A 56389-nucleotide genomic window follows, 5' to 3' on the forward strand; every position below is an offset into this window, starting at 1 on the left:
TGGAGGCCTGGGGCGTGACGGCCTTAACCGGCGACGTCCGGGTCGCTCCCGTTGCCGCGCAGGCGGCGGTTGCGAGCGCGACGCCCAGTGCGAGGGCGGAAACAGCGCTGCGGCGCGCGTTCGGGATACGGAGGGTCATGTCGGGTCCGTCGGGCTGTCGGCGAAAATATGTGGCGAAAAACCCGGCGCGACCATTCAGGCCGCACCGGAAGTTCGCTCAGGGTGTGAAAAAATCCAGGCGTCGCCCCCCGCGCCGAAAGCGGCGAAATCCGTTTTAACCCGAGGTTCGCTCCCGACACGTCGTTGATCGACGCCTTGCTTTTTACAGACGCAACTTGATGCACCTATGACAATGATGTCAACTACTGAAGTTAGCGCTAACATTGAGCGATGGAGCAACGTCGCCGATGAGGGAGAAACGGCCGCATGACGACAGGCGTGACACGACGAACAGCCGGCTTAATGGCGTTTATCGCCGGGGCCATGGCGACAGCTGGTCAGGTGCTGGCGAGCGAACCTGCGCCCTATGTATGGCGCAATGTCGTCGTGGGCGCAGGCGGCTTCATTCCCGGCATCGTATTCAGTCCGATCGAGCGAGGCCTGGCCTATGCGCGGTCGGACATGGGCGGAGCCTATCGGTTCGATGCGGCCGACGGTCGCTGGTCGCCGCTGATGGACTCCAGTCCCCGGTCCGGCGATTTCGGGATCGAGAGCATCGCCGCCGACCCGGTTGATCCCAAAATCGTCCATGCAGCAGTGGGCGTTCACAGGGGCGACCCCGGCGCGATGCTGCGCTCGACCGATCGTGGCGAGACATGGCGGCGAACCGAAGTTCCCTTCCGCATGGGCGGCAACGAGGACGGCCGGGGCCTGGGCGAACGGCTGGCGATTGATCCCAACGACAACCGCATCCTCTATTTCGGATCGCGCCACGACGGCCTGCAGCGTTCCACCGACGGCGGCGCAAGCTGGCGCAAGGTGGACGGGTTTCCGCTCAAAGGCCTGGGAACGCCCAGCGACCGCACCACCCACGGCGGACTGAGCTTCGTCGTCTTCGATCCGCGCAGCGGTCGGCGCGGTCAGGGTTCGAAGACTCTGTTCGTCGGCGTCGCCGATCCGCACGAACACGCCCTCTATCGCTCCGACGACGCCGGACGGACCTGGCAGGCCGTGGCGGGCGGGCCGCGCGCCGAACTGTCGGCGGTCAAGGCGGAGTTGGACGACCGGGGCGTCCTCTATGTCACCTGCACCCTGGGCATCGGACCGAACGGGGTGACGGACGGCGCGGTCTGGCGGCTGGATACGAACACCGGCGCCTGGACCGACATCAGCCCGCCCCGGCCGTCCGGCGGCTTCATGGGGATCGCACTGGATCGTAAACGTCCGGGCGTGGTCATGGTCTCGACGCTCAACCGTTGGCGGCCGGGCGACACCATCTGGCGCAGCACTGACGATGGCCGAAGCTGGATCAGTCTGCGAGAGGCGGCCCGCCACGATGTCAGCGCGACCCCCTATCTGAACTGGGGCAACGCGCGACCGGACTTCGGCTGGTGGATCGCCGCCCTGGCGTTGGACCCGTTCGACGGCGATCGTCTGGTCTATGCGACCGGGGCCACCGTCTATGAGACGCGCAACCTGTCTGCCGCCGAACGCGAACAGCCGACAGACTGGACCCCGTGGGTCGAGGGGATCGAGCAGACGGCCGTCATCACGCTGGTCAGTCCGCCGAAGGGACCGCAACTGCTGACCGGCTTCGGCGACATATCCGGCTTCGCCCATGACGACCTGAACCGCTCGCCCCTGCGCCAGTTCACCACCCCCGTCTTCGCCAACACCAATCAGATCGACTATGCGGGCGCCGCGCCCGACATCGTAGTGCGCAGCGGCACGCCGCACGAGGGCGTCGCCTCGGAGGGGCATGATGGCTCGACCCTGGCCTGGTCGGACGATGCGGGTCTGACCTGGAAGCCGCTGGGTCGCCCCCGGCCGGCTTCGGGCGAGATGGCGGTCGTCGCCGACAATCCGCGCATGGACCTGTATCGCGACGCGCCGATCACGGTGTCGGCGGACGGTTCGACGTTCGTGCTGGCGACGCCCCAGGTCGTCTGGTCGCGGGATCGAGGCCGGACGTGGAAGCCCACGGCGGGCCTGCCGCCTCTGCTGCGGCCGGTGGCCGACCGCAAGGATCCGATGCTGTTCTACGCCCTGGATTTCCGCACCGGCGCCTGGTTCGTCAGCGTGGACGGCGCCGAGAGCTTCGCCGCCGTGCCGTCGCGCGGCCTGCCCGCGAACACCGCCGATGAGCGCCCGACCTGGCGCGAGACCGCCTTCCCGCTGAAGGCGACGCCCGATCATGAGGGCGATCTGTGGTTGGTATCGCGCAGCGGGCTTTATAACAGCCGCGACGGCGGTCAGCGGTTTGACCATGTCGATGGGGGGCTGAGCGTCGAGATGATGGACTTCGGCAAGCCGCCCGCCGGTTCGACCTACCCTGCCCTGTTCGCCATTGGCACGCAGGGGCCGGTGCGGGGCGTGTTCCGTTCCGACGACAAGGGGCGGACGTGGATGCGCGTCAACGAAGACCGCCACGAATACGGACGACGATTCAGGGCCGTCGCCGGCGATCCGCGCGTCTTCGGCCGAGTCTATGTCGCCACCGACGGGCGCGGCGTCGTCTATGGAGAACCGGCATGACCTTGTCGCGACGTGGACTGCTGGCCGCCGGGGCGTCGGCTTCGATGCTGGACGCCTGCGCGACGACGCCGAGCGCCGCGACGGCCGGTCCGTTCAAGCCGACGTGGGACAGTCTGGCGGAGGGCTACAGGACGCCCGAGTGGTTCCGGGACGCCAAGTTCGGCATCTGGTCGCACTGGGGGCCGCAGTGCGTGCCGGAGGCCGGCGACTGGTACGGCCGGCAGATGTATATCCAGGGCAACCCCTTCTACGAGCACCACGTCGCGACCTACGGCCACCCCAGCCGGTTCGGTTTCATGGAGTTGATCGACCAGTTCAAGGGCGACCAGTGGGATCCCGAGGGCCTGCTGGACCTCTATCAGGCGGCGGGCGCCCGCTACATCATGTCAATGGCCAACCATCACGACAACCTGGACCTGTTCGACAGCAGCCATCATGCCTGGAACACGATGCGGGTGGGGCCCAAGCGCGACATCGTCGGCACATGGGAGAAGGCCGTCAGGGCGCGGGGCCTCCGGTTCGCCGTGTCGAACCACGCGGCGCACGCCTGGCACTGGTGGCAGACGGCGTACGGCTATGACGCCGAGGGGCCGCTGAAGGGCGTGCGATACGACGCGGCGCGCCTGACCAGGGCGGACGGCGCCGGCAAATGGTGGGATGGGCTGGACCCACAGGAGCTCTATACCGGCCCGACCTTCGCCCCGCCCGACGGCATCGGCTCGATCGCCGAGATGAACGCTTGGCACGATGCGCGCGACGGCCAGTGGATCGAGACGCCGCCCGCCAACAACCCGGCCTTCGTGCGGTCCTGGGTGGCGCGGCAGCGCGACCTGATCACCAAATACAAGCCGGACATGGTCTATTTCGACAACTACGGCCTGCCGCTGGGGCAGTTCGGATTGGAGGCGACGGCCGAGTTCTACAATGCTTCGCTGGCTTGGCGGGGCGAGCTGCCGGTCGTGAACGGCAAGCGGCTGGACGACCGGCAGCGCAAGGCGATCACCGAGACGGTCGAGCGCGGCTTCTCCGACAGTCTGAAGCCTGAACCGTGGCAGACCGACACCTGTATCGGCGACTGGCACTACAACCGCGCCCGCTTCACGAGCCACTCTTACGTCCCGGCCAGCAGCGTCGTGCAGCGGCTGGTGGATGTGGTGTCGAAGAACGGCAACCTGATGCTGAACATCCCCCAGCGCGGGGACGGATCGATCGACAGCGACGAGCGCCAGATCCTGACGGACATCGCCGCCTGGATGACGGTCAACGGCGAGGCCATCTTCGACACCCGGCCCTGGCGCATCTATGGCGAGGGGCCGACGGCCGTGGTCGCCGGGATGCATGGCGAGGGGGCGGCGCGGCCGTGGACGGGTCAGGACATCCGCTTCACCACCAAGGGCCACACGCTCTACGCCTTCGCGCTGGACTGGCCCGAGGATCGGCGGATGGCGATCCAGGCGCTTCCTCTACGGGCCGGACGCATCGAGGCGGTCGAACTGCTGGGCGGCGGGCCTCTGTCGTTCAGCCAGACGGATCAAGGCCTGACGATCGACCTGCCTTCGCAACGCCCCGTGGTCACGGCGCCGGCGGTGCGCCTGCGGGGCGCGGGACTGATCTGAACTTCAAAACGGCGACGACGGGAGGAGAAACGCCATGAAGACGCTGAACAAGGCCGCCCAGGCCGGGATGGCGGCGGGCCTGCTGCTGGGCGCGCCGGCCATGGCCCAGACGGAGCCCGCAGCCGCACCGGCGCCCCCACCGGTGCCCCCACAGGCGCAACGGTCCACGATGGCCGACAAGCTGATCAACTCGCCCTTCGTGCAGAACTGGAACACCTGGGGCCTGACGCCCAGTCCGACGCCGCACGATGTTCAGGGCGTCACGGGCGGCAAGGCCCTGACCAGCGATGTCAAACGGGCGGGCGACCCCTGGTCGGTCGGGGCGGTGATGACGAACTCAGGCGCGATCAAGGCCGGAGACGTGCTGCTGCTGGGCGTCTGGGTGCAGGCGACCCAACGGCCCGAAGGCCAGAGCGAGGCCCGCATGCCCGTCGTTCTGCTGGAGGCGCAGGGTGAGCCGAAGGTCGCGCTGGCCCAGGCGTCGAACGTCGCCGTCGGAGAGGGCTGGACGATGCTCTACGCCTCGGGCGTGGCCCCGAAGGACGTCGCACCAGGCGAGAGCAGTATCATCCTGCAGATGGGCCAGGCCGTGCAGACGCTGGAGCTGGGTCCGGCCCTGCTGTTCGACTTCGGGCCCGACTACGATCGGGCGCGGTTGCCGCAAAATCCCTGATCAGCGGATCTCCGCCTCAAACGGAACCGCCGGGAGACCGGCGGCGCCGTAAAGGTTGCAGACTGGACTGTCAGCCCAGCAGAAGCGGACCTTGAGGTCGGTCGCGCTGGCGGACGGCAGCACCACTTCGTCTTGTAAAAGCGTGGCGTCGACGAAGCGACAGGCGTTGTCGGCCCCGCACAGCTCGAACCCGAGGGGGCGGTTGGAGCCATAGGCGATCAGCTGAGCCGAGGCGGCGTAGCGGACGTGGACGCCATCGGCGGCGCGGGTCACAGACACCGGCTGCGGCGAGACGGGCTGCGCCTCTCCTTCGAGACGACGGGCCTCCAGCGCCAGGCGGCGCCCCACTTCCAGCTTGTTGGTGGGATGGATGTCGTAGCGGTCGCCGATGTCGATAGCGACGGCGAGGCCCGCCTTAGGATCGGCGTTGACGACCGTGCGCTGGCTTTCGCGCAGGGCCGCCCAATAGGAGTTGGTCGGCTGGCTGGCCATCGGGCCGAAGTTCGCCAGTTGCACGACCAGCATCCGCATCTCGGGGTTTTCGAACCGGGCGCGCCAGTCGGCGAACAGGGCGGGCAGCAGACGACGGTAGCCGACATAGTCGCCGATGTTCGACTCGCCCTGGTACCAGGCCATGCCCTTCAGGCCATAGGCGCCCAGGGGTTCGATCATGCCGTTGTACAGGGTCGTCGTCCCGCTGCCACCGATCCAGGGCGTGCGCGGGGGATTGGGCAGGTCGCCCAGCGGGGCGGCGACCCGGTGACGCCAGCCCGACGACAGGCTGACGGTCGTGCCGTCTGCGAGCACCAGGCGCTTGTTCGCCGCCGGTCCCCAGGCGCCGCCTCCGCCGTTCGTGTCCAGCACGCCGACCGCGATCAGGTTACGGCCGGCCTTCAGCGTGCCGGCAGGTACGGCGTAGGTGCGCGGCGTATCCCAGCCCTGCTGCCCGCCAATGTATTGGCCGTTGATCCAGGTGACGTCGGCGTCGTCCACGGGCCCCAGCTCCAGCGTCGCGGCCTGACGGGCCTGGGCGGCGGTCAGTTCGACCTCCTTGCGCAGCCAGACGATGCCGTCGAAGGTGGCCAGCCCCGGCACGGTGGACTCCCAAAAACCCTCGGCCAGGATCGGCGCCCAGTCGGCGTCGTTCGTGCGCGCCAAGTGCCAGCCCTGTTTCGTGCCGGGATCGTTGGTCCGCCACCAGTCCTGGGTCACACGACGCCAGATCGCGTCGCCTTGGCCCGGATCACGGGCGTAGGCGTCCAACGCCTTCAACGCCTCCTGATGCCCGCCCAGCTTTTCGACGGCGTCGCGGCTCAGCCAGTCCTCGATGATCGACCCGCCCCAGGAGGCGGCGATCAGGCCGACCGGCACGTCTTCGGCACGACGCAGGTCGCGGCCCATGAAGTAGCAAGCGGCCGAGAAGTCGCGCACGCTTTGCGGGCTGGTGACGCGCCACTGGCCGACGGCGCGCGGAGCGACGGACGGCGCCGGCAGGCTGGAACGACCGACCAGGAAGAGGCGGATCTTGGCGTCGTTCGCGGCGCCGATCTCGCTCTCTGCGTTCGTGGCCTGACGGACGGCGAACTCCATGTTCGACTGGCCCGAACACAGCCAGACATCCCCAATCATGATGTCGGAGACGCTCTGGCTCGCGCCGGCCGACCGGGCCGTCAGGACATAGGGGCCGCCGGCGGTCAGGGTCGGAAGGGTCGCACGCCAGACGCCGTTGGCGCCGGCCGTCGCCTGGATCTGCGCTTGACCCAGGCTGACCGAGACGGCGGCGCCGGGCGCGGCCCTGCCCCACACCTTGATCGGACGGCCGCGTTGCAGGACGGCGTGGTCCTGGAACATGGCGTCGAAAAGAGCGGGCGTGACGACCGTCTGGGGCTGGACCTGCGCCTGGACGGGCGAAGCCCCTGTGAGCGCGGCGACAGCCGCGGCGGCAAGCAAGAACGAGCGCATCCGCGCCTCCTGTCTGTCCGCCGCAGCGGAAGGTTCGAAATTGCACTGCACCCCGAAATGGCGTGCAAAGTGCAAGACAGTGCAATTTCCGGCCGTCCGACCATCAGCCGGAAGGCCGAGTGAATTCTTCGCCGCCGTCGGGATCGGGGGCCGAGGATGTCAAAGATCAGGTCCCGATCATAAGGCCGCTGGACACCCTGTATGGGAAGCGCCCCGATCTTTCTTCAAAGTCTCGTCAAGACAACAGGTTGAGCATCGACATCGTGTCCGATGTCGATGCTCTGTCTCGATCTAGCGCCGAACCTCCACAGCCTGGCCATTGTATTGGATCGTCCTGGCCGGAGCCGCATCGAAGTTTCCGACATCAGCGCCCGGCCCGTTGACGAAACGCACATTGATGGTGCGATTCGTCGGCATGGTCGGATACGAACCCGTCCGCGCACCGATGGTCAGGACACCGGTCGCGTCGTTCCAGGTCATGGGGATGTTGGAGAACTCGCCCCTCTCATAGGCGTAGGTCGTGCCCTGATCCTCATACAGGGAGAAGGAGCCGTTGGCGCCGGTGTAGACGATCAGCGTCAGTGGGCCGTCCAGCTTTTCGGCCGTGTACTGGATTGCCGGACCAGTGGGCAGGATGGAGCCGGCGCGCACGAAGACCGGGATCTTGTCCTCGGGCGCCTGAACCGTCGCCGACCGGCCGCCGGTGTATTTCTGGCCCGTCAGCATGTCGTACCAGTCGGCCCCTTGCGGGAAATAGACCGAACGGCTGCGCGCCTTGTATTCCGTTACCGGCGCGACCAGCAGGGCGTGGCCGAACAAATACTGGTCGTTGATGTCGCGCGCCTTGAGGTCGGACGGGAAGTCCATGACCAGGCCGCGCATGATGGTGGAGTCACGCTGATAGACGTCGCCGGCCAGACTGTAGATGTAGGGCATCAGCCGGTAGCGGGTCCGCAGCTGGGCGGCGTAGGCGTCGTAAAGCGGCGTGCCGGGCTGGGCCAGGTTATAGACCTCACGCAGCGGGAACTCGCCGTGCGAACGGAAGATCGGCGACCAGGCGCCGAACTGGAACCAGCGCAGGTTCAGCTCGTCCCACTCGGCCTTGTCCTCGGGCTTCATGCCGGCGGGATTGGAGTAGCGCGCCTCGACCGAGAAGCCGCCGATGTCATGGGTCCAGTTGGCCAGGCCCGACAGGCCGGTGTTCACGCCCGCCGAGATCTGGTCCTTCAGATTGTCCCAGCGCGCCACCACGTCGCCCGACCACAAGGTCGAGCCGGTGCGTTGCAGGCCGCCCCAGGCGGAGCGGGTCAGGATGTAGGTCCGCTCGTCGCCCTTTTCACGGCGGAAGTTGTTGTAGACGTTCTCGGCGTTCACCAGCGGATACGAGTTGAAGACATAGGCGCCCGGACCGATGGCGGTCGGTCCCATCCGCAGGGTGCGCTCGGGAATGTCCAGGTTGGAGTGCATGTCCGGCTCGACCGAATCCAGCCACCAGCCGTCGAAGTTCATGCCCTTGAAGCTGTCGGACATCTGCTTCCAGTAAAGGTCGCGGGCGGCGGGCAGATAGGGGTCGTAGAAGCTGTTGGCGTAGCCGGGTCCCACCCAGTCGCGCGCACCGACATCGACGTTGCGGGTATACATGCCGCCGATCGCGTCCAGCTGCTTGTAATGCTCGGTCGTCGGATAGAACTTCGGCCAGACCGAAATGATGATGTTGGCGTTCATGTCGTGAACGTCCTTGACCATCTGGGTGGGGTTGGGGAAGCGCGCGGGATCGAACTGATGCGAGCCCCAGGCGTTTTCAGGCCAGTAGAACCAGTCCTGAACGATGTTGTCGATCGGCAGGCCCAGCTCGCGATAGCGCCGTACGACGCCGGTCACCTCGTCCTGGGTGTTGTAGCGCTGGCGGCTCTGCCAGAAGCCGTAGGCCCAGCGGGGCAGCATCACCGACTTGCCGGTCAGACCGCGATAGTTCGAGATCACCCCGTCCAGATCGTCGCCGCCGATATAGTAGTAGTCGATGGCCGTGCCGACTTCCGAGGCCAGGCTGAGCGCGCCCTGATCGGCGGCGGGTAGCGGGTCCTGGTGGCGCAGCGAGATATAGCCGTCTTCAGGGATCCATTCGATCTTGATCGGCACGCGCGTATTGGCGGCCATCTGGACCTGGAAGTCGTGATCGAACGGATTCCAATTCTGGCGCCAGTTGTCCTCGACCATCCGCCCGTCGATCCAGACCTTGGCATAGCCAGAGGAGTAAAGGCGGAACTTGTGCAGGCCGGCGGTCGCAGTTTCCAGCGTGCCTTCCCAGACTACCTTGACGCCCGCCTGGCCCGGCTTGCCCATGTCGCCGGTCTGGACCGGCTGGCCCGGTTGCGACTTGAAGCCCTCGGGCCAGCGCGACCATTCGCGGATGAACTCGTAGTTCACCTCGGTTTCCTGACGCTGAACCTTGAGCTGGTCGTTCTGATAGTAGCTGGCGGTCAGGCCGCCGAACCGGCCCGTGGCGTCGCGCACGATGAACTGGTCGGCGATCATGCCGTAGGGGCGCGGGTCGCCGAAACGGGTGATCGAGTTGTTGTCCCACAGGACGCCGTAGTTGCGGCTGGATACGACCAGCGGAATGCCGACGTCGATGTTGTGCTGGGCCAATAGGACGTCGTGGCCCTTGTAGTTCACCACGCCCTGCTGGTGCTGGCCCAGGCCGTAGAAGGCCTCGTCGGCCGGGCTTTCCCAGACTTGGCGCGTGGCCAGGAAGCGGTGGTCGCCCTTCTGGTCCTCAACCGTGACGGGGCTCAGCTCGCGGCTGCCGGCCCGTTCCTTCAGCACCTCCTGGCCGTTCTCGTCGAGGAAGCGGACGGCACCGGTTTCGCGCGACACTTCTGCGGTCGCCTCGGCGGTCTTCAGCACGACTAGGTCGCCGCGGGTCTCGACCTGGAACGGCGTCGTGGTCGAGGGCTGGGCCGTGACCATCAGGCTGGCCGGCAGGTCGAAGTTCGCATTCTCGGTCGCGGTGACCCGGATCGTCTCGGGACCATAGACCTCCAGCCGCACGCGGCGGGCCGCGCCCTCGGCCGGGGTGACGACAATGCCGGTCGCCGTGCGTTCGAACGCCGCCTGCTGGATGGCCCCGGCGGAGGCGCCGTTCATCAGCCCCTGCCCTGCGCAGGCGGCCAGGGGGGCGGTCAGCAGGGCGGCCAGGAACAGGCGGCGGGCGAGGGTCGGGATCATGGCGGGCGCTCGCGTTACTCTTGCAGGGTTCAGTAGGTGGCCGTGACGACGCGCAACAGCTGCGGTCGGTCGGTGGAGAAGTTCAGCCCATAATCGACCTGGTCGCCGTTCCAGATGCGTTCAAACACCCATTTGCCGGCGTCGTCGAAATGGCCTTCCTCGACCCGCAGGATCATGCGGCGCTTGCCGTCGCTCGAAGGCTTGGCGGCGAAGTCGATGCGGATGCGATGCCCGGCCAGGATGAACTGACCCGGCTCGATCTCGGCGATGGCGATGGCACCGTTGGGCTGGGCCGAGGCGGCGGGCACGTCATTGGGATCGATGGGCTGGCTGCTCGGTCCGAACTGCCAGCGCTGATAGCCGGTTGTGGCGGTCCAATCGCCCAGGTCGATGACCTCGGGCTTGCGGTCGTCGGGTTCGGCTGCGCCCCAGACCTTGCCCTCGAAGGCCAGTCGCGCCCAGGTCCGCTGCCACGGGCCGATCAGGCGATAGAGATCGCGGAACGGCTCCAGCGTCGTCTCGGTGATCTCCTTGGCGCCCAGCGGATAGTTGGAATAGCCGGTGTAATCGATGCCGAAGGGCGAGAAACCGATGCCGCCCCGGCCCAAGGTCTCCATCAGATAGCGGGCGTATTGAACGTCGCTGCCGGTTTCGGCGACGAACAGGGCGTTGTCGGGCCGCGCATAGCGATCCAGATGGGCTTCGTATTCGCCCGACTTGCGCGTGTAGATGTCCGGCGACAGGAAATCGATGGACGGGGCCGCGGCCTGCCAGACCTCGATCACGTTCCAGGTCGGGCCGCCCGAGGCGTAGGTGGCGGGATCCTGATCGTTCGTCGGGTCGCGCAGGGCGGCGTTGACGTACATCGGCAGCGGATATTCCGCCTTGCCGGCGGCGGCGACCTGACCGACGTAATGGCCGATGGACCAGGCATGGAAGAACTCGTCCGCATCCTTGCCGAAGACGGCGGACCAGGTTCCGGGCGCCTTGCCGGTGCGGTCCAAGAGGGCCTGGGGCACGGGGCCATCGAAGGCGGCGCGGGCGGCGGGGGAGTAGTCACGAACGGGGCCGTAGGTGCCGACCTCGTTCTCGGGCTGGACCATGATGACGGTGCGTTTGCGCTCGTCCACCTGACGGATGTGGCGCATCAGGGCGGCGAAGGCGCGGGCGTCGGCGGCCAGAGTCTCGGCGCCATAGGGCGACAGGGCGTAGCTTTCCTTGCCACTCTTCTCGATCAGATGCGGGAACCGCTCGGGGTTCAGCTTGACCCAGGCGGGCGCATAGGCCGGGGCCGTGTTCTTCCAGGTGGCGAACCACAGGAAGACCACGCGCATGTCGTTGGCGCGGGCCTGTTCGATGGCGTGATCGACGAAGGAGAAGTCGAAACGCCCCTCCTCCGGCTCGATCTGTTCCCAACCCAGCGGGATCTGGACCGTATTGGCGCCGATATAACGGAGCGCCGGCCAGGCCTGGGCCAGGGGCGCCGGATAGTTGGACGAGTTGTTGACCTGTCCGCCCAGGATGGTGAAGGGCGCGCCGTCCACCATCAGAGCGTGACGGCCATTCTGTTCAACCAGTTGCGGAATGGGCGACTGGGCGAGAACCGACGAAGCTGCGGCGGCGACCAGGGTCGCGGCCGATAAGGCTGCGGCGAACCCGCGTGTGAAATAGCCCATCGCCGCCTCCCAACGTCGACAAGAAAAAGATCGGGGCGCCGACGACCGCCGGCGCCCCGTTGTCAAAGCCCGATCAGAAGGCGGCGCGCAGCACCACCGCGATCCGGCGGTCGGTATCGACCCAGTTGTAAGGCGGTTTGCGGGTCTCGCTGCCCACCTTCAAGATCGTCCGTTCGTTCAGGATATTGGTCGACTGAACGCCGATCTTGATGTCCTTGGTCAGGTTATAGAAGATCGAGCCATCCAGTTGGCCGTAGTCGCTGGCCCACACCGGGGCATTCACGTTCGCCGCCGAGGTCGTCAGCAGATATTCCTCGCGCCAGTTGTAGGCCAAGCGCGCGGAGATGCCGTACTTCTCATACAGAATGGCGGCGTTGTAGCTGGTGCGAGACATGCCTTCGAGCGGCAGGGTGCTGTCCGAGGCGGCGCCGTTCTGGGTCGTGTCCAGGATGTTCTGGCTGGTGTTCTTGCCGCCGTCCGAGCTGATGTAGGTGAAGTTGCCCTGGAAGCCGAGGCCGCTGAAGGCGCCCGGCAGGAAGTCGAAGAACTGCGAATAGGCCAGCTCGAACCCGTCCACCGTGCCCTCGGCGCCGTTGGTGTAGCGCGTGATCAGGAAGTCGTAGGTGACGCCGCCGTTGGTGATCGACTGCGTTTCCGTGCCGGTGAAGATGTAGTCCTTGATGTCCTTGTGGAAGGCCACGAACGTCAGGCTTCCGGTGGGCGCGAAATACCACTCCAGGCTGGCGTCGTAGTTCGTCGCCGTGATCGGACGCAGCGCCGGATTGCCGCCCACGCCGGTGAAGGGCGTGGTTGGGTTCAGGGTGTAGCCGTCGGGCTGGAAGTTGATCGACAGGTTGGTGAACGGCTGGAGCTGATACATCTCGGGCCGCACCATGGCGCGCGAGATCGCAAAGCGAGCCTGCAGGGTGTCGCTGAGGAACCCACGCAGGTTCAGGCTGGGCAGCCAGTTGGTGTAGCTGCTTTCGACCGGCTGTCCGTCCAGGGATCCGCCGTTCACGAACCGAACCGCCTGATTGAAGGCCGCACAGTTGGCGCCCGGCGCGTTGGCTGGCGGACAGGCGCCCTGGATGGACGGCAGCGTGGTCACCGTGTTGGAGGTGGTCTTGGTGTCCACGGCGCGCAGGCCGATGTTGCCGTCGAAGGCGCGGCCGAAGAAGCCGGTGTCATTGCCGAACCGGGCATAGACGTAAGCGGCCTGCGTCTTCTCGGTCAGCTCCGTGATGCCGCCGTTGCCGCCGCCAAGGCGATAGCTTTCATAGTCGTCGCTGAGCGGCGTCCAACCCCAGCCCGAGCTCTCTGTGTTGCGCAGGATATCGTAGGCATAGGCCGTGCCCTGGTTCAGCAGGCTTTCAGCCGGGAACCACGCCACGCCCGGAACCGGCGCATCGCCGCGGAAGAAGTTGTCGAAACGATAGAGGGTAGACGAGTTCGGCAGACGCGGGTCCTGCGTGCCGCCCGGATAGCCCGTGTCGTCCAGATAAACGACTGCGCCGCCGCCGTTGCCCCAGTACTGGTTGGACAACAGGCCCCAGTTATAGCCGGTCTGGCGGTTGGTGTAGTTCTTCTCGGTGCCGCGAACGCCGAAGGCGACGGATTTGAAGAAGGACGAGTTCTCGTCGAAGTCGTAACGGGCGTCCAGGCGACCCGCCAGTTCGTCGGCTTCGTTGTCCTCGATGTGATCCATGGCCGCCGCCCACCAGTAGGCGGACTTGTCTTCAGGCGTGCCGCCGGTGGAGGTCACGGTCGGCAGATCGCCGTCGATGGTGATCGACAGGTCCGGACGGTTCTGAAGCTGAGTGAAGGCCGTCATCGAATAGATTTCGGCCGAGGACTTCACATATTGCAGATCGCCCGAGAACGACCAGGCGCCGCCAGGCGTGTACTGGAAATTCAGCGCGACATCGCTGGTCTTCTTGGTGTCGTCGCCGACGCGGGTGTCGGTGTTCCAGGTCGCGGCCGGAATATTGCCGCTCAGGAAGACGTTCTGGTCGTCATACCGATAGCTGGAGTTGGGCGAGACGATGCTGTCGGTGCCCAGCGCATATTCGACATTGTAGGCGTCGGCCTGCGAAGCCAGACCCTGCAGGGTGAACAGCCACTGATCGTTCGGGCGCCATTGGGCGGCCAGTGCGACGGCGGTGCGCTTCTGCTCCCAGTCGATCGTGCGCCAGCCCAGATATTTGGGCACGAACACAGTCTCGCCAGCCGTTCCCGAACCATCGGTGCTGGCGTTGCCGGCGTTGAGGGTCACGGGATCATAGCGGTCGACCGAGATCGAATCCGTGCGGTTGCCGACGTTGGAAACGCTGACGTTGGCCAGCAGGCCGATCTCGCCGATGCCGGTTTGCCAACGATCGGTCGCCAGGATGCTGCCCGACCAGAAACCTTTTTCGGACAGGTCGCCGTAGTTGTAGTCGGCGTTGATCGCCAACAGCGGGTCGCTGTTGTCGAAGGGAACCCGGGTCCGCAGATTGGTCGTGCCGGCGATGCCGCCCTCGATCATGTTGGCGGCGACATTCTTATAGACGTCCACGCCGGCGAGCAGGTCCGCCGACACGTCCTCGAAGCTGAGCCCGCGACCGTTCGAGGCCGAGAAGATGTCGCGGCCGTTGGTTTCGGAACGCACCCACGACAGGCCGCGGATGAAGACGCCGCCGCCCTCTGCCGCCAGACGGGCCGGATCGCGTGCGGCGTTCGTGCGCTGAAGGGTGACGCCTGGAATGCGCTGCAAGGCCTCCGACACCGAGCGGTCCGGCAGGGCGCCGATATCCACGGCGGTCACCGAATCGACGATGACCTCTGAGTTCTTCTTGATGGCCTGGGCCGAGCGGAGCTGGGCGCGGATGCCGGTGACCACGACCTCATCGACCGTCGTCGCATCATCCGACTGGGCCGGGGCCTGTTGGGCCAACACGGCGGTCGGCAGCGTCGCCGCGACCGTAAGCAAGGATGCTCCGCAAAGCAGAGCGACGCGACGAACGTGATTTTGACGAGACATCGGTCTCAGAACCTTCCTGCTGGTCGCGCCCGTCGCTTATTGACGACGTAGGGCGACATCCCTCCCGACGTGAACTCACCCACCCTTCGATGGCATGATCACCTTTCAAGGATGCACAAGTTTTCATGAGCTGAAAAGCATTTTCTGTTAGCGCTACCACAATAGCGCCGCGACGATCCTTGGCTATTAGATGCCGACACAGGATCCGCGCCAAGCGGGCGACGGGGAAGAAGCATGAGCGACCAGCCAGAACCGGTGCACCACATCGCCATCGTGGGCGGCGGAACGGCGGGTTGGATGGCCGCCGCCGCATTGGGCCGAGCGTTCACCCGCGCCCAGGGTCTGGCCTTAAGGATCACCCTGCTCGAATCGGAATCCATCGGCACGGTGGGCGTGGGCGAGGCCACGATTCCGCCCATCCGACAGTTCGTCCAGACGATCGGGCTGTCCGAGGAGGATTTCATCCGCTCGACGGCCGCGACCGCCAAACTGGGCATCGCCTTCAAGGACTGGATTGCGCCGGGCTCGGAATATTTCCACGGCTTCGGCGACTATGGTCCGACCGTCGCAGGACAAGCCTGGCGGCAATATCTGTTTCGCCTGAAGGCCGCCGGTCGGATCGACAGCCTTGATCCCTGGTCCATGCCGACCGCCATGGCCCGCGCCGGCAAGTTCGCCCCGCCGGTCGAGGACAGCCGTTCGGTGCTGTCCCACTATTCATACGCCTATCAGTTCGACGCCGGCTTGTTTGCACGGCGGCTGAGGACGTTGGCGGAGACGATGGGCGTCGTCCGGCGCGAAGGGCGGATCACGGGTGTGGATCGTAACGGCGAGACCGGTCTGGTGCGAGCCGTGACGCTGGAAGACGGCGGCGAGGTCGAGGCAGGCCTGTTCATCGACTGCTCGGGTTTCCGAGGCCTGTTGATCGAACAGACGATGCGGGCGGGATACGAGGAGTGGACGCACTGGCTGCCGTGCGATCGCGCCGTCGCCGTGCCGTGCAGTTCGACTCTGGCCCCCGAGCCCATCACCACGGCGCGTGCGCGAGAGGCCGGCTGGCAATGGCGTATTCCGCTGCAGCACCGGGTCGGCAACGGCTATGTCTATTCCAGCGACCATGTGGACGATCAGACGGCGCTGGACGACCTGCTAAGTCAGATCGAATCGGAGCCGTTGGCCGAGCCCAATCGGTTGAGGTTCGTCACGGGGCGGCGACGCGAGGCCTGGAAGGGCAATGTGGTGTCGCTGGGCCTGGCGTCCGGCTTCGTCGAACCGCTGGAGTCCACCAGCATCAACCTGATCCAGACCGGCATCGGGCGGTTGCTAGAGATGTTCCCCGACCGCCGTTTCGATCCGGCCCTGATCCGCGAATACAATCGACGCTCGGCCCAGGAGTTCGAGCGCATCCGCGACTTCATCATCCTGCACTATCATCTGGCCGGTCGCGCCGGCGCGATGTGGGACAGATGCCGCGAAACGGCGCCGCCCGATACGCTGATGGAAAAGATCGAGCTGTTCCGCGCGCGTGGCGAGGTCGGCCTGCTGGAGGACGAATCCTTCCGCGAAGACAGTTGGGCTGCGGTGTTCACCGGCCTGGGCACGTGGCCCAAACAGCCTTCGCCCCTGGCCTGTCTCGACGATCTGGAAACCGTGGATCGACAGGCCCGGCAGTTCGCGCAACTGATTGCGCGGGCGGCGGCCGCCCTGCCCGACCATTCCACCACCTTCACCGGTTACGCACGATGATCCCTGCCCCACTGAAGCGTATTCTGATCGTCGGGGGCGGCACGGCCGGCTGGATGGCCGCCGCCGCACTAGCGCACGTGACGCGCGGCACGGTGAAGGTCGAGTTGGTCGAGTCCGAGGTTATCGGCACGGTCGGCGTCGGCGAGGCCACCATTCCGCCGATCCTGCTGTTCAACCAGTTGCTGGGCATCGACGAAAACGAATTCATTCGCGCCACCCAGGGTACCTACAAGCTGGGTATTCAGTTCAACGACTGGTTCCAGAAGGGCCGGAGCTATTTCCACCCGTTCGGAACCTATGGCACGCGCATCGACGCCGCCTCCTTCCACCAATATTGGCTGAGGCTGAACAAGGCGGGGCTGGACGACGACCTGGACGCCTATTCCGTCACGACCATGGCGGCGCGCATGGGCCGGGTCACCCGGCCTGACGCCGACCCGCGCGGCGCCGGCTCGCAAATGACCTACGCCTTCCATTTCGACGCCGGCCTGTACGCGCGCTTCCTGCGCCGGCGCGCCGAGTCGCAAGGCGTCGTGCGTCATGAGGGCAAGATCGCCGACGTGCGCCTGCGCGACGGCGACGGCTTTATCCAGTCGGTGCGATTGGATGACGGCCGCGAACTTGAGGCGGACTTCTTCATCGATTGTTCTGGCTTCCGCGGCCTGCTGATCGAAGGGGCGCTGAAGACGGGCTACGAGGATTGGACCCACTGGCTGCCAGCGGATCGTGCGGTGGCCATGCCCTGCACCCGGGTCGGCGATCCGACGCCCTATACCCAATCGACGGCCCTTGAAGCGGGGTGGCGCTGGCGCATTCCGCTGCAGCACCGCACCGGCAACGGCTATGTCTATTGCAGCCCCTTCATCTCGGACGACGAGGCTCAAGCCAAGCTGCGCGCCTCCCTAGACGGCGAGGCGATGGCGGAACCCAACTTCCTGCGCTTCACCACCGGTCGCCGAAAGAAGACCTGGAACAAGAACTGTCTGGCTTTGGGCCTGGCGTCGGGCTTCCTGGAACCGCTGGAATCGACCTCCATCCATCTGGTGCAGTCGGGCATATCCAAGTTGCTGCTGCACTTCCCCGACACCGGCTTCGCCCAGGCCGATATCGACAACTACAACCGCATGATGCGGCTGGAAACCGAGCGCATCCGCGACTTCATCATCTTGCACTATCACGCCACGGCGCGCGACGACTCGCCTCTGTGGCGCCACGTGCGGACCATGCCGATTCCCGAGACGCTGAAGCAGAAGATGGATCAGTTCCGCAGCCGGGGCCGCATCTTCCGCTACGAGGACGAGCTGTTTCAGGAGACGAGCTGGATCGCCGTGCTGCTCGGCCAGGGCGTCATCCCCGAGCGACACGATCCGATCACGGAGACCATTCCTCTGGAGCAGGTCCAGCAATGGTTGCAGAAGATGAAGGCGATGATCCAGCAGGGCGTCGCGCGGATGCCGACCCACGAGGCCTTCATCGCCGCCAACTGCAAGGCGCCGCCGCTGCAGTGAGGCGGCGACGCCTAGAACGAAATCCCGGAGCCTGATGCGCGGCGTCAGCGGAATCGCGAAGCGATCCAACCTCAAGCGATCACGCTCTAGGGCCGTCAGTGGTTGTCGCGCGGCAGGCCGATGGTGTCGACGATGCGGTGGTATTTGACGGCGGGCTCCAGCACGGCGCCGGTTTCCAGCTGGCCGACCACGTCGCGCTGCATTTCCTGCCAAGGGGTCTGGGAGGCGGGGTATTTGTAGCCGCCGCCTGCCGCCTCGAACGCCTGGCGACGCTCGGACAGTTCCGCGTCCGAAATCAGGATGTCGGCGCGGCCGGTGTTCAGATCGATGCGGACCCGGTCGCCGGTCTTCAGCAGGGCGATGTTTCCACCCGCCGCCGCCTCGGGCGAGGCGTTCAGGATCGAGGGCGAGCCGGAGGTGCCGGACTGGCGCCCGTCGCCGATGCAGGCCAGGGCACTGACGCCCCTTTTTATGAGGTATGCCGGCGGGCGCATATTCACGACCTCGGCCGCGCCCGGATAGCCGATGGGGCCGGCGCCGCGCATGAACAGCAGGGTCTGCTCGGTGATGCCCAGGCTCTCGTCGTCGATGCGGTGGTGATAATCCTCGGGCCCGTCGAACACGACGGCCGGGCCTTCAAAGGCATTCAGATCGTCGGGGTTGGACAGATAGCGTTCGCGGAACTCGTCCGAGATCACGCTCAGCTTCATGATGGCCGAGTTGAACAGATTGCCGGTGAAGACCACGAAGCCAGCGTCGGTCTTCATCGGGGCGTCGAAGCTCTTGATGACATCGGGCAGTTGGATCTCGGCGCCCTTGCAGTTCTCGCCGATGGACTTGCCGGTGACGGTCAGGGCGTCCTCGTTGATCAGCCCCTGTTTCATCAGTTCGGAGACGACGGCGGGGACGCCGCCGGCATGGAAATAGTCCTCGCCCAGGTATTCGCCGGCGGGCTGGAGGTTGACCAGCAGCGGCACGTGCAGGCCTTCGGTCTGCCAGTCATGCAACGGCACATCGACATGGGCGTGGCGGGCCAACGCCGTCAGGTGGATCGGGGCGTTGGTCGAGCCGCCGATGGCCGAGTTGACGACGATGGCGTTGTGAAAGGCTTCCTTGGTCAGGATATCCGACGGCTTCAGATCCTCACGCACCATCTCCACAATGCGCAGGCCCGTCTCGTAAGCGACCTGGGCGCGCTCGCGGTACGGCGCCGGAATGGCGGCCGAGCCGGGCAGCGACATGCCCAGCGCCTCGGCCAGCGAGTTCATCGTCGTCGCCGTGCCCATGGTGTTGCAATAGCCGACCGACGGGGCCGACGAGGCTACCAGTTCGATGAAGCCGTCGTAGTCGATCTCGCCGGCCGCCATCATCTGACGCGCCTTCCAGATGATGGTGCCGGACCCGGTGCGCTCGCCCTTGTGCCAGCCGTTCAGCATCGGGCCGACCGACAGGGCGATGGCGGGAATGTCCACGGTGGCGGCGGCCATCAGACAGGCGGGCGTGGTCTTGTCGCAGCCGATGGTCAGGACGACGCCGTCCAGCGGATAGCCGTAGAGGCTCTCGACCAGACCCAGATAGGCCAGGTTGCGATCCAGACCGGCGGTCGGGCGCTTGCCGGTTTCCTGGATCGGATGGACCGGGAACTCCATGGCGATGCCGCCCGCCTCGCGGATGCCTTCGCGCACCCGCTCGGCCAGGACCAGATGGTGACGGTTGCAGGGCGACAGGTCCGAGCCGGTCTGGGCGATGCCGATGATCGGCTTGTTCGACTGAAGCTCTTTTCGCGTCAGGCCGTAGTTCAGATAGCGCTCCAGATAGAGCGCCGTCATGTCCGGGTTCTCGGGATTGTCGAACCAGGCGCGGCTGCGGAGCGGCTTTGCGGTCTTGGAATTGTCGGTCATTTCAGGTCCAGCCGCCATCGACGACATAGTGTTGATTGGTGATCGCCCCCGCCTCGTCCGAACACATGAAGACGACGACGCGGGCGATGTCGTCCGGCACGAGCCGGCGCTTGAGGCACTGGTTGGCGTAGATGTCTTTTTCGGTTTCCGGCGTGACCCAGAGCTCGAGTTGCCGCTCGGTCATGATCCAGCCGGGCGCGACGGCGTTCACCCGAACGCCGAACTGGCCGAAGTCGCGGGCCAGCGAACGGGTCAGGCCGATCACCGCCGACTTGCAGGCCGTATAGGCGGCCATGCCGCCTTGGCCGATCACCCAGGAGGTCGACCCCAGATTGACGATGGCGCCCTTGCCCGTCGCCTGCATGTCCGGCAGCACGGCCTGTGCGGCGAAGAACTGGTGCTTCAGGTTCACGGCCATGCGGCCGTCCCAATAGTCCTCTGTCACGTCCAGCGTGGCGTGACGCTCGTCGTGGGCGGCGTTGTTGACCAGGATGTCGATGGGGCCGAAGGCGTCACGCACCATGCCGATGGCGGCCTTTAGCGCAGGAATGTCGATCAGGTCGCAGGCGACTAACAACGCCTCCTGCCCCAGGTGGGCCTGTAGCTTGGCCCCGCGTTCGGCGTCGATATCCAGAAAGCCAACCCGTGCGCCCTGGGCGTGGAAGGCGCGAACGATGCTCTCGCCGATGCCGCCGGCGCCGCCGGTGACGACGACGGTCTTGCCCTTCAGGTCGGAGTAGATGGCGGCCATGAATGCAGCCCTCCCCAGGGCGGAGGACCTTCTGTGCGGCCCAAGACCTTTTCACAAATGAAACTTGTTGCCGTCAACAAAAAATAGATAGCGGTAGCATCAAGCTTGGGAAACGGCGCCCATCTGATCCGAAATCAACTCTGCGGCCCGCACCAGCAGCGCCGCCGCCTCGTCCTTGGTGCAGATCATCGGGGTCTGTTCTATGAAAGGCGTAATCAAGGTGGCGATCACGCCGTCCGCCCCCATGATGGGCGCCACCAGATCGGTGACGCCTTTCACGAAGTCGCTGGCCCGCTCCACATAGGCGCCTTGGGTCATCGCTTCCGAGCGGGCGGCGAACTCGTTCACCGCTTTTGCTCCGAACAGGCCAACCAATGTCTCGTTGAGGTGCGCCCGCGCCCGTTCATTGGCCCGCGAATAGAACATCAAGCCCGAGGTGGCGTGCAGGATGCTGCGCCGGTAGCCGATCCGCACCGAATAGCCGAGGTCGCCGGGGCTCTCGATCCGGGCGATGACCACGATCTGATCGCCGGACGGCACAACAAGGTGGCACGACTGCATCGTCGCCGACGCCAGATCGCGCATGGCCGGCATGGCGACATCGACCAGCGACTTGATCGGCGCCTGGGTCATGCCCAGCGTGAACAGACGGTTGGTCAGACGATAGCCGCCCGAGGACTGTTCGATATAGCCGCGGAACTCCAGCACCTGAATCATACGGAACAGTTCGCTGACGGAACGTCCCAAGGTGACGGACATCTGCGATGGCGTCATCGGCTCGCCTTGTGCCGACAGCAGTTCAAGAACGTCGAGGCCCTTCTCCAAGGCGGGCGCGCGATATTTGCGATCGTCGGCGGCGTCTTGGTCTGTCATGGCGTTCCTGTCGCTTGAGCCCGTCGTTGTCCCCGCAGCCACCACGGTGGGCGGGCGCCAAGGGCGATCGATGCATTATTGCAGGTAAAATAAGCAAGCGTATATAAAAATTCGTTGCGGCTGGCCGGGGGCTAACCTAGGCTTCGACCTGAGCCCGAACACGGGCGCATCGGGGGAATGTATTATGTCGCTCGCGGGTATCGATCTGGCGATTCTGGCGATCTACGCCATCTTCATCTTCGGCCTGGCCCAGTGGGTCTCGCGCAGCAAGGCGGGCGAGCAAAAGACCTCCACCGACTATTTCATGGCGTCCAGGAGCCTGCCCTGGTGGGCCATCGGCGCCTCCCTGATCGCGGCCAACATCTCGGCTGAACAGATCATCGGCATGAGCGGCTCGGGCTATGTGATCGGCCTGGGCATCGCCTCCTATGAATGGATGGCGGCGCTGACCCTGCTGATCGTGGGCAAATTCTTCCTGCCGATCTTCCTGCGCAACGAGATCGTGACCATGCCGCAGTTCCTGCAGCAGCGGTACGGGCCGACGATCCGCAACGTGATGGCCGTCTTCTGGCTGCTGCTCTACGTCTTCGTGAACGTGACCTCGATCCTGTGGCTGGGCGCGATCGCCGTCCACACCGTCACCGGCTTCAACCAGGACTACGCCATCGTCGCCATCGGCGTCTTCGCCCTGGTCTACCAGCTGTGGGGCGGTCTGAAGGCCGTGGCCCTGACCGACATCGTCCAGGTGGCCCTGCTGGTCTGCGGCGGACTGATCATCGGCTTCATCGCCCTGTCGACGATCGGCGGCGCGAGCGGCGCGGCGGCGGGCTTCCACACCCTGATCACCCAGTTCCCGGACAAGTTCGACATGATCCTGTCCAAGGACAATCCCCACTATCAGGAGCTGCCGGGCATCGCCGTTCTGCTGGGCGGCCTGTGGGTCATGAATATCAGCTACTGGGGCTTCAACCAGTACATCATCCAGCGCGCCCTGGCCGCAAAGTCCCTGCCGGAAGCGCAGAAGGGCATCGCCTTCGCCGCCTATCTGAAACTGCTGATGCCAGTGATCGTGGTGCTGCCGGGCATGGCCGCCCTGATCCTGGCTCCCAATCTGTCGGCGCCGGACCAGGCCTATCCGACGATGATGAACCTGCTGCCGGTCGGTTTGAAGGGTCTGGTCTTCGCCGCCCTGATCGCCGCCATCATCGCCTCGCTGGCGTCCAAGGTGAACTCGATCTCGACCATCTTCACCCTGGACCTCTACGCCAAGATCAGGAAGGACACGCCCGAGCATCAGCTGGTCACGGTCGGCCGCATCGCCGCCGTCGCCGCCGTGATCATCGGCATCCTGACCGCCCGCCCGCTGCTGGGCGGCTTCGACCAGGCGTTCCAGTTCATTCAGGAGTTCACCGGCTTCTTCACCCCTGGCATCGTCGTCATCTTCATGCTGGGCCTGTTCTGGAAGCGGGCGTCCGAAGCCGGCGCCCTGACAGCCGCCATCGGCTCGGTCGTGCTGTCGGCCATCTTCTGGTGGTTGCAGGAAACCGGCCAGTTCATCTTCCCCTTCATGAACCGGGTCGGCGTCGTCTTCGTCGTCTCCCTGATCGCGGCGGTGATCGTGTCCCTGCTGGTCCCGGCCAAGCCCGACGCCATGAAGATCAAGCTGGACCAGATCAGCTACAAGACCTCGCTGGGCTTCAACCTGGCGGCGGTCGGCGTGATCGCCTTCCTGATCCTAGTGTATACGATCTGGTGGTGAGGTGAGTTCAGCGAACGGACTGATCGGGGTCGATTGGGGCACCAGCAATCTGCGCGTCATGCGGATCGCCGACGGCGGCGTGGTGCTGGACAGCCGCTCCGACCCGCGCGGCGCCGGCGGCCTTGCGCCGAACCAGTTCCACGACGTGCTGGACGCGGTCGCGGGCGACTGGCTGAACGACGGCTTGCCGGTGCTGGTCAGCGGCATGGCCGGTGCGCGGGGGCGGTGGCGCGAGATGGCCTATCTGCCCTGCCCCGCCGGTGTCGCGGACCTGGCCAGCGCCGTCGCCAGCCCTGACGATGCGCCCCACGTCTCCATCGTGCCCGGCGTAGCCGTGTTCGAGGACAGCCGTCTTGAGGACGTGATCCGCGGCGAGGAAACCCAGGTCTTCGGCCTGGACGCGCCCGATGACGCCGTCATCGTCGGTCCCGGCACCCACAGCAAATGGATCCGCACCGCTGGCGTACGGATCACCGATTTCCGGACCTTCATGACCGGCGAACTGTTCGCCGCCATCCGCAGGGGCACCATCCTGGGCGCCGAGATGGGCGAGCCGGGCGTGGACGACGACGCCTTCGCCACGGGGGTCGAGCGATCCCTGCGCGATCCCGCTGTCACCGCCGCCCTGTTCTCTGTGCGGGTCGAGGGCTTGGCCGGACGCCTTTCAGCGGCGTCCTCGGCCGACTATCTGTCGGGTCTGCTGATCGGGGCCGAGGTCGCGGCCGAGGCCGACGCCAACCATCGCCCCGTCATCCTGATCGGCGCCGAGGCCCTGAGCCGCCGCTATGCCGCCGCCCTGGCGCAGGGTGGGTTCCAAGACGTCCGCATCGCGGACGGCGCCGCCGCCACGGCCAAGGGTCTGTGGCGCATTCACGAGGCCGCACACCGATGATTCCCGTCGCCATCGAAAGCCTGGACGCCCTGCCGCTGATCGCCATCCTGCGCGGCCTGAAACCGGACGAGGCGGTCGAGGTCGGCGAGGCCATCGTCGCCGCCGGTTTCCGCTGCCTGGAAGTGCCGCTGAATTCGCCCGAGCCGCTGGAGAGCATCCGCCGTCTGCGTCAGGCGCTGGACGGCCGCGCCCTGGTCGGCGCCGGCACGGTGCTGAACGTCGCAGCGGCGCGAGAGGTCGCACAGGCCGGCGGCCAGTTGATCATCTCGCCCAACACCAACGTCGAAGTGATCGCCGAGACCAAGACCCTGGGCCTGCTGTCCCTGCCCGGCTTCTTTACGCCGTCCGAAGCCTTCGCCGCCCTGGACGCCGGGGCCGACGCCTTGAAACTGTTTCCCGCCGAGATCGCCGGTCCCAAGGGTCTGAAAGCCGTCCGCGCCGTCCTGCCCGCCGAAACCCGCATCTACCCCGTCGGCGGCGTCGACCCCGACAGCATGTCCGCCTGGCGCTCCGCCGGCGCATCCGGCTTCGGCATCGGCTCGGCCGTTTTCAAGCCAGGGCAGTCAGCCGAACAGGTCGCCCGTCAGGCGGAAGCCTTCGTCGCGCATTGGTCCTGATTGGAAACCGCCCAAGCGGCCTTCTGCGACCCTTAGGGTCAGGGTCTTTTCAGAGTTCGGATTCGTCAAGAACGCGAACGAGCATGACGCGCCGCCGTCGCGGCGATGGCCAAGTTGGCGGCCCGCAGGCCCGGGTTGGATAGTACGTTTTTGGCGAAGCGCGGGAAATAACCACCGATAGTCCAAGTGATGTGAACGTCGCCCAAGCGCAAAGCGGAAGCATCACGTCCACAGCGCGCTACGCCACGACTCAGAGGCCGACGCCCCTGCCACGCCAAGCCTCAGTATCCTGATAACCATCTAACAAGGTCGAGCACAACATTACGCGGGAGGCGGGATGAAAGACCTCAGCGACGTCCCGCGACCAGTTCGTTGCGGATGGAGCGCCCCAAGGGATCGCGGGCGCGCCAGGTGTCGCCGACATCGGCCTCGACCATCCGGCTGCAAAAGCGCGGCAGGATCTGACGCGGGCTGAAGCCGGACAAACAAATCTTGTCACCCTCGGCCGACCAGCGGGCCGCCACACGTCGCCCGTCCGAAAACTGCGAGGTGTAGCGTCCATCCGGATCGAAATAGTGCCTGACCCACTGTCCGTTCGGATAGTGAGACACGATCGTATTGCCGAACGCCTTGGACATATCGGCTGAGGCGGGCGAGGCCGCCAGCACACCCACAATCGCCAAGCCGCAGATCACCGCACCCTGCTTCACACGCCCCTCCTGCGCCGTCCATAATCGACTATCGACGATACATAAGACGGCGCAAGCGCTGCGGTTCCTCAGCCGTTACCGCGACGACCCGATTCGAACAGGAACCAGACGCGCTTCTCGCTCTCGTCGATCCAGTTCTCCAGCAAACTGGCGGTCGCGACGTCGTTATGCTCGTCGCACAAGTCATGCACCTCGCGCATCCGGCCGATCAGTTCACCGTTGTCGTCGCGAAGCTCGGCCAGCATATCCAGCGGGTCGACATAGTCGGCGTCATTGTCGCCGATGCGTGATTCCTTGGCGATCTGACCGATAGAGCGCAGCGTGGTCCCGCCGATCTTGCGCGCCCGTTCGGCCATCGGATCGGTCATGGCCAGGATTTCCGCCGACTGCTCGTCCAGCATCAAATGATAGTCCCGGAAATGCGGGCCCGAGACGTGCCAGTGGAAGTTCTTGGTCTTGATGTAGAGGGCGAACGTATCGGCCAGCAGCCCGGTCAGAGCGGCGGAAATGCTCTGGGTCGCCTCCTCCGACAGGCTCGTCGGCGTCTTCAGGGGCGCCAGGCGCTTTTCTTTGGCGGTGACCATCATCGTTCTCCTCAGCAGTAGTCTGCGGTCAAGCTAGGTAGCCGGGCATCCGAACGGAAGCCCTGGCGCAGATGATAATGCTGAAGCTGTAAAGTAGTTCGGCGGCGCCGACCTTTGTCGGCGGATGGCTGGGGAACTAGGACTCGAACCTAGAATGACGGTACCAAAAACCGTAGTGTTACCATTACACCATTCCCCAGCAGGACCGGCGTTTCCGAAGCACTCTGTGCGGCGGAGGCGGTCAGATACGCCAAGCCGTTTTGGGATGCAACACCCTCTTTCAGGACTATTTTCGCTTACCGTGAAGATGGGTCGAAATGGGCGCTTGCGGCCCATCGAACCCATGGTTATAAGCCGCGTCCTCACTTCGGGGCGACGCCGCCAGGCCAGCCCCCACGGTCGGAGTGTGGCTCAGCCTGGTAGAGCACTGCGTTCGGGACGCAGGGGTCGGAGGTTCGAATCCTCTCACTCCGACCATCTTCTCCTCAGAAAAATCGACGATGCGACAGCGGGCCTTCGCCCGTTTCCATGTCTGCGTCAGTCGTCGTTCGCCGCGCTCTCCATCGCTTGGCGCGCCATCGCATTTAGATGCGCTCCAACCGACTCGATGGTCTTCACGCCCAACGCCTTTCGGCGCGCGGTCAGGTCGGGCGAGCCCGCGTCGTAGTCGGCCATCAGCCGCCGCACGAACGCCCCGCTCTGAACCTCGGCCAGCACCTCATCCATCGCTTGGCGCGATTCGTCTCCGATAACCCTCGGCCCGGTCAGATAGGCGCCGTATTCCGCCGTGTTCGAAATCTTGGCGAAGGCGCCCGCGATGCCGCGTTCGTACATTAGGTCGGTCACCAGCTTGGTTTCATAGAAACATTCGAACCAGGCCACTTCGGGCGGATAGCCGGCGTTGACCAGCTTCAAGAAGGCCGCGTCGATCAGTTCGGCGATGCCGCCGCACAGAACCACCTGTTCGCCGAACAGGTCGCTCTCGCACTCGTCGCGCATCGTCGTTTCCAGAATGCCCTTGCGCCCGCAGCCCAGCGCCGCCGCATAGGACAGGCCCAGCGCATGCGCGTCGCCCGTCGCGTCCTGCTGCACGCCAAACAGGCAGAAGACCCCCTCCCCGGCTTCGTACAGATCTCGGATGCGCGGCCCGATCCCCTTGGGCGAGGCCAGGATGACGTCCAGATCGGCGCGCGGTTCGACCAGGCCGAATCTCACTGACAGGCCGTGGGCGAAGACCAAGGCCGCGCCCGGCCGCACGTTCGGCTCCAGTTCGTCGCGCCACAGATCGCGGTGCGCCTCGTCTGACGTCATGACGGCGACCACGTCGGCGCCCGACGCGGCGTGGCCGGCCGTCATCACCTCGAACCCGTCGGCGCGCGCCAGGTCTCGCGTCTTGGAGTCAGCCTTCAGACCCACCACGATGTCGGTCACGCCCGAATCGCGCAGGTTCAGCGCATGGGTCCGGCCCTGGCTGCCGTAACCGATCATGGCCACGCGCTTGCCGCGGATGATCGAAAGGTCGCAGTCGCGGTCATGGAAGACGGGCAGCGGATTGGGTAGGGTCTGGGTCATGACCGCCTTCATAACCCCATCCGACGTCGTCGCCTTCTGGAAAGAGGCTGGGCCCGAAAAGTGGTTCGCCAAGAACGAGGCGTTCGACGCCGACTTCCGCGATCGAGGCCGCGCCCTGCATTGGGCCGCCGCGCGCCGCGAACGGGACGACTGGATGGACACGGCCGAGGGCGCCTTGGCGCTGTTGATCCTGCTGGACCAGTATCCCCGAAACAGTTTTCGCGGCACGGCGCATCAGTTCGCCACCGACCCGCTGGCCCTGATGTTCGCAAACCAGGCCGTGGCGCGCGATCTGCATCTGGCGGTCGAACCGGCTTTGAAGAACTTCCTGCTTCTGCCGTTCGAACATTCCGAACGGATCGAGGATCAGGACCGCTACATGGCCTTGGTCGCCGGCGATGACGAGTTGGAGAAATGGGGCAAGCTGCACCGCGTCATCATCGTCCGCTTCGGCCGCTTTCCGCACCGCAACGCCACACTAGGCCGCCACACAATGTCTGAAGAACAGGCCTTCCTCGACGAAGGCGGCTTCGGCGGCTGATTCGATCCACAACGATCCGATGGCGACCACCGACGGCTCATTGGCGAACGACTGATTCGGGTGGAAGCTAACGTCATGAACGCCCAGGTCGCCATCGCTGAACTTCAGGCTCGCATCGCCGCGGCGCCGGCCGATCATCCCGAGCGGCAGTATCTGAACCTGCTGCGCGACATCCTCGACAATGGCGTCCGTCGCGACGACCGCACCGGCACCGGCACCTTGGGCGTCTTCGGCCGCCAGATGCGATTCGACCTGTCCAAGGGCTTTCCGGTCCTGACGACCAAGAAGCTGCATCTGCGGTCGATCATTGTGGAACTGCTGTGGTTCCTGCGTGGCGAGACCAATATCGCCTATCTGAAGGACAATGGCGTCCGCATCTGGGACGAATGGGCCGACGCCGAGGGCGAGTTGGGCCCGGTTTACGGCAAGCAATGGCGGTCGTGGACTGCGCCGGACGGCCGCGTCATCGACCAGATCGAAAAACTGGCCCACGGGCTGAAGACCAATCCCAACAGCCGCCGCCACATCGTCACCGCCTGGAATCCGGCCGACGTCGACGACATGGCGCTGCCGCCCTGCCACTGCCTGTTTCAGTTCTTCGTCGCCGACGGAAAGCTCAGCTGCCAGCTGTATCAGCGTAGCGCCGACGTCTTCCTGGGCGTGCCGTTCAACATCGCCTCCTACGCCCTGCTGACGATGATGCTGGCTCAGGTCGTGGGGCTGGAGCCGGGCGACTTCGTCCACACCTTTGGCGACGCCCACCTGTATCTGAACCACCTCGAACAGGCTGAGCTTCAGCTAACTCGCGAGCCCCTGCCTCTGCCTGTCATGCAGATCGCGCCCAAGACCGACCTGTTCGCCTTCGACCTCTCGGACTTCAACCTCGAAGGCTACGAAGCCTGGCCGCACATCAAGGCCGCCGTCGCCGTTTAAGGTCATTCACGATGATCCGCGCTTTCTCTCTTGGCTTCATTCTGCTCGCGACGCCGGCAACGTCGGCGATCGCCCAGCCGATCTCATCCGCCGTTGAAGCCGCAGAGATCACACCGGTACAAATCAGGGTGCCGGCACCGGACGGTCGGGCCATACCGATCAGCATCTGGACCGCTCCGATCGAACGCGGCGTGGTGGTGTTCAGTCACGGCTATAACGGCTCGCCGACGGCCTATGCTCGCATTCTGTCAGCCTGGGCGGCGTATGGTTTCACGGTAATCGCACCGCTGCACGTCGATTCCCTGCGCCATCCCGAACATGAGAAATATGACAATCGCGCCGCCTTCTCGACCAGGCTGATCGACCTGGGCGTCGCACGCGGCATCGCCGCCCATGCGCATTCGGACAAACCGCTGATCGTGGCGGGGCATTCGTTTGGCTCTCTGATGTCCGTGATCGAGGGCGGCGCCGTTACGGCTGCCGGGCCAGCAGGCGACCCGGCGGTAAAAGGCGTGATCGCCTTTTCTTCGGCCGGCTCCATCCCCGGCCTTGTCACCTCAGACAGCTACCGCACGCTTGACCGTCCGCTGTTGGTGATCACTGGCGATCAGGATCTGTTGCCCGGCTTCGTCAGCGATTGGCGCGATCATCGCGCGCCGTTCGACAACAGTCCGGCAGGCGACAAAACCCTCATGATCTTCGCGGGCGCAGACCACCAGCTGCCGGGGACTGCGTAGGGCGAGCAGTTTGATCAGATCACCCGGGCGACGGAGGATTTCCTCGACGCCTATGCGCTGAACGACGCCGACGCCCGGTCGCGCCTTCAGGCCTTTGCGGCGGATGGCGTCAGCGTCGAGCGTCGTTGAACGGATGGATTTGCGCGATCTGTCCGCGTCGGTGCTTCGCATCTCCGACATTTACGCCGCCGAGCACGATATCGACCGCGACCGCGACTGGGCCTTGCTCAAGCTTCAGGAAGAGCTTGGCGAACTGACCGCCGAGCATCTGCGTCTGACCGGCCGCGCACGAGGCGCGCCCGACAATCAGGCGCTGGGCGACGAGGCCGCGGATGTGCTGGGGATGCTGCTGATCTACTGCGCGCAGGCGGGCGTCGATCTTGATCAGGCGATGCAGCGCAAATGGCTGAAGTGGCTGGAGCCTCAGACCGAAGCTTAAGTCTCTGGCGCAATCATGATCATCGGCGTCAATCGCGCGACCAGGGCGTCGTCCGCTTCGATGCGCTCGACCACGATCCGGTTCTTCATCATGCCCATCTGCATCGTGGCGCGAAACGCGATCACGTCGCCGGGCGCAGCGATGAATCCCTGAACCGTCGGCTTGTTCTGTTTGCCCGCCAGGCCGCCGAACGCCATGGACAGCTGGTGGCCGCCCGGCGAGACCGAAATGGCGGTGAAGCGCGGGCTCTTCAGTTGGGCCACGAACTTGTCGTCCACCGACAGGTCCATGCCAGCGGCCTTGCCCACGAAACCTTCGCGATAGACGATCAGCAAAGCCTGATCGTGAAACTGAGGGCGAAACGCCAGTGCGGCCTGTTTCTGCTCTGCCGTCGCCGCCTTGCCCAGCTTTGTGCCCGCCAGATTGGCCATGATGTAGGCGGTGAACACGCCCAAGAAGGCGCCGACCATGATCGGCAGATAGCCGGCGTCGGCTCCGGCGGATGAGAACAAGAACGCCAGCCCACCGCTGATGAAGAACGCGACCAGGAAACCGACCACGATGGCGGGGAGATACTTGCTCACAACGGGGCTCGCGTTCATTGGATGGGCCACCTCAACGCATCGATACGGTCAAGGTTCTTGCCCCAGCCCCTCATTTCCCTGATCGTCGCGCGTGGACGCAACGGCGTCATCGGCCGCGACGGCGACCTGCCCTGGCGGCTGCGCAGCGATCTACAGCACTTTAAGGCCATCACCGTGGGCAAGCCCTGCCTGATGGGCCGCAAGACCTGGGAGAGCCTGCCGCTAAAGCCTCTGCCGGGTCGGCTGAACATCGTGCTGACGCGTGACGAATCCTACGAAAGCGACGGCATGTCGAAGGGTGCGCTGGTCTGCGCCACCCTGGACGAAGCCATCGAGATCGGGCGCGAGACCGCCGAGGACGATGGCGTCGATGAGATCTGCATCATCGGCGGCACCGCCCTGTTCGAGGCGTCCCTGCCCCGCGCCAGGCGCCTCTACATCACCGAGGTCGAGGCTTCGCCCGAAGGCGGCGCCGTCTTTCCTGCATTCGACGAAACCGCGTGGGTCGAGGTATCGTCAGAATCGCATCAGGCAGGCGAGAAGGACGATCACGCCTTCATCTTCCGGGTGTTGGAACGCCGCTAGGAGAAACAGATGTACGTCACCACGACCAACGACCTGCCCGGCTTTCGCGTCACTCGCCACATCGGCTTGCTGCGCGGTGTCACGGTGCGCTCGCGCAACGCCATCTCCGACGCCATCGGCGGGGTCCAGTCCATGCTGGGCGGCCGCGTCGGCGCCTATGTGAAGCTGGCTGAGGCCGGGCGTCAGGAAGCCTATGACGAACTGGTCAAACACGCCCAGGCCCACGGCGCCAACGCCATCCTGGCCGTCCGCTATGACGCGACGGAGATCATGCCGGGCGTGACCGAGGTCCTATGCTACGGCACGGGCGTGATCGTCGAGCCGGCATAGCCGGCTCGACGATTCCCGATCAGGACAGGGTCATCAGGTCGGAACGCTCGAAGTTGCGCAGCTCGTCTTCACGACCGTCGCGGATCTTGGCGACCCACTGAGGATCGGCCAGCAGTGCGCGGCCGACGGCGACTAGGTCGAACTCCTCGTTCTCCAGACGGCGCAGGAGACCGTCCAGCGAGGCGGGCTTTGAACCTTCGCCGCCGAAGGCCGCGATGAACTCGCCGTCCAGGCCCACGGACCCGACGGTGATCGTCGGCTTGCCCATCAGCTTCTTGGTCCAGCCGGCAAAGTTCAGGTCCGAACCTTCGAACTCCGGCTCCCAGAAGCGCCGCTGCGAGCAGTGGAAGACATCGACGCCGGCGTCCGACAGCGGGGTCAGCCACTCGACCATCTGTTCCGGCGTCTCGGCTATGCGGGCCGTATAATCCTGCAGCTTCCATTGCGACAGGCGCAGGATGACGGGAATGTCGTCGCCGACGCCTTCACGCACCGCCTTCACGACCTCGGCGCCGAAGCGGGCGCGGTCGGCGATGGTCGGTCCGCCCCAGCGGTCCTCGCGCGCATTCAGTCCGCCCCAGAAGAACTGATCGATCAGATAGCCGTGGGCGCCGTGGATTTCGACGGCGTTGAAGCCGAGGTCGCGAGCCGCGCGGGCCGACCGGCCGAAAGCGGCGATCGTGTCTGCGACATCCTCCTCCGTCATCGGCTCCAGCTTGGTCTTGCCCGGCATGGTCATGCCCGACGGGCTGTCCACCTTGCCCAGAGGCGCCCAGTCATCGCCGCGTCCGCGGGCCGAGCCCACGTGCCAGATCTGCGGCGCGATCAGACCGCCGACGGCATGAACCTCTTCCACCACCGACTTCCATTCCGGCAGCGCTTCGCCGTGGAAGACCGGCACATTGGCGTCGTTGCGCGCCGCCGGACGCTCGACGACCGTGCCCTCGGTCACGATCAGGCCCACCCCGCCCTCGGCGCGACGGCGATAATAGGCGGCGACGTCGGAGGTCGGGATGCCATTCGGCGAGAAGGACCGCGTCATGGGCGCCATGACGATGCGGTTGGGCAGGGTCAGCCCCTTGATCGTGAAGGGGCTGAACAGGGCGTCGAGGCTCATTGGATCTCCTTGGGTATCTGTAGCACCCAAGGTGGCGAACAGGGTTGCGTTTGAAAACCCCCTGCCCCCGCTTTTTCTAAAGCCCGAGCGTCGCCGACACGCGCGCGGCGATTTCGACGAAGCGGCCGGCGATATCGCCCTGCGGATCGGTTGCGACAGGCGGTCGTCCGGCATCGCCGCCCTCTCGCAAGGCGGCGTCCAGCGGCAACGCGCCCAAAAACGGGATGGACAGGCGCTCGGCCTCCGCCTTCCCCCCGCCTTCACCAAAGACTGGCCCGCTCATGTTCTCGATCAGGCCAAACGTCGGGACATTGACGCGCTGGAACAGGGTGTGGGCGCGCCGGGCATCGGCCAGCGCGACTTCTTGCGGAGTCGACACGATCACCGCTCCATCCAGCGGCGTCTTCTGGATCAGGGTCAGCTGGACGTCGCCCGTGCCCGGCGGCAGATCGACCACCAACACGTCCAGCGGCGCATCAGACGTCCCCCAACGCGTCTGTGTCAGCATCTGCGTGATGGCCTGCGACGCCATAGGTCCGCGCCATATCATGGCGTCGTCCATCTTGGTCAAAAGGCCGACCGACATGGCCTTCAGCCCGAGGGCGACGTGCGGCACGATGGCGCCGTGTTCATAGGCGGGTTGGCCACTTATACCCAGCATGGTCGGCAACGAGGGCCCATATACGTCGGCGTCGAGAATGCCGACCGAAAGCCCACGCGCCGAAAGCGCAGCGGCCAAGTTTACGGCGACGGTGGACTTGCCTACCCCGCCCTTGCCGCTGGCGACGGCCAGGACGCGACGGACATGGGCCGGACGATCGGTCGGGACGGGCGCCTTGGCGCGGCCCTGATCGACCGCCGCCTTTGACAGGCTCGCCGTGCGCGACGCAGCAGCAGGCTTGGTCTCGGCGGTTAGAATGACCGAAACGCGCACCATGCCGGGAATGGCCTTCAGCGCAGCCTCCGCCGCATCACGAACCGGTGCGTAGGCGGCCGCTTGGGTGTGATCGACTTCCAGAGCAAACCCCGCGCGATCCTCAGCCACGACCAGACCCTGAACAAGACCGGCGGCGACCAGTCCCTGACCGGAAACCGGGTCGATGACGGCGTCGAGAGCGGCGATGACGGCGGAGCGTTCGACCAAGGCGGTCTCCAGAAGACTTGCAGGCGATGATGCGCGCGTTCTATCGCCCTCGAACCCGTCCCGCGAGCCACGATTTGTCCCAGCCGCCTTCAATCACCCTGATCGCCGGCCCCACCGCCTCGGGCAAGTCGGCGCTGGCGCTGAAGATGGCGCGCGAAACGGGCGCGGTGATCATCAATGCCGACAGCCAACAGCTCTACGCCGACCTGCGTATCCTGACGGCCCGCCCCTCGGTTGAGGATGAAGCTCAGGCCGACCATCGACTGTATGGTGTCGCAGACGCGGCCGACGCATGGTCCGTCGGACGCTGGAGCCGCGCGGTGATGGCGTCGCTCGACGACCTCCGCGATCAAGGCCGCCCGGCCATTCTGGTGGGGGGTACCGGCCTCTATTTCACCAGTCTGACGCGAGGGTTGGCCGATATTCCCGCGGTGCCGAGCGCTGTGCGCGATCAGATGGAAGCCGACTATGCCGCGCTGGGCGAGCCGGGTTTCCGCCACCGCCTGGGCCAGATCGATCCCGAGGCGGCGCGGACTATCGAACAAGGGGATCGCCAGCGCCTGGTGCGGGCCATGAGCGTCTTCATCGCCAGCGGCCGCACATTGAGCGCCTGGAAGGCCGACACTCAACCCTTGTTGGCGCCGGGTTCATGGACCGGATGGGTCAGGGAGCCCGAGCGTCAGCAACTCTATGCAAACTGCGACCAGCGCGTGGACCTGATGATCGATCAGGGGGCCATAGCCGAAGTCCAAGCCCTAGTGGACCGCGGCTTAAGCCCCGCCCTGCCTGCCATGAAGGCGGTCGGGGTCAGAGAACTGGCCGCCTACCTGTCCGGCGCTCTGGCCCGCGACGACGCGATCGCCGCCCTTAAACAAGCTACCCGCAACTACGCCAAACGTCAGTTGACGTGGTTCCGAAACCAGACGCCGGAGTGGCGCCGCGCCTGAGTGCAATCCGGCGCTTGGAATGCCTCACGGCTGCGCCTATATTCGTCTGGTCCGGTTTCGGCCGGACTATGGCGATAAATGCGCTTGTAATAAGCGGACCGGACCCGGGTGCGATTCCCGGCGGCTCCACCAACTTTCTCCCCGCGTTATCGGCGGAGGCAACATGGGGCCGACTAGCATCGACGGACGTGTAAAGAGGATTGCTTTCGCTCGTCCTGGCCCACCGTATCGGGCCATTTTCTAACTGCGAACGATAACTTCGCTGGAGAAGTCGCTCTCGCCGCGTAATGCGGTTCGGGTGATTTCGAATCTTAAGTCCTAGGGGTTCAGATCCCTGGGCGGGGCCCGTCGGGGGGCCTGGCAACAGAACCCCCGGCATTTTTCAAAAGATGATCGGGAGCCTGGTGCCAGAATCCCGGCGCTTTACCTTCATGACATCTTTCGCCTGCGGCCCCGCGCCGCTATCAGTCGCGCTCTGATGTGAGGTGACGATGAGCGACCAGGCCCCTCCGGTCGATGAGATGCGGTACGAACAACTGGCGCAGGAAGCCCTGCGCGGCGTCATGCGCGCCGCGCTGGAACGCGTGCTGGCCGAGGGCCTGCCCGGCGCCCACCACTTCTACATCACCTTCAAGACGCGCGCCGTCGGCGTCAGCGTAGCCCCTGACATTCTGGCGAAATATCCGGAAGAGATGACGGTCGTTATGCAGCACCAGTACGACGACCTGCGCGTCGAACCTGAGCGTTTCTCGGTCAAGCTGCGCTTCGGCGGCATGCCCAAGAGCCTGGTCATCCCCTATTCCGCGATCACGCGCTTCTACGATCCCAGCGTCCAATTCCTGCTGCAGTTCGAGGACCCGCAGCTTCTTGACGAGGTCGAAGACGAGCCGACCCCGCCCCAGGATATGCCGCCGATTTCGGACGGCCCCAAGGTCGTGTCGCTGGACCAGTTCCGCAAGAAATAAGCCGCAGTCAGTCCTTGCGCGGATAAGAGCGGATCACGATCCGCTCTCTTTCGCCTTCGCGTCTTTCGACCAGCAGCCGTGCGACCTGGGCGTCGTCGTGGAACAGATAGCCCTTGATGGAGTCGAGCAAGGCCTTGGCCAGGTTGTCGAGGTCCATCCACGGCGGCTCGCCGACATGCTCCATGCGGATTTCTACGACATGGTCGCCCCATGATGGTCTGGCTCCGCGCCATTCCTTGCGCATGAACTCATAGACCAGCGGCTTGTAGTATTTGGCCTGGGTCGTCAGGCCGTCGATGACGATCTCGACCGCATCGCCATCCTCTCGCGCCCTGACCTTGCCGGTCCCGGTCCAGCCAGCGGTCACGGTCGCATCGACTTCATGCAGACGGCGGGCGCAGCATTCAGCAAGCGCGCGGAGCGGATCGTTACGGGCGGCGTAAGCCGCTCCTCCGAATTCGCGGGCATCCGCTGGATTCTGCGCGCGACATCCAGCCCTTCGACCACAGCGCCGAATGCGGCGAAGCCCTGCCCGTCAGGATTCCGCCCTCCGCCAAAGTCCAGGCTCGGCGTATCTTGTGTGACGATGAAGAAGCTCGATGTGGCGCTGTCCAATCCGTCCCGGGCCATGGACACCGCGCCGGCCGTATGGCGCAGGCCAGTGTCTCGTGTCCGTTCAAGAGTGATCGGCAGTCGCGAGGCGTCGTCGCTGCCCCGTGGGGTCGCCGCCTGGATCACGTCGATGGGATAGCGGCTGGCGGTATTGGTTTCGCGGCTGACGGTTCTGAAGACCGTGCCCCCATCATAGTCACCCGTCACGACGTAACTGATGAAGTTGCATGTCGTGATCGGCGCGACGGCTGCATTCAGCGCTAGGACAATCGTGCCGGCTGTCGTGTCGAGCGCCACGCGAGGCAGCGTGGGTTCAGGCTGAACAGTCGCGCAGCCCGCCAGCGCCGACAGCGCCGCCACGGCGATCAACCCTCGTCTCATATCCGCGCTCTTCTTGCCCTGCATGGCTCTCGTGCTACACCGCCGCGCAACCCATCGCCACGCCTGAGAGACGAGATTTACGCGCATGAGCAACGTCCGGACAGAGACTGACACCTTCGGCCCGATCGAAGTCGCCGCCGACCGCTACTGGGGCGCTCAGGCGCAGCGATCGCTGGGCAACTTCAAGATCGGCTGGGAGAAGCAGCCCCTGCCGGTCGTGCGCGCCCTGGGCATCGTCAAGCGTGCGGCCGCCGAGACCAATCGTGACCTGGGCAAGCTGGAGCCGGCCCTGGCCGACGCCATCATCAAGGCCGCCAATGAGGTTATCGAAGGCAAGCTGAACGACCACTTCCCGCTGGTGGTCTGGCAGACGGGTTCGGGCACCCAGTCGAACATGAACGCCAATGAGGTGATCTCGAATCGCGCGATCGAGATTCTGGGTGGCGAGATGGGCTCCAAGAAGCCGGTCCATCCCAACGACCACGTCAATATGAGCCAGTCGTCCAACGACACCTATCCCACGGCCATGCACGTCGCCTGTGCCGAACAGGTGGTCAACGATCTGATCCCGGCCTTGAAACATCTGCACGCCGCCCTGGACGCCAAGGCCAGGGCCTGGGCCCACATCATCAAGATCGGCCGCACCCATACCCAGGACGCCACACCTCTGACGCTGGGCCAAGAGTTCGGCGGCTATGCGCAGCAAGTCGAGAACGGCATCAAGCGCATCGAACAGACGCTGCCGGCCCTGATGGAACTGGCGCAGGGCGGCACCGCCGTCGGCACCGGCCTGAACGCGCCCATCGGCTTCGCCGAGAAGGTCGCGGCACAGATCGCTGAGATCACCGGCCTGCCCTTTACCACGGCCCCCAACAAGTTCGAGGCCCTGGCCGCCCACGACGCCATGGTCTTCAGCCACGGCGCCATCAACACGGTCGCCGCCAGCCTGTTCAAAATCGCCAACGACATCCGCTTCCTGGGCTCCGGCCCGCGTTCGGGTCTGGGCGAATTGGCGCTACCGGAAAACGAGCCGGGCTCGTCGATCATGCCGGGTAAGGTCAATCCGACCCAATGCGAGGCTCTGACGCAGGTCTGCGTCCAGGTGTTCGGCAACAACGCCGCCCTGACCTTCGCCGGCTCGCAAGGCCATTTCGAGCTGAACGTCTTCAATCCCGTAATGGCCTATAACTTCCTGCAGTCGGTGCGCCTGGTCGCCGACGCAGCCATCAGCTTCACCGACAACTGCGTCGTCGGCATCGAGGCGCGCGAGGACAATATCGCGCGCGGCCTGAACAACTCGCTGATGCTGGTCACCGCCCTGAACGGCAAGCTGGGCTATGACCTGTGCGCCAAGATCGCCAAGACCGCGCACAAGAACGGCACCACCCTGCGCGAAGAAGCTGTCGGCGGCGGCTATCTGACGGACGCCGAGTTCGATGAAGCCGTGCGGCCGGAAAAGATGATCTCGCCGGGCTGATCCCATCCAAGATCGGGGCTTTCGAAACGCCGACGTCGTCTGATGTCGGCGTTTTAGTTTGGGTCAGGCCTTGTCGCGGATGGTGCGCCCGACCGGCGCCAGCGCCAGCTTGGCCAGTTCGAGATCCTTCAGCGCGAACGGAATGCCGATGATGGAGATGAACTCCGCCACGGCGATGATCAAATGTGTCAGGGCGATGTACCAGCCGGCCACGACGAACCAGACGATGTTCAACACAACGCCGACACAGCCAGCGACAGGATGCGTGTCCTGCCACACGATCTCGCGGCCGAAGGGCCAGAACGAATAACTGGCGATGCGCCACGCCGCGAACGTCCATGGCAGGCCGACGACTGTCAGCGCCAGGATCGCGCCGCCCAGCAGCCACAGCAGGCCGGAAATCCAGCCGCCGAAGATGAGCCAAAGGATATTCAGGATCAGGCGTATCAAGACAGGCTCCAATGTCGCCCAATGCGACCTACCTCAGATAAGCAAAAGGCCCCGCCTGTGCAGCGGGGCCTTTATTAAATCGGCGTCAGATCGGCCTTAGTGCGGCTTCTCGGTCCAGCGCGCCTTGGCGTCGTCTTGGGTCAGGCTCAGATGCACGTGCTTGTCATCGACCCGTTCGACCCAGCTGACCGGGATCATGTGGTGCTTGAAGCCGCCGGCGAAATCCAGCTTCGCCAGTTCGATCTGGTCGCCTAGGACGTGATCGACCCGACCCACGTGACCGCCGTCCGAGCCTACGACTTCGAGGTGTTCCTTGATGAGCGAAACGTCGACCATGTGTATCTCCAGCAGTTGGTTTGTCCCGCCGATGAGAACACCCCCGGCCTGCGACGGTTTCAAACGGCGACGCTTGTTCATCGCCTTGATGACAGGATTGGCTAGGACGCGGTAAAAGCCGGCGTTCACACGGAACCGGAACTCAAGACATGCGGCGGATTGGATCAGGCCTGTTAGGCGTCCTCATGGCCTTGGCCTTGTCGGCGTGTGGAACCCTAGATCGCCCGACTGGCCCTCTTCGGATTACCGACGGCACGCTCGTCAAGGCGGAGGATCCTCGCATCCGCGCCAGTGACAGTGCGCGTTTGCAGGCCTTCACCCAGGAAATTGGTCAGCGACTTCGGCCCGACAAACCAACCTCGATCCTGGCGCTGTCCGGCGGCGGCGCAAACGGAGCCTACGGAGCCGGGCTTCTGGTCGGCTGGACCGAACAGGGCGATCGCCCCGCGTTCGATGTCGTCACCGGCGTCAGCACGGGGGCGCTTGCCGCTCCGTTCGCCTTTCTTGGATCGGATTGGGACGACGAACTTCAGCACGCCTATACCAGCGGCGCCGCCAGCAATTTACTGAGCTGGCGTAGTTTCGCCGCCTTCCTGAACCCGAGCCTGTTCTCGTCACAGGTCCTGCGCAATCTGGTGGACGAGAACGTCACCCCTGAACTGATGCAGGCCGTCGCGCGCGAGCACGCCAAGGGCCGACGCCTGCTGGTGGCGACGACCGATCTGGACAGCGAGGAAACCGTCATCTGGGACATGGGTCTTTTGGCGACCCAGGGCGACGAGAACGCCCGCGAACTGTTCAAGGAGGTGCTGGTCGCCTCAGCCAGCATTCCCGGCGTCTTTCCTCCTGTGCTGATCGCCGGGCTTCAGGACGACGACAAGGTGGTTCTGGAAATGCACGTCGACGGCGGCGTCAACACGCCGTTCCTGGCTATTCCTGAAGACCTGATGCTCTGGACCCGCCCAAGGGACGAAGGCCGCGTCGGCGCCCTCTATGTCATCGTCAACGGTCAGGTTGGCCGCAACGACGGGGTCACGCCCGGCCGGCTGTCGGGAATTCTGGCGCGGACCTATGACAGCATGAGCAAGTCGTCGCTGCGCATCCATCTGGCCGTGACGGCGGCGTTTGCGCGGCGCAATGGGCTGGACATGGCGCTGTCGGCCATTCCAGACAATGTCGCCGCCTCCAGCCTGAAGTTCGATCAAGAGACCATGACGGCCATGTTCGAACTGGGTCGCCAGCGCGGACGCGGCGCCGATGCCTGGACCCGGCTGGGCGAGCGCCCGGCGGACCAGCCCTTTATCCCCCAGACGACAATTTCTGAGTCTCAAGTGCCAGCTGTGCTGACGCCCGAGCCCTCGGCGAAACCGTCGGCGGATACGCCCCCCGCTGATAAGCCCACGTCGTAATCATGGGCGAGATCATCAATCTAAACCGGGCGCGAAAGGCCCGCGCCAAGGCCGAAGACAAGGCGCTGGCCGCCGCCAACCGCGTGGCGCACGGACGCTCCAAGGCCGAAAAGACCCTGTCCGCTCTTGAGCGTCAACGCGCCGAGAAGCAGTTGGACGGGCAGAAGCTGGAGCCGAAATCCGACGAATGACGGCTCAGGCCTTGGGCGCGCGGATCAGCATGACCTGTCCCGCCAGCACAAGCGCCAGCCCGATCAGGGCGCTCCAGCCGAAACGCGCGCCCTCGAACAGCACAGACACCAGCATGGCGATGGGCGGCGTCAGAGCAGAGATGTAGCTGGCCAGGGCATAGCCGCGTTGGCGCGCGATGGTGAAGTACAGGCCGAAAGCGATCACCGACCCAAACAGCGACAGATAGAGCAGCGACAGGACATAGTGCGGCGTCGGCTCGATCCGCCACGTCACGCCGGTCGCCATGCCGTACAGCGCCAACATCGCTGTGCCATAGGCCATCGCCCAAGAGGTGGCGACCATGACGGGTGCGCCCGCCTGCTGTCCCTTCCAGGCGAACCAGTTGCCGAGCGCCGAAGCCAGGACAGCGGTCAGGGCGAAGATGACGCCCAACCCCGGATTGAGGCCGGCCCCCGCCGCCGTGATCTGGCCGTAGGACAAGACCCCGACGCCCATGACGCCTAGAACAGCGCCGATCCACGCCGCCGGCGCCGCCTTCTGTCCGCCCAGCAGCCGAAACAGGATCAGGTTCACAAAGGCCAGGGCGGCGAAGATCACCGCGACCACAGCCGAGGCCACCTGCCCTTCCGCGGCATAGACGAAGCCATAGCTGACCGCGAAGACGAAGGCGCCCTGGCCGATGGCGGCCAGATGCTGGCTGCGCGTCAGACGCAGCGGCCGGCGCGTCACGGCGCAGAAGGCGAACAGGACCGCCGACGCCAGACCAAACCGCCAGACGATCGAGACGATGGAATCAACCGGCCCCAACTGCAGGGTGATCGCGTACCAGGTCGTGCCCCAGATCAGGGCGCAGATGGCGATCGCAGCGATCGCAAAGGGGCGGCTCAAAGGTTGATCTCCGACGATGGACGGCCCGCATAACACGCCCTAACGCCACGCGCCCTCACGTCTTGCGCCTGAGTGTGACACACTGGGCGCCTCGAAGGAGATCGCCATGCGAAACGCCCCCCTGATCCTGCCCGCCGCTCTGGTCTTGGCTGCCTGCGCCGCCACGCCGGACATGACGACCGGAACGACGGTCGTAAACGTGACCGCCACCTATCGCGAACGGATCATGCTGCCGCCCGGCCATGTCCTGACCGTCAGGGTTGAGGATGTCAGTCTGGCCGACGCACCCGCCAAGGTTCTCGCCGAGACCAGCGAGTCGCTGACCGGCGCCCCGCCCTATCGCGTCACCCTTGGCTTTCCCACGTCTCAGATCGATCCGCGCCACACCTATGCCGCGCGCGCCGAGATCCGAGACGCGGCCGGCGCTCTGGTCTTCGTTACAGACACCCGCCACGCGATCCTGACGAACGGCGCGCCGGCCTCGGCCGAGATCGTGCTGAAGTCCGCGCGTTGAGCAGCCTCAGCAAACGTTCGGTCGCCCTCGCCGGCCATGCCACGTCGGTGGCGCTGGAGCCGGAGTTCTGGGCCGTGCTGGATCGGATCGCCGCTGCCCGCAACCTCAGCAAGGCGCAGCTTCTGGCTGAAATCGACGCCGGTCGCGGCCGACGCCCCCTCGCCTCCGCCTGTCGCCTGCTGGCGCTGGACTGGGTGGCGGATCATGGAAGACCGGCGTAGCTTCGATCCAACGGAGACCTGATCATGTCCGACAATCGTCTGCTTCCAGCCGCCGTGGTCGGCGGTCTTCTGGCTGTCGGCTTCATCGGCGCCGGCGCCCTTATCGGTCAGGGCGTCATCCACGCGCGCGCTGGCGACCGCACCGTGACGGTGCGCGGCCTGTCCGAACGCAATGTAAAAGCGGACCTTGCCGTCCTGCCGCTACGCTTCTCGGCCTCGGGCGATGTCCTTTCGGAAGTTCAAACCAAGATCGACGACGATCTGGCGCTGGTCCGCCGCTTCCTCACCGCCCAGGGCTACCCTGCCCAGGCCATCGAATTGGGCCGGTTGGAGGTGGCCGACACCCGGTCGCGAGAATACGCCGCCCAGAACGGCGGTCCACGCTTCATCCTGGCTCAGACGGTGATCGTGCGGACCAGCGATGTCGCCCGAGTTCAGGCCACGACGCGACTGCTCAACGACCTGGTGCGTCAGGACGTGGTGCTGCAGGACTTTCAGGGTCCGTCCTACATCTTCACCAAGTTGAACGACGTGCGCCCGCAAATGATCGCCGAGGGTACAGCGGCGGCGCGCACCGGCGCGGAACAGTTCGCCAAGGACAGCGGAACGCCCTTGGGCCCGATCCGTCAGGCCACCCAGGGCTCGTTCGAAATCCTGCCGCGCGATGGCGCAGCCGGCGACGAAGCCGCCTCCATCGACAAGAAGATCCGGGTCGTTACGACCATCACCTATAGTCTGAAGTAGTCTCGGGCGGTCCGGCGTCGGAGGATTGCGGTTGCCCGATGAAATTGACGTCGGCCTGCGGATCTTGACCCATCTCGACCAACACGACCCAGACGGCCAGGATCACGAACATTCCGACCATGCCCAGAAGGAAGGCCCACCACCCGGCCCTCTTGCCGCGTGGTTTGCGGTGTGACGCCGCGTCTCCTTTGTCAGTGTTCTGCTGCATCGCACCTAGGAACCGGCCGTCGATCCGCCGGGTTCCGAGGTTTCATTGTGGCGGCGGCCCTGACATTGCCGCGCGGTCCCCTTATGTTCCGGTTTCGAATCTGACTGACGGATGTTTCTGCGCCTGTGACCGATCTTCCCGCCCCCCGTATTTCCGACCTGGCGCGAGCCCGCGCGCCCGAGGGCGAGGCGTCGAACGACTATCTGAAAGGGCTGAACCCGGAGCAGCGCGAGGCGGTCGAGACGACCGAGGGGCCGGTTCTGGTTTTGGCGGGCGCCGGCACGGGAAAGACCCGCGTGCTGACAACACGGCTGGCGCACATTCTGGCGACGGGCCGGGCCAAGCCGTGGGAGCTGCTGGCTGTCACCTTCACCAACAAGGCCGCGCGCGAAATGCGCGAGCGGATCACCCATCTGATCGGCCCGTCCGCCGAAGGGCTGCGCTGGCTGGGCACCTTCCACTCCATCGCCGCCCAGATCTTGCGTCGCCACGCCGAACTTGTCGGCCTGAAATCCAGCTTCACCATCCTGGACACCGACGACCAGGAACGGGTGCTGAAACAGCTGCTGGAAGCGGCTAATATCGACACCAAACGCTGGACGCCCAAGTCGCTGTCCGGCCTGATCGATCACTGGAAGAACCGCGGCTGGACACCGGACAAGCTGCCGTCCGGCGAGGACTTCGCCAACGGCAAGGGTCAGGGTCTGTACGCCGCCTATCAGGCGCGCTTGCGCAGCCTGAACGCCTGCGACTTCGGCGATCTGCTGCTGCATAACATCACCATCCTGTCGCAGCATGCGGACCTTGCTGAGGAATATCGCCGTCGCTTCCGCTACATCCTGGTGGACGAATACCAAGACACCAACGTCGCCCAGTATCTGTGGCTGCGGCTGCTGACGGCCTCGACCGGCAACGTCTGCTGCGTCGGCGACGATGATCAGTCGATCTACGGCTGGCGCGGGGCCGAGGTGGACAACATCCTGCGCTTCGAGCGCGACTTCCCCGGCGCCAAGATCGTCAAGCTGGAGCGAAACTATCGCTCGACCAGTCATATCCTGGGCGCGGCGTCCGGCCTGATCGCCGCCAATCGCGATCGTCTGGGCAAGACCCTGTGGACCGAAGACGACAGCGGCGACAAGGTGCGGGTGCGCGGCGTCTGGGACGGCGAGGCCGAGGCCCGGCTGATCGCCGACGAGATCGAGACCGCGCGGCGTCCCCACGCCGGCGAACCCGGCCTGAAATACAAGGACATGGCCATACTGGTTCGCGCCTCGTTCCAGATGCGCGCCTTCGAGGAACGGCTGGTCATGCTAGCCATCCCCTATACCGTCATCGGCGGGCCGCGCTTCTTCGAGCGCGCCGAGATCCGAGACGCCCACGCCTATCTGCGCCTGATCCTGTCGGAAGACGATGACCTCGCCTTCGAGCGGATCGTCAATGTGCCCAAGCGCGGCATCGGCGACACCAGCGTGCAGAAAATCCTGCAACTGGCGCGCCAGCACGACCTGTCGGCCCTCACAGCCGTGCGGGGCCTGATCAATACCGACGAGCTTCAGGCTCGCACTCGCACCGCCCTGTCCAACTTCGTGCGCGACATCGACCGCTGGCGCCAACTGTCCGAGACCACGCCCCACTGGCAGGTTATGGAGACGGTGCTGGAGGAGAGCGGCTATACCGACATGCAAAAGGCCGACCGCACCAGCGGCCAGACCCGCCTGGAGAACCTGAAGGAACTGACCCAGTCGATGCAGCAGTTCGAGACGCTGCAAGCCTATCTGGAGCACGTCTCTCTGGTCATGGATCTGGAGCGCGCGACTAGCGACGATCCCAATGGCGACGGGGCGGTGCAGATCATGACCCTGCACGGCGCCAAGGGGCTGGAGTTCCCGCTGGTCTTCCTGCCGGGCTGGGAGGAAGGCGTCTTCCCCAGCCAGCGCAGCATCGACGAAAAGGGCGAGAAAGGCCTCGAGGAGGAACGTCGCCTGGCCTACGTCGGCGTCACCCGCGCCAAGCAGGACGCCCGCATCTCCTTCGCCGCCAACCGGTTGGTCTATGGACGCTGGACCTCCCAACTGCCCAGCCGCTTCGTTGACGAACTGCCCATCGCCCACGTCGATCCCCAATCCGACACCGGCTACTACGGCGCATCGACCGGCATGAAGGAGGCCAAAAGCCGCTGGGACGACACGCCTTCTTTCGGCAGCGGTTATTCCTCCCCCGGCTGGAAACGCGCCCAATCCTTCACCGCCGCCCAGACCCCGGCCAAGACTCCCGCGCGCAAGGCCGTCATCGAAGGCGACGGCCGACTGATCGCCACCGCCGATCCCAAATCCAGCTCAGGCTGGAAAAAGGGCGAACGCGTCTTTCACCAGAAGTTCGGCTACGGAAACGTGCGCGTCATCGAAGGCAACAAACTGCTGGTCGAGTTTGAAAAGGCCGGGGAGAAGCGCGTCATCGACAGCTTTGTCGAGAAGGCCTAACCCGGCGCTTTAAGGCAACGAACGGAGCCGACCATGGCGGGCCTCAAGGACAAGCGCGGCTTCATCGACAAGGATCGGATCGACCCGACCGAGCGTCAGTCGGTCGAATACTGGATGAAGCGCTGGGGCGTGACCAAGGACCAGATCACCGCCGCCCACCGCAAGGTCGGCCGCATGACCAAGGATATCGCAGCGGAATTGGGCAAGAAGCGCTGACGCCGCCTTCCTGAAACGAGAAACGGCCCCGGAGCACTCCGAGGCCGTTTCCGTCTCTGGCTTAGATGTGGATCACACGCCCATAGGCGTCCAGCGCCGCCTCGTGCATGGCCTCCGACATGGTCGGGTGCGGATAGACGATCCCGTGGATGTCTTCTTCCGTCGCCTCCATCGTGATGGCGGTGACATAGCCCTGGATCATTTCGGTGACCTCGTGGCCGATCATGTGGGCGCCGATCAGGGCGCCGGTCTTGGCGTCGAAGATCACCTTGACGAAGCCGTCGGTGTCGCCGGAAGCGATCGCCTTGCCGTTCACGCGGAACGGGAAGCGGCCAATCTTGACGTCGCGCTTCTCGGCGCGTGCAGCCTGTTCGGTGACACCGACCGAGGCGACCTGCGGCTGGGCATAGGTGCAGCCGGCGATGGGCGAATGGACGTTGGGCGTCTTGTAGCCGGCGATGTGTTCGGCCGCGTGAATGCCTTCGTGCGACGCCTTGTGCGCCAGCCAGGGCGCGCCGGCGCAGTCGCCGATGGCGTACAGCCCCTTGACGTTGGTCTGGCAGTGGCCGTCGATCTTGACGTGGCCGCGGTCCATTTCCAGACCCAGTTCTTCCAGGCCGATGCCGTCGGTGTTGGCGGTGATGCCCACGGCGGAGATGCAGACCTCGGCCTCCAAGGTCTCGGCCTTGCCGCCGATCTCAACGGCGACCTTCACGCCCTTGGCGTCCTTGCTCACCTTGGTGACCTTGGCGCCCAGCTTGAACTTCATGCCGCGCCTTTCGAACGACTTCTGGGCAGCCTTGGAGACCTCTTCGTCCTCGACCGGCATGATGCGATCCACGGCTTCGACCACGGTCACGTCACAGCCTAGGGCGCGATAGAAGCTGCCGAACTCGATCCCGATGGCTCCCGAACCGATCACGACAATCGACTTGGGCATGAATTTCGGCGCCATGGCCTCGCGATAGGCCCAGATGCGATCACCGTCGGCTTCCAGCCCGATCTGCGGCAGGGCGCGAGCGCGGGCGCCGACGGCCAGCATGACGGACTTGGCCTCCAGAGCGCGCGAGCCGCCCGCTTTCAGAGCAACGACGACCTTGGGCGCGGCGGCCCCCTTTTCCAGCTTGGCCGACCCCTCGATCACCTCGATCTTGTTCTTCTTCATCAGGAAGCCGACGCCCTGATTCAGCTGTTTGGCCACGCCGCGCGAGCGCTGGATGATGGCGTCGAAGTCGAACGACGCGCCGGACGCCGACAGGCCGTACTCCTTCAGGTGGCTCAGGCTCTCGAACTTCTCGCCCGACTTCAGCAGGGCCTTGGTGGGGATGCAGCCCCAGTTCAGGCAGATGCCGCCCAGGTTCTCGCGCTCCACGATGGCGACCTTCAGGCCCAACTGGCTGGCGCGAATGGCCGCGACATAACCGCCGGGGCCCGAGCCGATGACGACGAGATCGAATTCAGCAGCCATTAGATCAACTTCTCGATGTCGGCCTTGATGGCCTCGGGTTCAGTCTGCGGGGCGTAGCGGGCGACCACCCTGCCCTCGCGGTCGGTCAGGAACTTGGTGAAATTCCACTTGATGGCTTTGGAGCCCAGGAAGCCGCGCTTCTGTTCGGTCAACCAGTCATAAAGCGGATGTCGGTTCGGTCCGTTGACCTCCACCTTGTCGAACAGGGGAAAGGTCACTTCGAAACTGGTGGCGCAGAAGGCGGCGATTTCCGCCGCCTTGCCCGGCTCCTGCTCGCCGAACTGGTTGCAGGGAAAGCCCAACACCTCGAACGGCTGATCGGCGAACGCCCGGTGCAGCTTTTCCAGACCGTCGTATTGGCCGGTGAAGCCGCACCTGGACGCCGTATTGACGATCAGCAACGCCTGACCGCGAAAGCGATCGAGCGAAACGTCCGTGCCGTCGATGGCGCGGGCGGAGAAGTCATAGACCGAGGTCATGACCTCACCCTCCCCTTAGGCCAGCATCGCGACGGGATCTTCGATCAGCGGCTTGAACGCTTGCAGGAAGCGGGCGCCGGTCGCCCCGTCCACAACGCGGTGATCGCACGTCAGCGTCACGGTCATGACGGTGGCCGGCACGACCTGGCCGTTCTTGACGACCGCGCGCTGTTCGCCCGCGCCCACGCTCATGATGCAGCCCTGCGGCTCATTGATGATCGAGGTGAACTGCTTGATGCCGAACATCCCCAGGTTGGACACCGAGAAGGTGCCGCCCTGGAACTCTTCGGGCTTCAGCTTGCGGTCGCGGGCGCGCTTGGCCAGGTCCTTGGACTCGGTCGCGATCTGCGCCAGCCCCTTGGTTTCGGCCTTCTTGATGATCGGGGTGATCAGGCCGCCGTCGATCGCCACCGCCATGGAGACATCGGCGTTGTGGTGCATGGCGATGCCTTCGGGCGTGTAGGAAGCGTTCGCCTCCGGCACCATCTTCAACGCCAGGGCGGCGGCCTTGATGACGAAGTCGTTGACCGAAACCTTGATCCCTTGCGGCTCCAGCATCTTGTTGACCTTGGCGCGCACGGCCATCAGCTGGTCGATTTCGCAATCGATGAACAGCGGGAAGTGAGGCACATTCTGGACGCTGTCGACCATGCGACGCGCAACGGCCTTCTTCATGCCGTCCAGCGGGATCAGGTCATAGCTGCCGTCCGGAATGCCCATTTGCGCCAGCGACTGCGCCTTGCGTGGCTCGGCTGCGGTCGTGGCGGGCGACGCCAGTGCGGCCGCAGGTTGAGCCGAGGCCTTGCCGGCGGCCTCGACGTCGCGCTTGACGATGCGACCATGCGGACCGGTACCCTTGATCGACTTCAGATCGACGCCGTTCTGCGCGGCGATGCGTCGAGCGAGCGGCGACGAGAAGATGCGATCTCCGCTGTCCGACTTCGGCGCGGCGGGCGCCGGAGCGGCAGCCGTGGCGGCCTTAGGCGCCTCGGCAGCAGCGGGAGCGGGCTCGGCCTTGGGCGCTTCTTCGGTCTTGGCGGCGGGTTTTTCAGCCGGCTTGGGCGCGGCCGCGCCGCCCTCGTCCTTCAGGCGGGCGATGGGCGTATTGACCTTCACGCCTTCCGTGCCTTCAGCGACCAGGATGTCGGTGACTTCGCCCTCATCCACGGCCTCGACTTCCATCGTCGCCTTGTCGGTTTCGATCTCGGCGATCACGTCGCCGGCGGAGACGACGTCTCCGACCTTGACGTGCCACTTGGCCAGAACGCCCTCCTCCATCGTCGGAGACAGGGCCGGCATCAGGATGTCGGTCATCAGGCGTTCCCCCCGGTTGGCGTAATCGGTTCGGCGACAGTGCGGACGTCATTCGCCTTCACCACTTCGCTAAGACCTTCGAGGATGCGGTGGTAGGCCGCAGTTTCATCGTGTTGATGCCGCACGGCATAACCATGCGCCATGTGTCGAGCCGCGTAGGCCAGCAGCCGACCGAACTGTATGGGATCGTTGAAGGCCGGTTTGACGGACATCACCGGCTCGTCCTTCGACCACCACATCCGAAGGACTTCGATGGCCTTGGGGTCAGCAGCGACGCTGTCTGGCGTCGTCAGCATGAACTCCGATGCCTCGGTCATGCCATCACCTGCTTCACGGCCGCGACGATCTTGTCCACGCCTGGCAGCGACAACACTTCCAGATTGGCGGCGTAGGGCAGCGGCACGTCTTCCTGGTGCACGCGCAGCGGCGGGGCGTCCAGATAATCGAAGGCGTGCTCGGTGACGCGGGCCACGACCTCGGCGCCGACGCCCATCGGACCCCAGCCCTCTTCGGCAGAGACCAGGCGGTTCGTCTTCTTGACGCTCTCGACGATGGTCTCGTGATCCAGCGGACGCAGGGTGCGCAAATCGATCACCTCGGCCTCGATGCCCTCCTCGGCCAGCTTCTCGGCGGCCTGCAGGGCGAAGCCGACCATGCGGCTGTGGGCGGTGATGGTGACGTCCTTGCCTTCGCGACGGACCTTGGCCTTGCCGATCGGCAGGACATAGTCCTCGACCTCCGGCACGTCGAACTCCAGGCCGTACATCATCTCGTGTTCGAGGAAGACGACCGGGTTCGGGTCACGGATGGCGGCTTTCAGCAGGCCTTTGGCGTCGGCCGCGTCATAGGGCGCGATGACTTTCAGACCCGGCACCTGCGCATACCAGGCCGAGTAGTCCTGGCTGTGCTGGGCGCCGACGCGCGAAGCAGCGCCGTTCGGCCCGCGGAACACGATTGGCGCGCGGATCTGACCGCCCGACATATAGAGCGTCTTGGCGGCCGAGTTGATGATGTGGTCGATTGCCTGCATGGCGAAGTTGAACGTCATGAACTCGACGATCGGCTTCAGGCCCGACATGGCGGCGCCGACGCCCAGGCCGGCAAAGCCGTGCTCGGTGATCGGGGTATCGACGACGCGCTGGTCGCCGAACTCCTGCAGCAGGTCCCGGCTGACCTTGTAGGCGCCCTGATACTGGGCGACTTCCTCGCCGATCAGGAAGACGCGGTCATCGCGACGCATCTCTTCGGCCATGGCGTCACGCAAGGCGTCGCGCACGGTCGTCTTGACCAGTTTGGCGTCAGCCGGGATTTCCGGGTCCCGCAGTTCGACCTTGGGCGTCGCCGTCTGAGCCGGGGCCTTTTCCGGATCGCCGGTCTTGCCCTCGGCCGTAGCATTGGGCGTCTCGGCTTCGCCTTTTGCGGATTCAGCCTTGGGTGCAGGCGCCGCTGCGCCATCTTCGCCGGCCAGACGCGCGATCGGCGTGTTGACCTTCACGTTCTCGGAGCCTTCGGCGACCAGGATTTCCAGCACTTCGCCTTCATCCACGGCCTCGACTTCCATCGTCGCCTTGTCGGTTTCGATCTCGGCGATCACCTGGCCGGCCGACACGGTGTCGCCCGCCTTGATATGCCATTTGGTCAGCGTGCCCTCTTCCATCGTGGGGGACAGCGCCGGCATCAGAATGTCGGTCACGGATCAGGCCTCCACGTAGACGTCGGTATAGAGCTCGGACGGATCGGGTTCCGGGCTCTCTTGGGCGAATTGAACAGCTTCGGCGACGATCGCCTTGATCTCGTTGTCGATGGCCTTGAGCTCGTCCTCGGTCGCATTGGCGGCCGACAGCAGCGTCTTCAGGTGATCGATCGGGTCGCGGGTCTTCTTGACCTCGTCGACCTCTTCCTTGGTCCGGTATTTGGCCGGGTCGGACATCGAGTGACCGCGATAGCGGTAGGTCTTCACTTCCAGAATGAAGGGACCGCCGCCTTCGCGAGCGCGCTTGACCGCACGGGCCGTCGCGTCGCGCACGGCCAGCACGTCCATGCCGTCAACCTGCTCGCCCGGAATACCGAAGCTGGCGCCGCGCTGATACAGTTCGGTCGTCGAGGACGAGCGTTCGATGCTCGTGCCCATGGCGTACTGGTTGTTCTCGATAATGTAGATGGCCGGCAGCTTCCACAGCTGCGCCATGTTGAAGCTTTCGTACACCTGCCCTTGGTTCGAGGCGCCGTCGCCGAAATAGACGAAGGCCACCGAATCGTCGCCGCGATACTTGCCGGCGAAGGCTAAACCGGTGCCCAGCGCCACTTGGGCGCCGACGATGCCGTGACCGCCATAGAAGCCGGTCGGCACGTCGAACATGTGCATCGATCCGCCCTTGCCCTTTGACGAACCGCCGCTGCGGCCGGTCAGCTCGGCCATGACTTCCTTGGGATCCATGCCGGCGGCCAGCATATGGCCGTGGTCGCGATATCCGGTGATGATCTTATCGTGGCCCTGTTTGACGCTCTCCTGAACGCCGACCGCCACGGCCTCTTGGCCGATATACAGGTGGCAGAAGCCGCCGATCAGACCCATGCCGTAGAGCTGGCCCGCACGCTCTTCGAAGCGGCGGATCAGAACCATCTCGCGATAGAAGCGCAGAAGGTCTTCCTTGGACGCCGTCGGCGTGTTGGGCAGTTTGTCAGGCGTGGTCGTCTGAGCGGATTTGGCTGGGGCTTTCGCCATCCGGTATCTCCCGGCTAGGCGCCGAGAACCGACGCCTTCTTATCGTTACGGAAAGGGGCTTTAGCAGCCTTCCTTCCGGTAACGCAAAGGGGTGCGGGTCGCCCTGTAACAATAGTTCAAGTGGTGAAGGGCGCTCAGCCTTGGGCGGCAGGGGCCGAGACGCGGATCACATAGTCGCGCGGGTCGGAGAAACCCAGGACGGCGCGCGCGCGCTCTTCCAGAAGGTCGCGAGACAGACTGTCGGTGCGAAGATAGCGAACCCGCGTCTCAAGGTCGCGGCGTTGCTCGGTCAGATGCGCCAGCTGGTCCTCGCGCTGCCCAAGCAGGGCGTCGCGAGATGATCCGCTCAGCAGTCCGCGCTCGCCCGTCAGCGCCTGCACCCCGAGATAGGCGAGAAGCAGCAACAGGGCGAGGGACAGGCGGTAAGGTTTCATCCGTTCGGGCACTTGAGACGCTCCTTCTGAGCGCGAAAACACAGTTCAGAAACCGTGCCCGAAAATGCCTAACGAAATGTAGCTTGACCGTAAGATTATCGGCGGAAAACACTGATTCTCCGCCGACAATTCCGTTTCCTATTTCAGCAGCATGCCGTCGCCGAAATAAACGCCCTGGTCGCCCAGCATTTCCTCGATGCGAAGCAACTGGTTGTACTTCGCCACCCGGTCGGAGCGGGCCAGCGAGCCTGTCTTGATCTGCCCGCAGTTGGTCGCCACGGCCAGGTCGGCGATGGTGTAGTCCTCGGTCTCGCCCGACCGGTGGCTCATCACGGCGGTATAGCCTGCTCGGTGGGCCATATCGACGGCATCCAAGGTTTCCGACAGGGTGCCGATCTGGTTGACCTTGATCAGGATCGAGTTCGCTAGACCTTCGCCGATACCGGCGGCCAGACGCGCCGGATTGGTCACAAACAGATCGTCGCCGACCAGTTGGACCCGGTCGCCCAGGCGCTCGGTCAGCAGGCGCCAGCCGTCGAAGTCATCCTCGGCCATGCCATCCTCGATCGACACGATCGGGAAGCGTTCGCACAAGTCGACCAAGTAGGCGGCCATGCCTTCGGAATCGACGGTCTTGCCCTCGCCGGCCATGACGTATTTGCCGTCCTTAAAGAACTCGGTCGAGGCGACGTCGAGGCCCAGGTGGAAATCCTCGCCCGCGAGGTAGCCCGCCGCCTGGCCCGCCTTGGTGATGAAGCTCAGCGCCTCATCGGCCGAGGCCAGATTGGGCGCAAAGCCGCCCTCGTCCCCGACGTTGGTGTTGTGCCCGGCGTCCTTCAGTTGCTTCTTCAGGGCGTGGAAGATTTCGGCCCCCATACGCACGGCGTCCGAAAAGGTCTCAGCGCCGGTGGGCAGGATCATGAACTCTTGGATGTCGATCGGATTGTCGGCGTGGGCGCCGCCGTTGATGATGTTCATCATCGGGGTCGGCAGGACGCGGGCCGAGACGCCGCCCAGATAGCGATACAGTTCCTGATTGGCCGACAGGGCGCTGGCCTTGGCGACCGCCAGAGATACGCCCAGGATCGCATTGGCGCCCAGACGGCCCTTGTTGGGCGTGCCGTCCAACTCGATCATCGCCTCGTCGATCCGGCGCTGCTGCTCGGCGTCCATGCCGGACAGGGCGTCGAAGATCTCGCCGTTGACTGCGTCGACCGCCTTCTGGACGCCCTTGCCGCCCCACATGTCCTTGTCGCCGTCACGTAGCTCGACCGCTTCGTGCGCGCCCGTAGACGCGCCGGACGGCACGGCGGCGCGGCCGAACGAACCGTCTTCCAGCGTGACATCGACCTCGACCGTCGGATTGCCCCGGCTGTCGAGGATCTGGCGGGCGACGATGTCGGCGATGTCGGTCATGGCTCGGCTCTTTGGCTCAAGGGGCAAGGGAGGTCCGACGGTTTAGCCGCCTCCCCGCCAAACGCCAATGCCGACATCGTCGCCGGGCGTCAGGAACAGCCTTCGACCAATTGAATGGAGGGATCGCCAGCGTGGACCATCATCACCTTGCCGTCGTTGCCGATCTCATATCGAACGCCGCGCGCCGACGGATCGGTGACATAGGTCGTCGATCCGCCCTTCGACCAGACGAACAGATCCTCGGCCGGCGCCTCCTGGTATTTGTGCGGCTGGGCGAAGACGGCGCCGCCATAGGCTTGCTTGATCGCCATGGCCGTATCGCCCACCCCGAATCCACGATCGGTCTTCGTCGTCGCACCGCGCGCCAGGGTGATTCGCGTCAGCACGCCGTTCTGGATCATCACCTGCACATCGGCGGGCGCCTTCGCGGGATGGAACTGGTCACAGACTTCGGGCTCGGCGCCGCCGACGGCGTTCGGTTGAGAGTCCTCGCCCCAGACCTTCACCAGCTCGGCGCGCGTCATGCCGATTCGCACCGGGCCCAGACCTTCGGCCGTCAGAGCATTCGGATCGGCTGCGGATGTCGCGGGCGTCTCGTTCGCCGAAGCAACCGGTGTGGCGGCGGGCTCCGAGACGCGCTCCTCCGGGCGATTGCAGGCGGCGAGGGTCAGCAGCACGCAGGCGCTTACGGCGGTGAAACGAATCATCATGCGGCGTCTCCAATGGAAGCTTCACCGCATTGAACGCACGAAAACGGCGCGCGGGTCACCGCGCGCCGTCTAAATCGTCATCCGACTGAAGTCGGGGTCGCCTGAAAGACTAGTCTTCCTTGGGCGTGATGACCTGGCGACCGCGGTAGGTGCCGGTCTTCAGGTCGATGTGGTGCGGGCGCTTCAGCTCGCCGGTGTCCTTGTCCTCGACGTAGACGTTCGAGGTCAGGGCGTCGTGGGCGCGGCGCATGTTGCGACGCGAGGGAGATACTTTGCGCTTCGGAACGGCCATGTCCGTCTCAATCTTCTAAGTCGGGCGCCGCCCAGAGCCGAGCTCCGTCTAGCGCGAAAACAATAGCGGCGGCCCTCAAGACCGCCACGCGAGGCGCGGCTTATGCATGAACCGCGCGACGATTTCAAGGCGTTTAAGCAGGCGTCAGACGCCGGACGATCTTCGCAGGATTGCCGACCACCACCACGTCGGACGGCACGTCCTTCGTCACGACCGATCCCGCGCCGATCACTGAACGATCGCCGATGGTGACGCCCGCCAGAACGATCGCGCCGCCGCCGATCCAGACGTCGTCCCCGATGACGATCGGCCGCGCCGTCTCCTCGCCCCGGCGGGCGACCGCGTCCAGCGGATGTTCCGGCGTCAGCAATTGTACGCCTGGCCCGGCCTGGAAGTTGTCGCCGATACGGATCTCGGCGCAGTCCAGGAACACGCAGTTGGCGTTTGCAAAGGCCCGCGCGCCCAAATGGATGTTGACGCCATAATCGCAGAAGAAGCCCGGCATGATGATCGCCTTGCCGTCGGCCGCATTGACCAGTTCGTTGACCAGGGCGCCGCGCCGGTCTCGATCCGGCTCAGCGTTGATGGCGACGGTCAGGGCCACGGCGCGGGCGCGACCATCGCGCAGATCGGGATCGCCCGGATCGTAAGGCAAGCCCGCCAGCATCTTCTCGCGTTCGGTCACGCATCCTCCGTCAGAGCGTCAGCGACCGCTTCGCCGATGGCCAGCGAACTGGTCAGGCCCGGGCTTTCGATGCCGAACAGGGCCATCAGACCATTGATGCCGTGATGTTCGCGGCCATGAAGCTGAAAGTCCGGTTGCGGCTCGCCCGGCCCATGCAGTTTGGGCCGAATGCCGGCGTAGTCCGGCGTCAGGGCGCCGTCGGGCAGACCCGGCCAGAAACGACGAATGTAGGTGGCGAACTCTTCGGCCTTGGCAGGATCAACCGAGTAATCCTCGGTTTCGACAAAGGCCAGATCGGGGCCGAACACGGCCTGACCACCCAGATCTTTGCGATAGTGGGTGCCCAGCGCGCCGGGGATGGGCGGCGGATAGATCAGGCGGTCGAACGGCGCCTTGCTTGTCAGCCGGAAATAGACGCCCTTGCCGAAATGCCCGGCGGGAATGTCTCCGTGTGGATAGCCTTCGATCGACGCCGCCACAGCCTGGGCCGACAGTCCGGGCGCGGTGACCAAAAGGCGGCTCGTGACCTGCATCGCCCCCTCCCCGCCGACACGGATCGTGAAGCCGCCGCCCGTCAGGGGCTCTGCGCCCTCAAACGGCGCCGAGACCACGACCGATCCGCCCGCATCCTCGAT

Annotated in this window: 55 protein-coding genes, 2 tRNA genes and 1 other RNA gene (2 of these 58 cut by a window edge); 26 read left to right on the plus strand and 32 right to left on the minus strand. The window is 65.1% G+C overall.

Annotated features, from left to right (window positions below):
* Positions 1–139, minus strand: partial view of a glycoside hydrolase family 3 protein gene (locus tag B3T77_RS13295; RefSeq protein ID WP_292080183.1) — the 5' end (the start) only. The gene continues 2414 nt to the left of window position 1, outside the view; the window shows 139 of its 2553 coding nt (coding positions 1–139); it begins with the start codon at positions 137–139; its stop codon lies off the left edge, out of view.
* A 299-nt stretch (positions 140–438) separates the two neighbouring features.
* Here B3T77_RS13295 and B3T77_RS13300 point away from each other — a divergent pair, with 299 nt between their 5' ends.
* The 3 genes from B3T77_RS13300 to B3T77_RS13310 are packed head-to-tail and all read left to right on the plus strand — an operon-like array spanning position 439 to position 4983.
* On the plus strand, positions 439–2694 hold the full coding sequence (locus B3T77_RS13300; protein ID WP_292080185.1) for a sialidase family protein: 2256 nt from the start codon (positions 439–441) through the stop codon (positions 2692–2694).
* Complete coding sequence (locus tag B3T77_RS13305) at positions 2691–4310, plus strand: alpha-L-fucosidase (RefSeq protein ID WP_292080187.1); 1620 nt, start codon at positions 2691–2693, stop codon at positions 4308–4310. The genes B3T77_RS13300 and B3T77_RS13305 overlap by 4 nt, the downstream gene beginning before the upstream one ends.
* A 34-nt stretch (positions 4311–4344) precedes the next feature.
* Positions 4345–4983 (plus strand): hypothetical protein, encoded by a 639-nt coding sequence (locus tag B3T77_RS13310; RefSeq protein ID WP_292080188.1) that lies wholly within the window; start codon positions 4345–4347, stop codon positions 4981–4983.
* Here the strand turns inward: B3T77_RS13310 and B3T77_RS13315 are convergent, their stop codons facing one another.
* The 4 genes from B3T77_RS13315 to B3T77_RS13330 form a co-directional block, all read right to left on the minus strand.
* Positions 4984–6945 (minus strand): sialate O-acetylesterase, encoded by a 1962-nt coding sequence (locus tag B3T77_RS13315; protein WP_292080189.1) that lies wholly within the window; start codon positions 6943–6945, stop codon positions 4984–4986.
* A gap of 291 nt (positions 6946–7236) precedes the next feature.
* A complete protein-coding gene (locus B3T77_RS13320) occupies positions 7237–10173 on the minus strand; it encodes a TIM-barrel domain-containing protein (protein ID WP_292080190.1) in 2937 nt (978 codons plus the stop codon).
* A gap of 29 nt (positions 10174–10202) precedes the next feature.
* On the minus strand, positions 10203–11849 hold the full coding sequence (locus B3T77_RS13325; RefSeq protein WP_292080191.1) for a DUF5597 domain-containing protein: 1647 nt from the start codon (positions 11847–11849) through the stop codon (positions 10203–10205).
* Positions 11850–11922: 73 nt separating this feature from the next.
* The gene (locus B3T77_RS13330) at positions 11923–14817 is read right to left on the minus strand and encodes a TonB-dependent receptor (RefSeq protein WP_292080192.1); all 2895 of its coding nucleotides are present in this window, start codon (positions 14815–14817) and stop codon (positions 11923–11925) included.
* A gap of 285 nt (positions 14818–15102) precedes the next feature.
* On the opposite strand from B3T77_RS13330, the gene B3T77_RS13335 reads away from it, so the two are divergent.
* Together B3T77_RS13335 and B3T77_RS13340 are read left to right on the plus strand one after the other, a co-directional pair.
* Entirely contained in the window at positions 15103–16614 is a 1512-nt protein-coding gene (locus B3T77_RS13335) for a tryptophan halogenase family protein (RefSeq protein WP_292080193.1), read from the plus strand.
* Entirely contained in the window at positions 16611–18122 is a 1512-nt protein-coding gene (locus tag B3T77_RS13340; RefSeq protein WP_292080194.1) for a tryptophan halogenase family protein, read from the plus strand. Before B3T77_RS13335 ends, B3T77_RS13340 begins: the two co-directional genes overlap by 4 nt.
* Positions 18123–18217: 95 nt before the next feature.
* Here the strand turns inward: B3T77_RS13340 and B3T77_RS13345 are convergent, their stop codons facing one another.
* The 3 genes from B3T77_RS13345 to B3T77_RS13355 all read right to left on the minus strand — a co-directional run bounded on the left by B3T77_RS13345 (position 18218) and on the right by B3T77_RS13355 (position 21647).
* A complete protein-coding gene (locus B3T77_RS13345; RefSeq protein WP_292080195.1) occupies positions 18218–20023 on the minus strand; it encodes an IlvD/Edd family dehydratase in 1806 nt (601 codons plus the stop codon).
* Between the two features lies 1 nt (position 20024).
* Positions 20025–20774, minus strand: a complete 750-nt coding sequence (locus tag B3T77_RS13350) for an SDR family NAD(P)-dependent oxidoreductase (protein WP_292080196.1) — start codon at positions 20772–20774, stop codon at positions 20025–20027.
* A 99-nt stretch (positions 20775–20873) separates the two neighbouring features.
* Positions 20874–21647, minus strand: coding sequence for an IclR family transcriptional regulator (locus B3T77_RS13355; protein WP_292080197.1), 774 nt, complete (start codon positions 21645–21647; stop codon positions 20874–20876).
* A gap of 184 nt (positions 21648–21831) precedes the next feature.
* Here B3T77_RS13355 and B3T77_RS13360 point away from each other — a divergent pair, with 184 nt between their 5' ends.
* From B3T77_RS13360 to B3T77_RS13370, 3 genes are read left to right on the plus strand one after another with little or no spacing between them, the layout of a single operon-like run.
* Positions 21832–23406 (plus strand): sodium/sugar symporter, encoded by a 1575-nt coding sequence (locus tag B3T77_RS13360; protein WP_292080198.1) that lies wholly within the window; start codon positions 21832–21834, stop codon positions 23404–23406.
* A gap of 1 nt (position 23407) precedes the next feature.
* On the plus strand, positions 23408–24298 hold the full coding sequence (locus B3T77_RS13365) for a 2-dehydro-3-deoxygalactonokinase (RefSeq protein WP_292080199.1): 891 nt from the start codon (positions 23408–23410) through the stop codon (positions 24296–24298).
* Complete coding sequence (locus tag B3T77_RS13370) at positions 24295–24915, plus strand: 2-dehydro-3-deoxy-6-phosphogalactonate aldolase (protein WP_292080200.1); 621 nt, start codon at positions 24295–24297, stop codon at positions 24913–24915. The genes B3T77_RS13365 and B3T77_RS13370 overlap by 4 nt, the downstream gene beginning before the upstream one ends.
* Before the next feature lie 347 nt (positions 24916–25262).
* Here B3T77_RS13370 and B3T77_RS13375 read toward each other — a convergent pair whose 3' ends face one another.
* From B3T77_RS13375 to B3T77_RS13385, 3 genes are all read right to left on the minus strand, one after another.
* A complete protein-coding gene (locus tag B3T77_RS13375; RefSeq protein ID WP_231868773.1) occupies positions 25263–25625 on the minus strand; it encodes a hypothetical protein in 363 nt (120 codons plus the stop codon).
* Between the two features lie 68 nt (positions 25626–25693).
* Positions 25694–26209: a Dps family protein gene (locus B3T77_RS13380; protein ID WP_235559212.1), complete on the minus strand. Its 516-nt coding sequence runs from the start codon at positions 26207–26209 to the stop codon at positions 25694–25696.
* A gap of 125 nt (positions 26210–26334) precedes the next feature.
* Positions 26335–26408: transfer RNA gene (locus B3T77_RS13385), tRNA-Gln, on the minus strand.
* A 201-nt stretch (positions 26409–26609) separates the two neighbouring features.
* Here B3T77_RS13385 and B3T77_RS13390 point away from each other — a divergent pair.
* Positions 26610–26686: transfer RNA gene (locus B3T77_RS13390), tRNA-Pro, on the plus strand.
* Between the two features lie 60 nt (positions 26687–26746).
* On the opposite strand, the gene ilvC is transcribed toward B3T77_RS13390, so the two are convergent.
* Positions 26747–27757: a ketol-acid reductoisomerase gene (gene ilvC, locus B3T77_RS13395; protein WP_409514536.1), complete on the minus strand. Its 1011-nt coding sequence runs from the start codon at positions 27755–27757 to the stop codon at positions 26747–26749.
* A 22-nt stretch (positions 27758–27779) separates the two neighbouring features.
* On the opposite strand from ilvC, the gene B3T77_RS13400 reads away from it, so the two are divergent.
* The 4 genes from B3T77_RS13400 to B3T77_RS13415 all read left to right on the plus strand — a co-directional run bounded on the left by B3T77_RS13400 (position 27780) and on the right by B3T77_RS13415 (position 30431).
* Positions 27780–28322, plus strand: a complete 543-nt coding sequence (locus tag B3T77_RS13400) for a DUF924 family protein (protein WP_292080204.1) — start codon at positions 27780–27782, stop codon at positions 28320–28322.
* A 75-nt stretch (positions 28323–28397) separates the two neighbouring features.
* Positions 28398–29255 (plus strand): thymidylate synthase, encoded by an 858-nt coding sequence (locus B3T77_RS13405; RefSeq protein WP_292080205.1) that lies wholly within the window; start codon positions 28398–28400, stop codon positions 29253–29255.
* 11 nt (positions 29256–29266) lie between these two features.
* Entirely contained in the window at positions 29267–29992 is a 726-nt protein-coding gene (locus B3T77_RS13410; protein WP_292080206.1) for an alpha/beta hydrolase family protein, read from the plus strand.
* A 133-nt stretch (positions 29993–30125) separates the two neighbouring features.
* Positions 30126–30431, plus strand: a complete 306-nt coding sequence (locus B3T77_RS13415; RefSeq protein ID WP_292080207.1) for a phosphoribosyl-ATP pyrophosphohydrolase — start codon at positions 30126–30128, stop codon at positions 30429–30431.
* Here the strand turns inward: B3T77_RS13415 and B3T77_RS13420 are convergent.
* Positions 30428–31015 (minus strand): hypothetical protein, encoded by a 588-nt coding sequence (locus B3T77_RS13420; protein WP_292080208.1) that lies wholly within the window; start codon positions 31013–31015, stop codon positions 30428–30430. The two genes, B3T77_RS13415 and B3T77_RS13420, sit on opposite strands and share 4 nt — an antisense overlap.
* A 57-nt stretch (positions 31016–31072) precedes the next feature.
* Between B3T77_RS13420 and B3T77_RS13425 the strand changes: the two genes are divergently transcribed.
* Both B3T77_RS13425 and B3T77_RS13430 read left to right on the plus strand, forming a co-directional pair.
* Entirely contained in the window at positions 31073–31600 is a 528-nt protein-coding gene (locus B3T77_RS13425) for a dihydrofolate reductase (protein ID WP_292080209.1), read from the plus strand.
* Between the two features lie 9 nt (positions 31601–31609).
* On the plus strand, positions 31610–31930 hold the full coding sequence (locus B3T77_RS13430; RefSeq protein WP_292080210.1) for a YbjQ family protein: 321 nt from the start codon (positions 31610–31612) through the stop codon (positions 31928–31930).
* 19 nt (positions 31931–31949) lie between these two features.
* Here the strand turns inward: B3T77_RS13430 and B3T77_RS13435 are convergent, their stop codons facing one another.
* Positions 31950–33047, minus strand: a complete 1098-nt coding sequence (locus tag B3T77_RS13435; protein WP_292080211.1) for an NADH:flavin oxidoreductase — start codon at positions 33045–33047, stop codon at positions 31950–31952.
* 76 nt (positions 33048–33123) lie between these two features.
* On the minus strand, positions 33124–34191 hold the full coding sequence (locus B3T77_RS13440; protein ID WP_292080212.1) for an Mrp/NBP35 family ATP-binding protein: 1068 nt from the start codon (positions 34189–34191) through the stop codon (positions 33124–33126).
* Between the two features lie 74 nt (positions 34192–34265).
* Here B3T77_RS13440 and miaA point away from each other — a divergent pair, with 74 nt between their 5' ends.
* The 3 genes from miaA to B3T77_RS13455 all read left to right on the plus strand — a co-directional run bounded on the left by miaA (position 34266) and on the right by B3T77_RS13455 (position 36103).
* Positions 34266–35138, plus strand: coding sequence for a tRNA (adenosine(37)-N6)-dimethylallyltransferase MiaA (gene miaA / locus B3T77_RS13445; RefSeq protein ID WP_292080213.1), 873 nt, complete (start codon positions 34266–34268; stop codon positions 35136–35138).
* Between the two features lie 10 nt (positions 35139–35148).
* Positions 35149–35516: a transfer-messenger RNA gene (gene ssrA / locus B3T77_RS13450) on the plus strand.
* A gap of 113 nt (positions 35517–35629) precedes the next feature.
* Positions 35630–36103 carry an SspB family protein gene (locus tag B3T77_RS13455; RefSeq protein WP_292080214.1) on the plus strand — a complete coding sequence of 158 codons (474 nt, stop codon included), beginning with the start codon at positions 35630–35632 and terminating at the stop codon, positions 36101–36103.
* A 7-nt stretch (positions 36104–36110) separates the two neighbouring features.
* Here B3T77_RS13455 and B3T77_RS13460 read toward each other — a convergent pair whose 3' ends face one another.
* Together B3T77_RS13460 and B3T77_RS13465 are read right to left on the minus strand one after the other, a co-directional pair.
* Entirely contained in the window at positions 36111–36470 is a 360-nt protein-coding gene (locus B3T77_RS13460; protein WP_292080215.1) for a RusA family crossover junction endodeoxyribonuclease, read from the minus strand.
* Complete coding sequence (locus tag B3T77_RS13465) at positions 36467–37120, minus strand: peptidylprolyl isomerase (protein ID WP_292080216.1); 654 nt, start codon at positions 37118–37120, stop codon at positions 36467–36469. The genes B3T77_RS13460 and B3T77_RS13465 overlap by 4 nt, the downstream gene beginning before the upstream one ends.
* A gap of 61 nt (positions 37121–37181) precedes the next feature.
* Here B3T77_RS13465 and fumC point away from each other — a divergent pair, with 61 nt between their 5' ends.
* On the plus strand, positions 37182–38573 hold the full coding sequence (gene fumC / locus B3T77_RS13470) for a class II fumarate hydratase (RefSeq protein WP_199061868.1): 1392 nt from the start codon (positions 37182–37184) through the stop codon (positions 38571–38573).
* 63 nt (positions 38574–38636) lie between these two features.
* Here fumC and B3T77_RS13475 read toward each other — a convergent pair whose 3' ends face one another.
* Together B3T77_RS13475 and B3T77_RS13480 are read right to left on the minus strand one after the other, a co-directional pair.
* Entirely contained in the window at positions 38637–39023 is a 387-nt protein-coding gene (locus B3T77_RS13475; protein ID WP_165116889.1) for a YccF domain-containing protein, read from the minus strand.
* 96 nt (positions 39024–39119) lie between these two features.
* The gene (locus B3T77_RS13480) at positions 39120–39359 is read right to left on the minus strand and encodes a DUF2171 domain-containing protein (protein WP_039243689.1); all 240 of its coding nucleotides are present in this window, start codon (positions 39357–39359) and stop codon (positions 39120–39122) included.
* A gap of 305 nt (positions 39360–39664) precedes the next feature.
* Here B3T77_RS13480 and B3T77_RS13485 point away from each other — a divergent pair, with 305 nt between their 5' ends.
* Positions 39665–40768 (plus strand): patatin-like phospholipase family protein, encoded by a 1104-nt coding sequence (locus B3T77_RS13485; protein WP_292080217.1) that lies wholly within the window; start codon positions 39665–39667, stop codon positions 40766–40768.
* A 2-nt stretch (positions 40769–40770) separates the two neighbouring features.
* Positions 40771–40959, plus strand: a complete 189-nt coding sequence (locus tag B3T77_RS13490) for a DUF4169 family protein (RefSeq protein ID WP_292080218.1) — start codon at positions 40771–40773, stop codon at positions 40957–40959.
* A 4-nt stretch (positions 40960–40963) separates the two neighbouring features.
* Here the strand turns inward: B3T77_RS13490 and B3T77_RS13495 are convergent, their stop codons facing one another.
* Positions 40964–41848 (minus strand): DMT family transporter, encoded by an 885-nt coding sequence (locus B3T77_RS13495; RefSeq protein WP_292080219.1) that lies wholly within the window; start codon positions 41846–41848, stop codon positions 40964–40966.
* A gap of 106 nt (positions 41849–41954) precedes the next feature.
* On the opposite strand from B3T77_RS13495, the gene B3T77_RS13500 reads away from it, so the two are divergent.
* The 5 genes from B3T77_RS13500 (at position 41955) to B3T77_RS13520 (ending at position 46231) form a co-directional block, all read left to right on the plus strand.
* Positions 41955–42362: a YbaY family lipoprotein gene (locus tag B3T77_RS13500; protein ID WP_066551429.1), complete on the plus strand. Its 408-nt coding sequence runs from the start codon at positions 41955–41957 to the stop codon at positions 42360–42362.
* Positions 42359–42583 carry a ribbon-helix-helix domain-containing protein gene (locus B3T77_RS13505; protein ID WP_271041106.1) on the plus strand — a complete coding sequence of 75 codons (225 nt, stop codon included), beginning with the start codon at positions 42359–42361 and terminating at the stop codon, positions 42581–42583. Before B3T77_RS13500 ends, B3T77_RS13505 begins: the two co-directional genes overlap by 4 nt.
* Before the next feature lie 24 nt (positions 42584–42607).
* Entirely contained in the window at positions 42608–43327 is a 720-nt protein-coding gene (locus B3T77_RS13510; RefSeq protein WP_271041105.1) for an SIMPL domain-containing protein, read from the plus strand.
* A 333-nt stretch (positions 43328–43660) separates the two neighbouring features.
* Positions 43661–46015 carry an ATP-dependent helicase gene (locus B3T77_RS13515; protein WP_409514534.1) on the plus strand — a complete coding sequence of 785 codons (2355 nt, stop codon included), beginning with the start codon at positions 43661–43663 and terminating at the stop codon, positions 46013–46015.
* A 33-nt stretch (positions 46016–46048) separates the two neighbouring features.
* Positions 46049–46231, plus strand: a complete 183-nt coding sequence (locus B3T77_RS13520; protein ID WP_292080221.1) for a DUF3606 domain-containing protein — start codon at positions 46049–46051, stop codon at positions 46229–46231.
* Between the two features lie 61 nt (positions 46232–46292).
* Here B3T77_RS13520 and lpdA read toward each other — a convergent pair whose 3' ends face one another.
* From lpdA to B3T77_RS13580, 12 genes are all read right to left on the minus strand, one after another.
* Positions 46293–47699 (minus strand): dihydrolipoyl dehydrogenase, encoded by a 1407-nt coding sequence (gene lpdA, locus B3T77_RS13525; protein ID WP_292080222.1) that lies wholly within the window; start codon positions 47697–47699, stop codon positions 46293–46295.
* Complete coding sequence (locus B3T77_RS13530; protein WP_292080223.1) at positions 47699–48178, minus strand: glutathione peroxidase; 480 nt, start codon at positions 48176–48178, stop codon at positions 47699–47701. The genes lpdA and B3T77_RS13530 overlap by 1 nt, the downstream gene beginning before the upstream one ends.
* A 15-nt stretch (positions 48179–48193) precedes the next feature.
* Positions 48194–49492: a pyruvate dehydrogenase complex dihydrolipoamide acetyltransferase gene (locus tag B3T77_RS13535; protein ID WP_292080224.1), complete on the minus strand. Its 1299-nt coding sequence runs from the start codon at positions 49490–49492 to the stop codon at positions 48194–48196.
* Positions 49492–49809 (minus strand): DUF5076 domain-containing protein, encoded by a 318-nt coding sequence (locus B3T77_RS13540; protein ID WP_045810788.1) that lies wholly within the window; start codon positions 49807–49809, stop codon positions 49492–49494. The genes B3T77_RS13535 and B3T77_RS13540 overlap by 1 nt, the downstream gene beginning before the upstream one ends.
* Entirely contained in the window at positions 49806–51185 is a 1380-nt protein-coding gene (locus B3T77_RS13545; RefSeq protein WP_292080227.1) for a pyruvate dehydrogenase complex E1 component subunit beta, read from the minus strand. Before B3T77_RS13545 ends, B3T77_RS13540 begins: the two co-directional genes overlap by 4 nt.
* 3 nt (positions 51186–51188) lie before the next feature.
* A complete protein-coding gene (gene pdhA, locus B3T77_RS13550; RefSeq protein WP_039243674.1) occupies positions 51189–52217 on the minus strand; it encodes a pyruvate dehydrogenase (acetyl-transferring) E1 component subunit alpha in 1029 nt (342 codons plus the stop codon).
* Between the two features lie 134 nt (positions 52218–52351).
* Positions 52352–52651, minus strand: coding sequence for an FtsB family cell division protein (locus tag B3T77_RS13555; protein WP_017504845.1), 300 nt, complete (start codon positions 52649–52651; stop codon positions 52352–52354).
* A 138-nt stretch (positions 52652–52789) separates the two neighbouring features.
* A complete protein-coding gene (gene eno / locus B3T77_RS13560; RefSeq protein WP_039243670.1) occupies positions 52790–54067 on the minus strand; it encodes a phosphopyruvate hydratase in 1278 nt (425 codons plus the stop codon).
* Positions 54068–54156: 89 nt separating this feature from the next.
* Positions 54157–54777, minus strand: coding sequence for a hypothetical protein (locus B3T77_RS13565; RefSeq protein WP_292080228.1), 621 nt, complete (start codon positions 54775–54777; stop codon positions 54157–54159).
* Positions 54778–54886: 109 nt separating this feature from the next.
* The gene (gene rpmF / locus B3T77_RS13570; RefSeq protein ID WP_026108365.1) at positions 54887–55069 is read right to left on the minus strand and encodes a 50S ribosomal protein L32; all 183 of its coding nucleotides are present in this window, start codon (positions 55067–55069) and stop codon (positions 54887–54889) included.
* Between the two features lie 133 nt (positions 55070–55202).
* Positions 55203–55754 (minus strand): sugar O-acetyltransferase, encoded by a 552-nt coding sequence (locus B3T77_RS13575; RefSeq protein ID WP_039243667.1) that lies wholly within the window; start codon positions 55752–55754, stop codon positions 55203–55205.
* A protein-coding gene (locus tag B3T77_RS13580) for an NAD(P)/FAD-dependent oxidoreductase (RefSeq protein ID WP_292080229.1) crosses the window boundary here: on the minus strand, positions 55751–56389 show its 3' portion. 477 nt of this gene lie beyond the right edge of the window; the window shows 639 of its 1116 coding nt (coding positions 478–1116); the start codon falls outside the window, past its right edge; its stop codon occupies positions 55751–55753. Before B3T77_RS13580 ends, B3T77_RS13575 begins: the two co-directional genes overlap by 4 nt.

It is taken from the genome of Brevundimonas sp. UBA7838, assembly GCF_002500885.1.
GTDB classification, from domain to species: Bacteria; Pseudomonadota; Alphaproteobacteria; order Caulobacterales; family Caulobacteraceae; genus Brevundimonas; species Brevundimonas vesicularis_C.

Excerpts from the sequence above, each read along its gene's own strand:
- B3T77_RS13305 (WP_292080187.1), top strand. The coding sequence starts at position 2,691 with ATGACCTTGTCGCGACGTGGACTGCTGGCCGCCGGGGCGTCGGCTTCG.
- B3T77_RS13310 (WP_292080188.1), top strand. The coding sequence starts at position 4,345 with ATGAAGACGCTGAACAAGGCCGCCCAGGCCGGGATGGCGGCGGGCCTG.
- B3T77_RS13315 (WP_292080189.1), bottom strand. The coding sequence starts at position 6,945 with ATGCGCTCGTTCTTGCTTGCCGCCGCGGCTGTCGCCGCGCTCACAGGG.
- B3T77_RS13320 (WP_292080190.1), bottom strand. The coding sequence starts at position 10,173 with ATGATCCCGACCCTCGCCCGCCGCCTGTTCCTGGCCGCCCTGCTGACC.
- B3T77_RS13325 (WP_292080191.1), bottom strand. The coding sequence starts at position 11,849 with ATGGGCTATTTCACACGCGGGTTCGCCGCAGCCTTATCGGCCGCGACC.
- B3T77_RS13335 (WP_292080193.1), top strand. The coding sequence starts at position 15,103 with ATGAGCGACCAGCCAGAACCGGTGCACCACATCGCCATCGTGGGCGGC.
- B3T77_RS13340 (WP_292080194.1), top strand. The coding sequence starts at position 16,611 with ATGATCCCTGCCCCACTGAAGCGTATTCTGATCGTCGGGGGCGGCACG.
- B3T77_RS13345 (WP_292080195.1), bottom strand. The coding sequence starts at position 20,023 with ATGACCGACAATTCCAAGACCGCAAAGCCGCTCCGCAGCCGCGCCTGG.
- B3T77_RS13350 (WP_292080196.1), bottom strand. The coding sequence starts at position 20,774 with ATGGCCGCCATCTACTCCGACCTGAAGGGCAAGACCGTCGTCGTCACC.
- B3T77_RS13355 (WP_292080197.1), bottom strand. The coding sequence starts at position 21,647 with ATGACAGACCAAGACGCCGCCGACGATCGCAAATATCGCGCGCCCGCC.
- B3T77_RS13360 (WP_292080198.1), top strand. The coding sequence starts at position 21,832 with ATGTCGCTCGCGGGTATCGATCTGGCGATTCTGGCGATCTACGCCATC.
- B3T77_RS13370 (WP_292080200.1), top strand. The coding sequence starts at position 24,295 with ATGATTCCCGTCGCCATCGAAAGCCTGGACGCCCTGCCGCTGATCGCC.
- B3T77_RS13380 (WP_235559212.1), bottom strand. The coding sequence starts at position 26,209 with ATGGTCACCGCCAAAGAAAAGCGCCTGGCGCCCCTGAAGACGCCGACG.
- B3T77_RS13400 (WP_292080204.1), top strand. The coding sequence starts at position 27,780 with ATGACCGCCTTCATAACCCCATCCGACGTCGTCGCCTTCTGGAAAGAG.
- B3T77_RS13405 (WP_292080205.1), top strand. The coding sequence starts at position 28,398 with ATGAACGCCCAGGTCGCCATCGCTGAACTTCAGGCTCGCATCGCCGCG.
- B3T77_RS13410 (WP_292080206.1), top strand. The coding sequence starts at position 29,267 with ATGATCCGCGCTTTCTCTCTTGGCTTCATTCTGCTCGCGACGCCGGCA.
- B3T77_RS13415 (WP_292080207.1), top strand. The coding sequence starts at position 30,126 with ATGGATTTGCGCGATCTGTCCGCGTCGGTGCTTCGCATCTCCGACATT.
- B3T77_RS13430 (WP_292080210.1), top strand. The coding sequence starts at position 31,610 with ATGTACGTCACCACGACCAACGACCTGCCCGGCTTTCGCGTCACTCGC.
- B3T77_RS13435 (WP_292080211.1), bottom strand. The coding sequence starts at position 33,047 with ATGAGCCTCGACGCCCTGTTCAGCCCCTTCACGATCAAGGGGCTGACC.
- B3T77_RS13455 (WP_292080214.1), top strand. The coding sequence starts at position 35,630 with ATGAGCGACCAGGCCCCTCCGGTCGATGAGATGCGGTACGAACAACTG.
- B3T77_RS13465 (WP_292080216.1), bottom strand. The coding sequence starts at position 37,120 with ATGCAGGGCAAGAAGAGCGCGGATATGAGACGAGGGTTGATCGCCGTG.
- fumC (WP_199061868.1), top strand. The coding sequence starts at position 37,182 with ATGAGCAACGTCCGGACAGAGACTGACACCTTCGGCCCGATCGAAGTC.
- B3T77_RS13480 (WP_039243689.1), bottom strand. The coding sequence starts at position 39,359 with ATGGTCGACGTTTCGCTCATCAAGGAACACCTCGAAGTCGTAGGCTCG.
- B3T77_RS13490 (WP_292080218.1), top strand. The coding sequence starts at position 40,771 with ATGGGCGAGATCATCAATCTAAACCGGGCGCGAAAGGCCCGCGCCAAG.
- B3T77_RS13500 (WP_066551429.1), top strand. The coding sequence starts at position 41,955 with ATGCGAAACGCCCCCCTGATCCTGCCCGCCGCTCTGGTCTTGGCTGCC.
- B3T77_RS13510 (WP_271041105.1), top strand. The coding sequence starts at position 42,608 with ATGTCCGACAATCGTCTGCTTCCAGCCGCCGTGGTCGGCGGTCTTCTG.
- B3T77_RS13520 (WP_292080221.1), top strand. The coding sequence starts at position 46,049 with ATGGCGGGCCTCAAGGACAAGCGCGGCTTCATCGACAAGGATCGGATC.
- lpdA (WP_292080222.1), bottom strand. The coding sequence starts at position 47,699 with ATGGCTGCTGAATTCGATCTCGTCGTCATCGGCTCGGGCCCCGGCGGT.
- B3T77_RS13530 (WP_292080223.1), bottom strand. The coding sequence starts at position 48,178 with ATGACCTCGGTCTATGACTTCTCCGCCCGCGCCATCGACGGCACGGAC.
- B3T77_RS13535 (WP_292080224.1), bottom strand. The coding sequence starts at position 49,492 with ATGACCGACATCCTGATGCCGGCCCTGTCTCCGACGATGGAGGAGGGC.
- B3T77_RS13540 (WP_045810788.1), bottom strand. The coding sequence starts at position 49,809 with ATGACCGAGGCATCGGAGTTCATGCTGACGACGCCAGACAGCGTCGCT.
- pdhA (WP_039243674.1), bottom strand. The coding sequence starts at position 52,217 with ATGGCGAAAGCCCCAGCCAAATCCGCTCAGACGACCACGCCTGACAAA.
- B3T77_RS13555 (WP_017504845.1), bottom strand. The coding sequence starts at position 52,651 with ATGAAACCTTACCGCCTGTCCCTCGCCCTGTTGCTGCTTCTCGCCTAT.
- eno (WP_039243670.1), bottom strand. The coding sequence starts at position 54,067 with ATGACCGACATCGCCGACATCGTCGCCCGCCAGATCCTCGACAGCCGG.
- B3T77_RS13565 (WP_292080228.1), bottom strand. The coding sequence starts at position 54,777 with ATGATGATTCGTTTCACCGCCGTAAGCGCCTGCGTGCTGCTGACCCTC.
- rpmF (WP_026108365.1), bottom strand. The coding sequence starts at position 55,069 with ATGGCCGTTCCGAAGCGCAAAGTATCTCCCTCGCGTCGCAACATGCGC.